This window comes from Streptomyces sp. NPDC058274, from assembly GCF_042881375.1.
Classification (GTDB): Bacteria; Actinomycetota; Actinomycetes; order Streptomycetales; family Streptomycetaceae; genus Streptomyces.
Map to the genome: position 1 here is coordinate 135,685 of NZ_JBHVXW010000002.1, position 57,671 is coordinate 193,355.

The window sequence follows — 57,671 nt, forward strand, 5'->3', positions numbered from 1 at the left end:
ACGGCCCGCGTCGATCTTCCGGCGCAGATACGAGATGTAGAGCTCGACGACGTTGGCCTGGCCGCCGAAGTCGTACGACCACACACGGTCCAGGATCTGCGCCTTGCTCAGCACCCGGCGCGGGTTGCGCATCAGGAAGCGCAGCAGCTCGAACTCGGTGGCGGTGAGGTGGATGCCGGCGCCCGCCCGGGACACCTCGTGGCTGTCCTCGTCGAGGGTGAGGTCCCCGACGACGAGCACGGAGTCACTGCGCCGGTCGGCCGCACCGGAGCGGCGGATCAGTCCGCGCAGCCGGGCGACGACCTCTTCGAGGCTGAAGGGCTTGGTCACGTAGTCGTCGCCGCCGGCGGTCAGACCCGCGATCCGGTCTTCGACGGCGTCCTTGGCGGTGAGGAAGAGGACGGGCACGTCCGGCAGCTCACGCCGCAGCCGCCCCAGGACGGCGAGCCCGTCCATGTCGGGCAGCATCATGTCGAGCACCACGGCGTCGGGCCGGAACTCACGAGCGGTCTGCACCGCCCCCTGTCCGTCGCCCGCGCTGCGGATCTGCCAGCCTTCGTAGCGAAGGGCCATGGACAGCAGCTCGGTGATCGACAGCTCGTCGTCCACCACCAGGACTCGGACGGGGCTCCCGTCCGGCCTCAGCAGTTCGGTACGCCCCTGGGGCGAGGTCGTGGTCATAGCGCACAGATTGCTGCGCCCCGCTGAGAGCACCCTTTCGGGAACCTGTGATTTCCCTGAGAAATGCACAGGCGCCTCTCAGGGAACACCTGGGAAGCCGGCAGAACGCCCACGCCACAAGGGTTCCGGGGCTGTGCGGGCGGCCTGGCGGAACCTGTGCGCGGGCGGGGAGCAAGGAGGGAGCTGTGCGGGGGCTGAGCATTCCGCTTACGGGTCCCCGGCCGCGCCTCCCGTCCCCCGACCGGACCCTCCCGTTCCGCTTCCTGGCCGCCCCTCCCGTTCCGCTCCCCGGCCAGCCCTCCCGGCCCTCGGCTCAGCCGTCGAGCTCGAACAGACGTACGGCATTGGTGTAGCAGACCCCCCGCAGCCAGTCGTCGCCCAGGCCGAGACCTTCCAGGACATCGAGCTGATGGGCGTACGCGTGCGGAATGCTGGGAAAGTCCGTCCCGAGCAGCACCCGGTCGCCCAGGTCCGCGAGCCGGGGCAGCGCCTCGCGCGGGAACGGCGCGAGACGCTCATTGAAGTCGGTGAACGCCATGGTGGTGTCGAGCCGCACCTCGCCGTACCGCTCCGCGAGGCCGAGGAAGTCCTCGTACTCGGGCATGCCGAGATGCGCGACGACGATCCGCAGCCGCGGATGCCGCGCCAGTACGTTCGCCACCGGACCCGGACCGGTGTGCTTGCCCGGCGCGGGTCCCGACCCGCAGTGCATCACGACCGGGACCCCCGCCTCGGCGAGCAACCCCCATACGGGGTCGAGCAGTTCGTCCGCCGGGTCGTACGCCCCCACCTGCACGTGCGCCTTGAAGACCCGGGCCCCCGCCTCGACGGCCTCCCGTACATACGCCTCGGCTCCCGGCTCGGGAAAGAGGGTCGCGGTGTGCAGACAGTCGGGGGTACGGCGGGCGAAGTCCACGGCCCAGCCGTTGAGCCACTGCGCCATGCCGGGCTTGTGCGGATAGAGCATCGCGGTGAAGGCGCGGACGCCGAACTCCCTGAGCACCGCGAGCCGTTCCTCCTCGTCCGCGCGGTAGGTGATCGGCCACTCGAGCCCGCCGGTCAGCGGACCGAGCGCGTCGAAATAGCTCCACACCTTGCGCAGCACCCGCTCGGGCATGAAGTGCGTGTGCACGTCGACGAGCCCGGGAAGCCCGAGCCGCGACCAGAACCGGCGGACGGGGAGGGGGTCGGTGGGGGTGCCGGGGTGGGTGTTCGCGTGGGCTTGCGCGTGGGCTTGCGCGTGGGCTTCGGGGTGGGCTTGCGCCTGGGCGCCGGTGCGGGCGGCCGTCTGGGCTTCGGTGCGTCCTTGCGCGTGGGCTTCGGTGCGGGCGGGCGCGTGGGCTTCGGTGCGGGCGGGCGCGTGGGCTTCGGTGCGGGCGGGCGCCTGAGCCTGGGTGCGGGCGGGCGACTGGGCCTCGATGCGGGCGTCGTCGACGCCGTTGCCGTCAGACCCGGCCATGCTGGTCTCCCTGGCTGCGCTCGTATCCAAGACCGCGCTCGTATCCAGGACCTCGCTCGTATCCATGACTGCGCTCGACCTTGGCCACATGCAGGGTGTACCGCTCGTACCACTCGGCGCGCCCCCGACGCTGCGCCGCCCGGTGCTCGGCATCGCTGCGCCACTGCTGAAGGGCGGCCTCGTCCTTGAAGTACCCGACGGTGATGGACAGTCCGCCGGGCGTCCGCGCGTGATCCATGCCGAGGAACCCCGGGACGCCCCGCACCAGCTCCTCCATCCGCTCGCCGGTCTCCCCGTACCCGTCGGACTCCTCGGTCCGTACGGAGGTGAAGACCACGGCGTAATAAGGGGGTTCGTGGGCGGCTACGGGGACGACGGCGTCAGGCGCCACGGGGTGATCGCTCATGACGCCACTCTCGGTCCGGCCCTCTGCCGGCGTCCAGCACCTTTCCGAAGGGGATCCAAAAGGGATCGAAGTCTTGACCCACGGAGAACACCCACGGAGAACATCGACCGTGGCGGTCGGCGACTGGGGCCACCCCACGCCTCCACCGCCTCCCCCTCCCCGCGTCCCCCTCCAGAAGAACCGGGCCACCCGCGTCCCGCCTCCCTTCAGAAGAGCCCGTCCTGAACCCCGCCCGCCGACCCAGCCCCCGACCTCAACTCCCGCACGGGCACGGTCATCCGACCGTCGCCGTCGGCGCCGGTCACGGCGGTCACGGCGGTCAACTCCCACCCGGGCAGCAGCCGCGTATCGAGTACGACGACGCCACGATCCGTCGCGAGATGCAGATCGGGGCCGGCGGCGGCGAGCAACTCCCCGCTCACGACTCCGCCGGCGATCAGCTCACCGACGACACCGTCGGCGGGCGCAAGCCCCGCGAGCCCGAACACCCCGGTGTGATCGACGGGTTGAAAGGGCGCACGCTCCAGGGACTCGGGCCACCCGTCGAGCCGCCCGGCCCGGGCATGCAACTCCGCGATCTCAACGACCCGCGCACCGACCCCCGGCAACGCCGCCCGCACCGCCCGCTTCTCCGCGTACGGAATCCGGTCGGGCACCCGGAGCGCGGCCCGCAGCAACTCCTCCGCCCGCCGCGCGGCCATCAACGGCCCCCGCCCGAGCCAGCTGAAGGTGACGGCCCCCTGCTCCAACAGCCGCGCGGATCCCCGCTCGACGCCGGTGATCCCGACCTTCACCATGCCGGGTCCGAACCACGCCAGATACACGTGGTACGGCCGCGGATCATCGGCGATCGTGTCCGCGGCGACGGAGTGGGCCCGCTCCAGCCGCGCGCACTCCTCGCACCGCGCGCCACTGCTCCGCCCCGAAACGGCCGCGCCCACCGGACACACATTCCCCCGCGCTCCCACGCAAGTCCGCCGCCCCCCTTCCACCACCCCGAAGGCCACCCGCTGCCCCCAGGTCAGAGCACTCCCCCTACCCCCACCCCAGGCCAGCACAGGCCCGCCCCCCGACCACCGCAACCCCGAACAACTCCACACCCGTCCCATTCCCCCCGAGCGTAGGCGCCCCCACTGACAACGCGGCAACATTCGGGCCTGCGCAGCGGCACCGGCATTCCCTGTAACTGATTGGCAACATGTGACCAACAGAGTGTGATCAAGGCCTGTGCTGGCTACCCTCCTACTACGGAAAAGCCGAAAACAACGGCAGACAATGATTTTTCCTGAGCCCGTCCGCGTTGCACAGCGAGCGGGGACACTCGAGGTGGGCGAGGGTCGCATTCCCCGAATAGCTGACGAGATAAATTCAGAGATCGAGGGGAAATGAGTAACCAGATAAAAGTGGCACTGATCGGAGCGGGCGGAGTAATAGTAGCTGCCCTCGTAGCCGGAATTTTCTTGATTTTCAGTTCCGATGGTTCCGGAAACTCCAACTCGGTGAACGGCGACAACAACTCGGTTTGCCAAGATCATTCGACTTGTCAGTCCAAATGACACGAAAGCATCTACGGCGAGTCGTAGTCCGCAAGGGGGAGCGCGGATGACGCTGGAGTTTCAATCCATCCGCATGCGCGTTGCAGCGATTTTTGCCGCACTGATCGCCCTGTCATCCTGCGACAGGGGGACACATGTCACCGGGTCGGGAAACACCGTATGCGATGACCGCTCGAATTGTGGAATACCAGGCGGCGCACCAAAGGGCAAGAACTTCTCGGCAATCGCTGTCGATATTGGAGTTCTTTACGGCTATGACCATGCGAGCCCGGACGCTCTGAGCTCTTCCGAAGTGCTGCGCCGGATGAACCCGGGCGGTCTCGCCGGCACTATCGATCTGGTGCCCGTTGACAACGATCTGATGAAAATCGACCTGACTGCGGGGCAAAACAGCGCGGTAGTGAACAATGTCAGAATTATCGATCTGGAGTGTTCGAGCCCGATCAGCGAAACGGGTATATTCGCGCACGGGGAGGGCGGCACCGAAGATATCGGAATCAAGTTCAACGTCGATGACCCGAAGCCCGAGCTCCTAGTTTGGGGCGGGCCGGACGATAAGTCCCTCTCAGGCGAGCGCTACTTTGCCGGTCACTCGGTAACTGTGGCGGCTGGAGAATCTGAAATAATCGTGGCGCTGGCACGAACCCGAACCAAATTTTGCACTTGGAATTTCGAAGTCGACTACCAGGACGGCGGCGAGGTTAAAAGTGTACGCGTACAGGGGCGTAACAGCAGGGGAAAGGAAATCGAACGGTTCCAACTGACCGCTGCTGAGCCTGCGAGCTTCTTCAATAGGTCCTACGACTTTGACCAGGTATTGCAAGAACTGCAGGGCTCTTGAGGTGACTGGGTCAGTCTTTCTCGCAGCGCCGTGCCGGTTCGTGTGGCCGGCAGATTCGCATCGGATCGTGCACGTCCCGCTTCAGTCCCGCTCTGTTTCGGTACGGAGGCCAGTCGACCTTGCCCATGCAGGAGCATCCGACCCCTCCCGAGCTTCCCGCCTTTCGGGGCACGGTGGACGCGGCAGAGTTCGCGGCGGCGGTCGCGCAGGTCGTGATAGCCGCAGGCCGTGACGAATTCCTCCCGGTGCTCACGGGGATCCAGCTCCGGCTGGATGGCGAGTCGATGACGTTGGCCGCTACGGACCGGTACCGGTATGCCGTGCGTGTGGTGCCGTGGAAGCCGGAAGGGGCGATCTCCGATCAGTACGGCAACTGAGCTGACGAACCGCCAGAGCGCCCCCTTGAAATAGATCACCTAAGGGGCATACGTCATGAACGCAACCAAAACGGACCGTCCGTGAGCGGCCCACGGAAACACGGTGGGACCACGTCGTTGGCTGATCGAGTGCAACTTCGCCTGGGCCGACCTGAGGTGATGTGAAACGCCAAGGGCAGCGGCCACCCCCACGTCAGCCCGTAGCCGTACTTCGCTGCTGTACGCCCCAGAAACGCAAGAGGCCCCGGATCTCTCCGGGGCCTCTTACCTGTGTGCACTCGGCAGGATTCGAACCTGCAACCTTCTGATCCGTAGTCAGATGCTCTATCCGTTAAGCTACGAGTGCTTGTGTGTTCTGTTGTGGTGCTCTTCCGGCCGGGCTTTTCGGCCCCGGTCGGCGTTGCGGGAACAACATTACATGACTGGCGCCGTGAGGCGAAATCCGTTTGTTGCACCTGGCCTGACCTGCGGAAATCACCAGAGCGTGACGATCCCCGGAAGGGTCGTGGGCGGGTGCGGGACGCATGGGAACGACCGAAGCCCCGGTCGTGGTGACCGGGGCTTCGGGATCGAGCGCGGAGGCGGAGGGATTTGAACCCTCGATGGGATTTAAGTCCCAAACCGCATTAGCAGTGCGGCGCCATAGACCGGACTAGGCGACGCCTCCAGCACAACCACCCGCGCGAGCGCGAATGGTGCGTGCAGATGATGACACAGCCGAGCGGGGTGTCACCAATCGCCCCCCACGGTACTAGGCAGGCAGGCCGCAGGGCAAAGCCCGGCCCTGCGGCGCAACCACGCGCGACGTACGGCGTTAGTCCGGTCATGAGTCCTGTCATGTCCCGGGTCGTCCTGCGCCGGCTCGCCCTCGCGGCCGCCGCCTCCGCCACGGCGCTGGCCGCCGCTCCCTCCGTCGCGAGCGCCGAGTCCGCTCCGCGCTCCCTCCCGCTGTCCGATCCGCAGAGCGGCCCGCTCGCGTCCACGCGGTCCGGTCACCTCATGCCACTGCCCATCCCGGGCGGGGAGAGCGGCGATCATCTCGTGGTGACCGTCAGCCACGCCGGCCAGGCCGACGGGAAGTACGAGCTGACCTGCCACCCCGGTGGCGGCAGCCACCCCGACGCGGCCGCCGCCTGCGACAAGCTCGACAGCGGCACCCGTTGGGGCAAGGACCCCTTCGCTCCCGTACCGCAGGGGTCGATGTGCACCATGCAGTACGGCGGCCCGGCCACCGCGCACGTCACCGGGACATGGGCCGGGCGTCCCGTCGACGCCAGGTACGACCGCGGCGACGGATGCGAGATCGGCCGGTGGAACGCCCTCGTGCCGCTGCTGCCCGAAGTCCACGGCTAGTGCCTGCCCGGCCCTCCGACGGAGCCCGCGGCCACCTCTGCGTGGGCGCGAGGCCGCCGCCGTACAGCCGTCAGCCGGTCCTCGCCCCACGCCCTGTCTCACAGCCCGGACACGGATGGGGCACGCGCAGGACACGGTGACGGCATGTCCAAGTCATGGGTCCGAGGGACGAAATGCGCGGTCACAGGTTCTACGTCTCTTCTGCGTGCGACCTCCCTCTCATCCGGCGTCGCGAGCGCAACCTCTGCCCGTAGACTCCCTCGCGTGACACGCTGCGAGCAGGTTGGCAAGATGGCCCTCGCGGTCGGCAAGGTGCGGTAACAGGGAGGAAGCGTCTCGTGAGCAGCAGGCCATCCCGAGGCGCTGCTCGCCTCGCAGCCATACTGGACGCGCTGCCCGATGCGTTGGTGCTGGTCAACGCCAATGGGACCGTCGTCAACGCCAACACCATCGCCCTGGAGGCCTTCGAGGCCCCGGGCACGGCTCTGGTGGGCCGGGGGCTGCTCGATCTGCTGCCGCAGTTCGACTCCCGGCTGATCCCCGGCTCGATGCGACGGCCCGAGTCCATGGACCAGAGCGGGCGGACCAAGCCGACCCGGATGGTGGCCCGCCGGACCGACGGGACCGAGTTCCCGGTCGAGGTCACCAGTGCGAATCTGGAGAACCCCCAGCAGGCCTACGACGGCTACGGCTACACCGGTGACGAGCTGCTCATGCTCGTCGTACGCGATCTGTCCGGCACCGTCGACACCGAGGCCGAACTCGCGCGTTCGCAACGTCAGACCGAGATGATCCTGCGCGCCGCCTCCGAGGGCGTGGTGGGCACGGACACCGACGGACGGGTCGTTCTCGTCAATCCGGCCGCCGCTCAGATACTGGGATACCGGGCCAGTGACCTCGGCGGTCAGGCCCTGCACGCGCTCATCCTCCACTCGCGCGCCGACGGCGAGCCCTTCGCGTACGAGGAGTCGCCGCTCGCCGACACCCTGCGCTCCGGGCGCAAGCACCGGGTGCGCGGGCAGGTCGTGTGGTCCAAGTCCGGGGACAAGGTGTCGGTCGACCTGACGACCGCGCCGGTGCGGGACGGGGACCAGCTCGTGGGCGCCGTGATGACGTTCACCGACCGGCGGCCGTACGACAGCCTCGCGGAGGAGAAGGACACCGAGGCCGCCCGGCACGCGGAGGAGCTCGCCCGGATCGCGGACGAGCACGCCGCGGAACTGGAGCGGCTGCGCACCCAGCACGCGGAGGAGCTCGCCGGGCTGCGCGAGCAGCACGAGGAGGAACTCGCCGCCGGCGACGACCGGTACGCGGCACTCGCCGAGCGCGAGAAGGACCGCTACGAGGCGCTGACCGCGCGGCACGATCAGCTGCTCGCCGTCCTCGGGCAGTCCCTGCGCGGTCCGCTCGACCAGCTGCGCGGCGAACTGTCGAAGCTCGCCGCCGACGACGCGGGCCAGCTGTGGCCCGAGGCCAACCAGGTGCTGCACCACCTCGCGGCCGGTTACTCCCGGATCACCACCCTCGTCGACAACGTGCTCGGCTACCAGCGGCTGGACGCCGGCACCGAGCAGGTCACCCGCACGAAGGTGATGCTCGACGCGGTCGTCGCGGCGGGAGTCGAGGGCGCGGTCGAGCTGATCGGCCCCGGGCGGGTGCAGTTCGCGGTCCACGCGCCGCCCATCGAGGCCGAGGTCGACCCGCAGCGTCTCGCGACCGCGCTCGCACACCTCGTCGCGGACGTGGCGGGAGTCGACGCGACCGGCAACGCGCCGGTCTCGGCGGGCGGTTACCTGGACAACACGGTCGTCGTGGCGGCGGCGCAGCGCGGTGAGGTCGTCCGTATCGAGGTGCGCGGGCCGTACTCCGGGGGAGACCCGGTGCACGAGCCGATCGTCCGGGGCATCGTGCGGGCGCACGGCGGCGTACTGCAGACCCACGAGGTGCCGGGGATGAGCGGCAGCGCGTACGTGCTCGAAGTGCCGCTCGGCGGTGGCGCGGGGGCGGTCGCCGTCGGAGATGTGCCGGGCACCGAGATCGCGCTGGCCGGACCGGCCGCGCCGCAGGGGAACGGGAGCGGACGGCGGCGGGCCCGGCGGGCCTCCGTGGACGCCTTCCTGGACAGCGAGGTGACGGCCCCCGAATCCGCGCCGTCCCCGGCCGAGGGTCCCTCCGGCGAGGGCGGCGCGCCCACCGGGCGGCGCCGGCGGCGCGCGGCGGAGGCTGCGGACACCTCGGTTCCCCCGCAGGGATCCGGAGCAGAGGACACGGGAGGCGGCGGAGCCTCCGGCGGCACCGGACGGCGCCGGGGCCGGCCGAGCGCGGTCGAGGGCGCTCCCGAAGGCGCTGTCGGAAGTGCCGTTGAGGGCGTCGCCGAGGGCGCGGTCGTCCTGGCGGGCGAACACGGCGCCGGGACCGCCGCGGTGGGTACGGGGCTGGGGGGAACGGTGCCGCCGCAGGGCGTGCCCGTGCCTTCGGGCCGGCGCGCCCGCCGGGACACCGACCAGCACGCGCTGCCGGCGGCCCTGCCCCCGGCGCCGAGCACACCGGACGGCGACGCCTCGGACGACGCCGACGGGCAGCCGACCGGCCGCCGCCGTCGTGCCCTGGCCGCGGCGGCGGAACGCGCCGCGGCCCAGGAGGCGGGCGCCCGTACGGTGTTCGCGCTGCCGCCGGCCGAGGCGGACCGCTCGCCCGAGTACGTGGCGGCCGAGGCCGCCGGCCGGGCGCCCGGCCCCGCGGGCAACGTCCAGGCGGACGACGGCCGTCACGACGTGATGGCGCACGATCCGGCCGACGACCACACCCCGCCGCAGCCCCATCCGGTGTCGGCGCCGACGGGCCGTCGCCGTGCCCGCCGGGCTCCCGCGCAGGCGGACGCGACGGGCGCACCCGCACCGGGCGTTCCGGCACAGGGCGCTCCGGGCACTCCGGTCCAGGGAGTGCCCTCGCAGGGGGTCCCCGGACCGGCCGTTCCCGCGCAGGGCGTGCCCGGACAGCCGGGGCAGGCCGTACCCGCGCCGGCCGCGGCGGGTCAGCAGCAGGCCGCCGCTCAGAGCGCCGCCGGCCGGACGGCCGGTCAGTCTGCCGCCCCGCGCAGGGCGCTCGGCTCGGCGACCGCTCCCGGGCAGCCCGTTCCGCCGGTTCCGGGACAGGGCGTCCCGGGGCAGGGTGTCCCGGGGCAGAACATCCCTGGTCAGGCGACCGCCGGCCAGCCGGTCACCGCACCGGGTGTCCCCGGCCCGGCGGCACCCGTCCGGCCCGTCCCGCCGGCTCAGGCCGTCGCGCCGTACGGCACTCCCGCGGGGTCGCCGGGCGCCGCGTCGGCCGCACCCTCCGCGCCCCAGGCGTGGCCGGGCGGCGCGGAAGCGTCAGCCGCCGGGGTCCCCGCGCAGGCCGCCGCCCCCGGTGGGACCACACCCCAGCCCTGGCCCGCCGCCGACGACTCGTCCGGCGCCGGTCACCCCGTACCCACCGGACAGGCCGGGCAGACCCCCGCGCCCGGCACACCGCTGCCGCCCGAGCGCGCGGTCCCGCCACGGGCAGCACAGCCGTTGCCGGCCGAGTCCGCCGCTCCCGTGGACCCGAACTCGACCCAGGGCCGCGCGATCAGCGTGCGCACGCTCGGCCAGGGCGTGCCCTTCGGCCGCCAGGCCACGCCGAACCAGCAGGCTCCCGCACAGGCACAAGCACAGGCACAAGCACAAGCACAGGCGCCGGCGCAGGCACAGCCCGGAGCCCCGTCCCAGACGCAGACTCCTCCCCCGCACCAGACCAACGGCTCCGGCCGCCGCCGCAAGCTCGGTACACGTCCCGAACCGGCCGCCGACCGCCCGGAGACCGGCGCCCGCCCGCATCCGCAGAACGGCCAGCCCGCCCAGTCCCGCCTGGCCGGTGGCACCGAAGGCGCCGGACGCTCGTACGCCATAGGAGCCCCGGACAAGAACGCGGACGAAGGTCCCGAGCCGCTCGACGGCCCCGGCGGCGCCGTCGAGATCGCCGACCAGCCCCAGCCGCGGCCGCAGGACGACGAGTTGCCCCCGGAGCCGCTGGACAACCCGCGCCGGCTGCTCGTGTGGCCCGCGCCTGACGTGTCGACTCAGCAGGCCCTGAGTGACCGCGGCTACCGGCCCGTCATCGTGCACTCGCGCGAGGAGGTCGACGCACAGATCGCCGCCTTCCCGGCCGCGCTCTTCGTCGACCCGCTGACCGGCCCGATCACGCGCACCGCCCTCCAGTCCCTGCGCCAGGCCGCGGTCGCCGCCGAGGTCCCCGTCCTCGTGACGGCGGGACTTGGCCAGGCGACGCGCGAGGCGGCATACGGCGCCGACCCGGCCGTACTCCTGAAGGCGCTCGCTCCGCGCGACTCGGAGCAGCACCCGCCGCGCGTGCTGCTCATCGAGGAGCACGGGGAGATCGCCCTGGCCCTCACCGCCACGCTGGAGCGACGCGGCATGCAGGTGGCGCGCGCCGCGTCCGACGAGGACGCGGTCACGCTGGCCTCGCAGATGCGGCCGAACCTCGTGGTGATGGACCTGATGCAGGTACGGCGTCGGCGGGCCGGAATCGTCGACTGGCTGCGCGCGAACGGCCAGTTGAACCGCACACCGCTCGTCGTCTACACCGCGGCCGTCGACCAGACCGAACTCCCGCGCCTGGCCGCGGGGGAGACGGTCCTCTTCCTCGCCGAGCGCTCGACCAGCGCCGAGGTGCAGGACCGGATCGTCGATCTGCTGGCACGCATCGGCACGAACTGACGTCACGCATACGTGGGTTGGGGCGCTGTTTCACGTGAAACAGCGCCCCAACCTACGTGACGTCCGGTGTGGGTCCCCGTCCTAGGCGACGTCCGGTGTGGGTCCCCGTCCTAGGCGACGTCCGGTGTGGGTCCCCGTCCTAGGCGACGTCCGGTGTGGGTCAGAGCTGGGTGATGTCCAGCTCACCCTCCGCGTACTGCCTGCGCAGCACCTTCTTGTCGAACTTGCCCACGCTCGTCTTGGGGACCGCCTCGATGATCGTCCAGCGCTCGGGGAGCTGCCACTTGGCGATCTTGCCCTCGTCGGCGAGGAAGGCGCGGAGCGTGGCGAAGTCGGCGGTGGCACCTTCCCTCAACACGACCGTGGCGAGCGGGCGTTCGCCCCACTTCTCGTCGGGGACGGCCACCACGGCGGCCTCGGCCACATCGGGGTGCGACATGAGGGCGTTCTCCAGATCGACCGAGGAGATCCACTCACCGCCCGACTTGATGACGTCCTTGGCGCGGTCGGTGAGGGTCAGATACCCGTCGGAGCTGATCGTGCCGACGTCACCCGTCTTGAGCCAGCCGTCCTCGCTGAACTTGTCGGCGGGACGCAGGACTTCGGCGCCCTGTCCGCCGTAGTACGCGCCCGCGATCCAGGGGCCGCGGACCTCCAGCTCGCCCGCGGACTCGCCGTCCCAGGGGAGCCGCTCGCCACCGGGGCCGGTGAGCCGCCCCTCGACACCGGCCGGGAAACGGCCCTGGGTGAGGCGGTAGGCGAACTCCTCCTCCGTCCCCACGGCATGGGCCGGCGGACGCGCCACCGTGCCCAGCGGGGACGTCTCCGTCATGCCCCAGGCGTGACAGACCCGCATGCCCAGCTCGTCGAACGCCTCCATGAGCGAGGGCGGGCAGGCCGAGCCGCCGATGGTGACCTGGGTGAGGGAGCTGACGTCCCGCGGCTTGGCGTGCAGTTCGGCGAGCAGCCCCTGCCAGATGGTGGGGACGGCCGCGGCATGCGTCGGCCGCTCGCTCTCGATCATCTCGGCGATCGGCACGGGCTGCAGGAAGCGGTCCGGCATCAGCATGTTGATGCCGGTCATGAACGTGGCGTGCGGCAGGCCCCAGGCGTTCACATGGAACTGCGGGACGACGACGAGGGTGGTGTCCTGGTCCGTCAGCCCCATGGACTGGGCCATGTTGACCTGCATGGAGTGCAGATAGATGGAACGGTGCGAGTAGACGACGCCCTTGGGGTCGCCGGTGGTGCCGGAGGTGTAACACATGGCCGCGGCGGAGCGCTCGTCCAGCTCGGGCCAGTCGTAGCTCGTCGGCTTGCCCGCGATCAGCTCCTCGTACTCGTGCACCTGCGCCCGCGCGCCGGACAGCAGCGAGCGGTCACCGGGGCCCGAGACGACGATGTGCTCGACCGTCTGCAGCTGGGGGAGGAGCGGCGCGAGCAGCGGGAGCAGCGAGCCGTTGGCGATGATCACGCGGTCCGCGGCGTGACGGACGATGAACACGAGCTGCTCCGCGGGCAGCCGGAGGTTCAGCGTGTGCAGGACCGCCCCCATGGAGGGGACCGCGAAGTAGGCCTCGACGTGTTCCGCGTTGTTCCACATCAGCGTCGCCACACGGTCCTGGTCCACGATCCCGAGGTCCTCGCGCAGCGCGTGCGCGAGCTGGGCCGCGCGGGCACCGACCTCGGCGTAGGAGCGGCGCTGTGGTGCGCCTTCGCCGGTCCAGGTGGTCACCTGCGATGTGCCGTGGACTCGCGACCCGTGGGTCAGGATCCTCGAGATCAGCAGCGGTACATCCTGCATCGTGCTCAGCACGGTGTCCTCCCGGGGCGACATTGCCTGCGCGGTGACAAGGGTTGCGCTGATTCTGCGCACATACCACGCGGTATGTCACTAGTTCCGGGCGATCGATCAGGTCACGCGAGCCACGCTTGGCCTGGCTGGGAGGCCGCGGGGGAGTTTCCGCGGCGGGCTGCGCGGGTCGGCGTGGCGTCCGGGAGGCAGCGGGCCCCACGAGGGTCAGTGGGCCCCGACGAGGGTCACCGGATCCGGCGGCGCCGGCTCCGGTGAAGGACGACGGGCGCGCCTAGCGAACCGGCTCCAGCTCAGGGTCCTCGCGCAGCTTGCCCAGCGCACGCGACACCGCCGATTTCACCGTGCCGATGGAGACGCCGAGCACCTCCGCCGTCTGGGCCTCGCTCAGATCCTCGTAGTACCGCAGGACGACCATCGCCCGCTGCCGCGCCGGCAGTTTCATGATCGCGCGCCACATCGCGTCGTGCAGCGCCTGCTGCTCGGCCGGGTCCCCGGCGGGCAGGCCCGCCGGCTCCGGCAGCTCGTCGCACGTGAACTCGTCCACCTTGCGCTTGCGCCACTGCGACGTCCGCGTGTTGAGCAGGGCACGGCGTACGTAGCCGTCCAGCGCCCGGTGGTCCTCGATGCGCTCCCAGGCGACATACGTCTTGGCCAGCGCGGTCTGCAACAGGTCCTCGGCGTCGCTCGGGTTCGCGGTCAACGAGCGCGCGGTACGCAACAGCACCGGCTGGCGGGCCTTCACGTACGACGCGAACGAGGGGTACGGCGCGTACGGAACGCTCCGCGTCGCTACGTTCGAAGCGCTGGTGCAGACGGGTGTGGTCATGACTCCACGCTAGGAGCGCCCCCTACTCCCGCGGATCGGCCGCAGGTCCCGAAGCCATGTCCGCCTCAGGTTGTAGGAGTGGGGCTGCCCCCACCTCCTGAAGGTGGAGGGGCGGGGCCCGCCCCCTGAGGGTTCATCCCTGAGGAGGCCTCCCACGGCAGTGCCCGGGCAGCACCGCAAGAGAGGTGCGGAGGAGGAGACAGGAGACCTCGGGATGCCACCGACCGCGTGCCCGTGTCACCCGATGCGCGCCACCGGGGCGTGCATCTGGTTGCGGTCGATGAGGAGAGTACGCCCCCCGTGCCGCTCCCTCACATTCCCCGCGTACTGGTGGATCCTGCGCGCCGACCACGCACCGCGCCCGAGTGCCGGCTCCCCGGCCAGCTGCGGCTTCACCCGCCAGCGTGCGAACCACATCACCGACGGCAAGTCCCGCACCCCCGCCCGCCGCGCCGTGTCCATGTGCCGCACACCCGTCGCGGCGCTGCTGTAGAACCCCGGCAGATAACCCCGCGCACGCACCTCACGGTTCCACCCCCGCACAAAGAGGAGCGTGGACTTGGCGCACGACTTGTTCCGGTAGTTGTACGCCTCCATGTCCAGATAGAGCGGGCTGCCCGCCCGGATGCCGTACGTCTTCGCCTTGCGCACCGCGTCCCGTGCCTCGGTCCTCCCCTGCTGCCAGGGCCGGCTTCCGATCCGCACCGGCCGCTTGGAATGACTGAACACACACGTCGCCTGCGATCCCACATACAGCGGCAGCACCTTCCAGCCGAGCCGCTTGACCGTCCGCATCCAGCCGTGGGTGAGGTACGTCTGGTGCTTGCAGGCCCGGGCGCGGCCACCGAAGTAGACGCCGACCGCTCGGTACTGGGACGTCAGCCAGCGGCGCATGGTGTCGGCCGACGGCGCCTGGCAGGTGTCGAAGGCCCGGCCCTTGAAGACCGTCGCCGCCGCTCTTCGGGGTTGTCCCGTGCCGGCGTGCCCCCGGGTTACGGCACCGGACGCCCCTTCGGACCCGGTGACCGTGACCCCGATCGCCGGACGTGCGTACCCGCGGCCGGAGCTCACGAGCTCCGGTCCACTCGCCCGAACCGCTCCCGTCGCCGGAACCGCCGTCAGCGACAGCAGGAGCAGCGCCAGTCCGAATCCGACGACGGCCCGTGGACCTCGCTGGTGACGGTGCTGACTGCGGTGACCGCTATGACTCCGGTGACGTCCGTGACAGTGCATAGGGCGAGTGAACGAGCCCCCGGGGCGCCGGGGCGTCAGCCACACGCCCCGTTCAGCCGTCCGACCCCAGAATCAGCCCCGATGTGGGGACCCCGGTGCCCGCCGTGACGAGAACGCGGTCCACAACGGGTATCTGGTTCGCGGCCGTGCCCCGCAGCTGGCGGACCGCCTCCGCGATGCCGTTCATCCCGTGGAGATACGCCTCACCGAGCTGGCCTCCGTGGGTGTTGAGCGGCAGTCGCGCCTCGGCCACGAGATCCGCCGCCTCGCCCGGCTTGCAGAACCCGAACTCCTCCAGCTGCATCAGCACGAACGGCGTGAAGTGGTCGTAGAGAATCCCCACATCGATGTCCGCCGGCGTCAGCCCGGACGTCCGCCACAGCTGGCGTGCCACCACTCCCATCTCCGGCAGCCCGGTCAGATCGTCCCGGTAGAAGCTGGTCATCTGCTCCTGCGCGCGGCCCGCTCCCTGGGCGGCGGCGGTGATCACGGCCGGGGCACGCGGCAGATCACGCGCCCGCTCGACGGACGTCACGACCAGCGCCTGGCCGCCGTCCGTCTCCTGACAGCAGTCCAGCAGACGCAGCGGCTCGACGATCCAGCGGGAGGCGGCGTGCTCGGCGAGGGTGATCGGTCTGCCGTGGAAATACGCCGCCGGGTTCGTCGCCGCGTACTTCCGGTCGAGCACCGCGACATGGCCGAAGACCTCCGGGCTCAGCCCGTACGTGTGCAGATACCGCTGGGCCGCCATCGCCACCCAGGACGCCGGGGTGAGCAGACCGTAGGGGAGTGCCCAGCCCAGTGCCGCGCCCTCGGCCGACGGCTCCCGGTGCTGCACCCCGGACCCGAATCTCCGTCCCGAGCGCTCGTTGAACGCCCGGTAGCAGACGACGACCTCGGCCACTCCCGTCGCCACCGCGAGCGCCGCCTGCTGGACGGTCGCGCACGCCGCGCCACCGCCGTAGTGAATGCGCGAGAAGAAGGACAGCTCCCCCATGCCGGCCGCCTGGGCGACGGTGATCTCCGGGCTGGTGTCCATCGTGAACGTGACCATGCCGTCCACGTCGGCCGGCGTCAGCCCCGCGTCGTCCAGCGCGGCCCGCACCGCCTCCACCGCCAGCCGCAGCTCGCTGCGCCCCGAGTCCTTGGAGAACTCCGTGGCTCCGATGCCGACGATCGCGGCCCTGCCGCCGAGGCTGTCCCTCGTCCGTACGCTCATGAGGCACCGCCGCGCGTCCGGCCGACCGGCTCCCTCGGCGTGAGGGCGCCATCGCGGTCCGCGGCCACGGCAGCACCTTCCCCGCGCGGGACCGTGACCGTCACGGTGCCCGTCACGTGTCTGCCGATGTCGTTGGCTCCGACGACCTTCACGGTGAGCGTGTCGCCGTCCACCTTCTCGACCGTGCCCGTCAACACCATGGTGTCGCCTGGGTAGTTGGGCGCACCCAGTCGTATGGCCACCTTGCGGAGGACGGCGCTCGGGCCGAAGTGATCCGTGATGTACCGCCCGACCAGCCCGTTCGTGGTCAGGATGTTCATGAAGATGTCCGGCGACCCCTTGCGTCGCGCCAGCTCCGCGTCGTGATGCACGTCCTGGTAGTCGCGCGAGGCGATGGCACCGGCGACGATCAGCGTGCGCGTGACCGGAATCTCCAACGGCGGCAGCTGCTCACCGGCCTTCATTCGTCCCCCTCCCCATGCGCGATCAACTCCCCCAATTCCTGGAGCACTTCGCTCCCGCACCCCAGATACGCGTCCAGCTGGCGCCCCCACAGGAAGTGCCGGTGGACCGGATGCTCCACGTCGGCGCCCGTGCCGCCGTGCAAGTGCTGTCCCGTGTGCACGACCCGGTGGCCCGCTTCGGACGCCCACCAGGCGGCGGTCAGTGCGTGCGAGGCGAACGGCAGCCCCGCGTCCCGCCGCCAGGCCGCCTCGTACGTCGTCACCCGTATCGCCTCCGTGTCCATGTACGCGTCGGCGGCGCGCAGTTGGACTCCCTGCCTGGCCGCCAGCGGCCGCCCGAACTGCTCGCGCGTGTTGGTGTGCTGCACCGCACGCGCCAGCGATCCGGCGCAGACTCCGGCCTGCAACCCCGCGAAGGCCGTACGCGCCATGGCCAGCACGTCGGCGTACGCGCCCGCGCCTGGGGACGCCCCGGCCCCGTCAGCGCCGGCGCCCGCACTCGCGCCCGTACCCGTACCCGTACTCGTACTGACCTCCGCATCTGCGCCGGGGCGCGTCTCGGCCCCACCAGCGCCGGCGCCCGTACCCGCACCCGCTCTCGCACTCGCACTCGCACTCGCACTCGCACCGACGTCCGCATCCGCGCCCGCCTCGCCCAGCCGCTCACCCACCCCGTCGCCCAGCAGCTCGCCCGGTGTGCCGTCGAGCGTCAGCCGGCCCGCCGCCCAGGGCGCGGTCAGCTCCACCGGCTCGCACACCGCGTCAGCGGTCCGCACCAGCCACAGCCGTTGTCGGTCGTCGGCGACCAGGACGTGGGTGGCGTCCCGCAGCCACGGCACCACGGGGGCCACACCGCTCAACAGGCCGTCCTCACCGCCTGGTTGGCCGGACCGCACCCCGGCGGCTGCCTCCGCCCCCCGCCCGCCGGAGGCCGGGACTCCCTCCACCCCCGACTCCCCGGAGGCCGGGACTCCCTCCGCCACCGCCCGCCCAGAAACCCGTACCCCCTCCGCCCCCGAAACCGCCCCGCACACCACCACCGAGCCGTCCCCGATGCCCGGCAGGAGACGCTCGCGCTGCTCCGGCGATCCGTGGGCGGACACCGCGAGCAGCCCGTACACACAGCTCGCGGCGAAGGGCACTTGTGCTGTCGTCCGGCCCTGTTCCTCCAGCAGCAGGACCAGGCCGAGGAGTCCTATGTCCTCGACGGCGGTCACCAGGCCGGCCGCGCACAGCGCCTTCCACAGCTCGGGGTCGCTGTCCGTCCCGGCCGCCGACAGCCGCTCGTGCGTCGAGAGGTCACCGAAGATCCGTGCCGCCAGTTCGCGCGCCGCGGCCTGCTCCTCCGTGGGCGTGAAGTCCATGTCAGCCCTCGCCTCCTTCGTGCTCCGCTTGGCCCGCCCGGCCGGTGTGGCCCACGCGGGCTGCCCGGCCGCCGTCCGCGCTGAAGACCGGGAGCTCCAGCTCTTCGTCGTACCGCTCGAACCGGAGCCGGACCGGCATACCGATGCGAACCTCGTCGTAGGGCACCCCCACCACGTTGCTCACGATCCGGACGCCCTCGGCCAGTTCGATGAGACCGACCGCGTACGGAGGGTCGAAGGCCGGGAAGGGCGGGTGGTGCATGACGACGTACGAATAGACGGTCCCCTCGCCGCTCGCCTCGACCGCGTCCCACTCCAGACAGCCGCAGGCATTGCAGCCCGGGAGCCAGGGGAAGCGCAGGGTGCCGCAGCCCTCGCACCGCTGGATCAGCAGCCGATGGCGCCCCACGCCCTCCCAGAACGCGGCGTTGTCCCGATTGATCACCGGCCGGGGCCGACGGCCCTTGGGCTTGTGCTGCGCGGGCGCGTACTTGAGGATCCGGAATCGATGCGTCCCCGCGAGCTCCCCGTCCGCGCGGACGTCCATCCGCGTCGTGACGAAGTGGCCCGTCCCCAGCTTGGTGGTCTTGAGCGCCGACACCGACTCGATGACGGCGTCGAAGGTGATCTCGTCCCCCGGCCGCAGCGGGCGCAGATACTCCTGCTCGCAGTCGGTGGCGACCACCGAAGTGCACCCCGCGTCGTCGAGCAGCGCGAGCAGCTCGTCGTACGCGTCCGTGCGGCCCTCGTGACCGGAGAGGCCGCCCATCGTCCACGCCTGGAGCATGGTCGGCGGAGCTATGGCGTCCGGCCCTCTGTAGGCCGGGTTCCCGTCGTCCATCGCCTCGCACCAGTGCCGGATCATCGGCTCGTTGACCGGGTCCTTGCCCACGCCTGCCACCGCGGCCGCCCGCCCCTCGTACTCCTTCAGGCGCGCCAGGAAGTCATCGCCGGAACTCATCGCTCACCTCCGCCCCCTTCGCATCCCGAGCCGCATCGTCGCCACGATCTCCCGCTGCACCTCGCTCACCCCGCCCCCGAACGTGTTGATCTGTGCCGCCCTGTTCATCCGCTCCAGCTCGCCGCCCCCGAACGCCTCCGGTGATCCGGAACGGACCAGGGCGTCCGCTCCCACGAGGTGCTGACACATTCGGTACACCGCGACCGCCGATTCGGTTCCCATGACTTTCACGCCGCTGGCGTCTCCGGGCGCCGGTCCGCCCGCCCCGACAGCCCCCACCAAACGCCAGTTGAGCAGGCGTGATGCCGCCAGTCGGGCCTGCACCTCGGCCAGTCCTGACCGCACCCACGGCTCGTCAATCCGACGCCGGCCGGTCACCGGATCGGGGGTCCGCACCGCCTCCAGCGCGGCCGCGTAGAAGTCCTCGGTCTGCATGCCGATCGCCGCGAGCGCGACCCGCTCGTGATTGAGCTGGTTGGTGATGAGACCCCAGCCGCCGTTCTCCTCACCGACGAGATGCGAGAAGGGGACGCGGATCCCGTCGTAGTAGGTGGCCGTCGTCATCTGCCCGCCCACCGTCTCGATCGGGGTCCACGAGAAACCGGGCGCGTCCGTGGGCACGAGGATGATCGAGATGCCCTGGTGCTTGGGGGCGTCGGGGTCGGTGCGGCAGGCGAGCCAGATCCAGTCGGCGTTCTGGGCGTTCGAGGTGAAGATCTTCTGCCCGTCGATCAGCCAGTCCCCGACACTTCCGCCCGCACCGCCGCCGCCCCTCCTGGCACCCTCGGCACCCTCGGCATCCCCGGCATCCCCGGCACCCTCGGCATCCCCGGCATCCCCGGCACCCTCGGCATCCCCTCCACTCCCGGGCACCCGCACAGCCCGTGTCCGCAGCGCCGCCAGGTCCGTCCCCGCCGACGGCTCGCTGTACCCGATCGCGAAGACGAGCTCACCGCGCAGAATCCGCGGCAGGAAGAAGGCCTTCTGCTTCTCGCTCCCGTACTTCATGAGCGTCGGACCGACGGTGTTCAGCGTGACCATCGACACCGGCGCACCCGCCCGGTACGCCTCGTCGAAGAAGATGAACTGCTCGTCGGCGCCGCGGCCTTGACCGCCGTACTCCTGCGGCCAGCCGAGTCCGAGCAGCCCGTCGGCGCCGATGCGCCGCAACAGGGCGCGCTGCCGGGCCGGGTCGTCGGCGGGCGGCGGCCCCTCGGGCATCAGGTCCCGGAAGTACGTACGAAGCTCGGCGCGCAGGCGCTGCTGGCGGTCGGTGGGGGCGAGGTGCACGGTGGCGATCCTCCAGAGCCTCGGGCCTCCGGGGCTTCGGGCGCCTCGAGGCTCGGCCTCGTACGAGCACCGAGCCTCGAGCCTCGGCCTCGGCCTCGTACGAGCAGGGTTTTCTGACTGTCCGTCAGATACCCTTCCCTGTCAAGGTCATCGACCGCCTCACGGACCCCCGGAACGCGTCTGCGCGACGACACCGAAGTGCCGCCGCGCAGACGCTTACCACCCTCAGAGCGCACCCCCATGGGGGAGTTCAGGGCCGATGGGAGCGCATCGGCCCACGGCTCACCAGAGGTTGGTGAAGTTGACGGCGATGGTCTCGTTCGACTGGTCGATGGCCGTGAACGCGGAGCCGTTCACCTGAGCCGTATTGCTCTGGTTCGAGGCGCCGGAACCGACCGCCTGCTGCTGCGTGGTGGACGAGTTGCCGTTGTTGTTGTGTCCGACCCCGCTGCCGCTGACGGTGGCGACAGCCGCGTTCGATCCGTCGTCCGCGAAGGCGCCGTTGTCTGCCGTCGCCACCCCCGAGAAGAGGGCGGCGGCCAGGGGCAGGGCCGCAACGGCGGCGAGAACGCGGGCGGTACGGATGCTTGCCATGTGAATTCCTCCAGAACCGGATGTACACCGGCCGTAACCGGGAAGTACGGGCTGTTCCAAGGCAGTTGGCCGACCGCCTCGGTTGCTGTGCACGACGTCGCGAATCCAGAATTGCCCACCGAATCCCCGGCGAACCACCCCGGAAGCCGTGATTCGCCCTCAAGCGTGAGGACATGTCGATAAACCCGTTTCATGACCTTTAAGGCCCACGAAGGCTCATGAACGCCCAGTTCAGGACGGCTGCGACGCCCTCCACCCCAAGCGCGGCAGGCGCTGAAGCGTTTCGTCGCAATCTCGGCCAATCTCGCCCAACCCGCCCCGCGATGGCCGACACGCGGAGGTACCCGCCAGGCGCCCCTTCCTTTTTTCGAACACTCGTACGAACATGGAGTCATGGCCACCATCGACCGGCAGGCCACGACCATGGCCCTGGCACACGCCCTGTCCGCCGCCGAACGCGGGCTGGCGGTCATCCCGCTGTCCCGCACCAAGCTCCCGGCCCTCCGCTCCCCCCACCGCGACGACCCGGACCCCACGGCGCCCGCCTGCCACGGCGAGTGCGGCCGCTTCGGACACGGGGTGTACGACGCCTCGACCGACCCCCGACGCATCCGCGCCCTGTTCGCCGCCGCCCCCTGGGCCAGCGGCTACGGCATCGCCTGCGGGCTGCATCCCCACCACCTCATCGGCATCGACCTCGACACCAAATCCGGTACGGACTCCTCGGCAGCCCTGCGCGAACTGGCGCTGCGGCACCTCTTCACGATCCCGGACACGGTGGTCGTGCTCACACCCAGCGGCGGCCGCCACCTCTGGCTCAGCGGCCCGCCCGACGCGGCCGTCCCCAACTCGGCAAGCCGGCTCGCCCCCGGCATCGACATCAGGGGCGCCGGCGGCTATCTGGTCGGCCCCGGCTCACGTACCGAACACGGCGTGTACGGCACGGCCCCGGGCACCGCCCACCTGGCTCCCGCGCCCTGCCCACCCGCCCTTCTGCGCCTGCTCACGCCCCCGCCCCGCACCCACCAGCCCACTCCCCGGGAAACCGGCCAACACGGCCAGGGGCTCGTCCAGTTCGTCCTCACCGCCCATGAAGGGCAGCGCAACACCCGTCTCTTCTGGGCCGCTTGCCGCGCCTACGAGAACGGCATCGGCCCGGACCTGACCGAAGCCCTCGTCGAAGCGGCGCTCCACACGGGCCTCACCGACCGCGAGGCCCGCTCGACGATCGCCTCGGCGGCCCGCATGTCACACCGCCCTTAGCCCACCGCTTGTCACATCGCCCTTAGCCCACCGCTCCTGCCGCCGCCCGCCGCCCGCCGCACGGTCCCGGTGGGCGGCTTCGGCGCGCCCCACCCAAGGGAGCGGCAAGCCGCACACCGGAGACGGAGACGGAGACACGGAAGAGACACCAGCCACTACATGAAGCGCGGGAACACTTGCTGGGGGGAGGCAATGTCCCCGCGCCTCGCGGCGCCCTCGGCCGCCGACAACCGACGGTGCCGCTCCCTGTCCGCCACCACGAACCCCGCTCTCGCCGGAGAGGAGCTTTCGGCTTCCTCCCGCGAAGACCGAGGGCAATGGACAGAGACCAGTTACGTCTTACGTCTGATCCCGTCTACGTCTGTTCTCGTCTACGTCTGTTCTCGTCTACGTCTGTTCCCGTCTACGTCTGTTCCCGTCCCGGCAGCAGACTCCCGACAGCACACCGGTGAGGGCCATGTGCGGGGCCGACAACGCGGGCAGGCCCGCAGCGACAACGACCGCTCTGCCAGGCCTCCCACCCTCCAGTGCCGCCCCGGACGAACCACCAAGACGATCTACGCGATGGCATCACACCGCCCGGCCGGGAGGTCGACCTCCACCGGGCCCCTCCCTTGAATACCGGCCCCCTGGAGACCTGCCTCCAGTCTCCTCCCCCTACCCCGACAAAGCACCGCCCGCGCCACCACCGCCGGCCGGCGCCGCAGGGCGGCCGGTCCCACCCAACCCCGCGGGACCGAGGAGACGGCGCGCACACAAAGGCGGTGCCTCTCAACGAAAGACACCGCTTTGGCTCTGTCGGTGAGTCGCGGCGAGACCGGCACGGACTCCTACCGCCTGACCCAGACAAAAGCCCGAGCCGGAGATATATCTGGCCAGGAGCCTCAGACCGGCTGAACGCTGGAGGCGAGCCCATCGGTTGATGTGAGCCCTTCGACAAACGACTCGAAGTCAGGAGCGAGGACGAGGTCGCTTTCCGCATCGGTGTCGAACCACGTGACCGAGGGATCGCCTTGCCGACCGCAGGCCCGGTAGTCGAGCGCGACCCAGCAGTGCCCGTCACCGGAGAGAAGGACAATCGGCGCCGGAAGGTCCCACTCCTCAACCAGATATGGCGCGTCCAGAAGCGATGTCATCCGCTCGCGTCGGCCGACCCCCAACAGGTCACCGAACGGCACGTGGTTGTCGTTCCACGATGTCGGCACCGGAGTGGGAAACACGTTCCAGCGCTCCGCCACCCCACCGCCGTTCTGCACCCGCAAAAGCGTCAGTAGCGAGGCAGGAAGCGAGATGCCGAGAAGGCGCTCGGCATCTTCAACCATCTCGTCCGTCAACGCCGGTTGGACTCCATAGTCGTCGATGTCAGAGGTATGTGGTGAGATGGCCGCGTGGGTTTGGACTCGTTGAGGACGACTCCTGACCCGGGATCTATGCAGAGAGCAGGACGCGTTTGCGGAGGAGTTCGAATCCTGACGCGCGCCCACATGTGGATAGGGCCGGGCAGCCATGAGTCGAGCACCGCATAGGCACGGCTGCGGGCAAAGCCTGCCGCCGGCGGGGGCGCTCAGGTTCCGAGATGGCGGGGCGCCGTTCGCGAGTGCCGGCCGCGTAATGGCGTGCGTGGGGTGCTCCCATCCCGTCCGCCATGGATCCAGGCAGAGCCGGCAGTCGCGGCCCAGGGCGTCAAGGTCGTTCGTACAGGGGAGGGATCAAGTGTCGAGTGATCTCCAGTTCAGCTGGAGTCTGACCGGATCTGGTTGGGCAACGTATCGAATCGCCGATGGTGAGTCGGAGCAGAAATGCAGTCCGAGCTACTGCACAAATGCTCTTGCTGATCTACTCGTGGGCGTTGCAGGGCTGTACGGACCTGACGCTACTCGGAAGTTCTCGTTCGACTTGGAGCCCCCAGAAGTGAGGTGGGTCCTCAACAGCCGCGGGACAGCCGTCGAGATGGGGATCTACCTGTTCCCTGACATGTTCAACAGCTTCAATCTGCCTGACGACGAAGGCGAGCTCTTGTGGAGCTCAGTCCAGCCGCGCAGCACTATCGGTCACGTGGTCATGGAAGCCGCGCAAGACGTCTTTCAGCTGCACGGCGAGGACGGGTACCTGAAGAAGTGGGTGCAGCATCCCTTTCCCGTCGCCGAGCTACGAGAGCTCCGTCGCCTGCACCTGGAGCGTGACGCTTGCGATCTCCCGCACGAGTAGTCGCCCCCGGAGTAGGCCGTGTCCCTCGCGTGCCCGATCGGACGGGGAACCACGGGCCAGCGGTGCGGAGCGGGCATCAGGCATGACGAAGGCCCCCGACCGATCTTGCTGGTCAGGGGCCGTTCAGCTGCGGTGGGTGTGGGATTTGAACCCACGGTGACATCGCTGCCACGACGGTTTTCAAGACCGTTCCCTTAGGCCGCTCGGGCAACCCACCCCGCGCGGCCCACGATCGTCGGCCGCGCGGGGACAAGACTAACGGGTCGAGCGGCACGTCCGCGGCTCACCTGGCCCCCCGCCTCAGGTGAGCGGCGGGGGCGCGGCGTCGGCTGCCCCAGGTGGGCCCGCGACGCGGCGTCGGCTGCCTCAGGTGGGCCCACCAGCCGCGGCGTCGGCCGCCTCACGCGAGCCCACCAGACGCCGCGTCGGCTCAGCTGTCGCCCTCGCGTTCGCCCAGGGTCAGGTCGGCCGTGTGGGTCTTGCCGCCGCGGGTGTACGTGAGCTTGACGGTGTCACCGGGCTTGTGGGTCCAGATCTCGCCGATGAGAGTGGGGCCGCTGTCGATCACCATGTCGTCGAGCTTGGTGATGACGTCACCGGGCTTGAGGCCGGCCTTGGCGGCCGGGCCGCCGGACTCGACCGCGGCGGCGTTGTTCGCGCCCTGCTCGGTGATCTTCGCGCCGCCGGTGCCCTCCTCCAGGGAGACCGAGGCGCCGATCTTCGCGTACACCGGCTTGCCGGTCTTGATCAGCTGCTGGGCGACGTACTTCGCCTGGTTGACCGGGATCGCGAAGCCCAGGCCGATCGAGCCGGACTGGCTGGTGCCGCCCAGACCGCCGCCGCTCGACTGAATCGCGGAGTTGATGCCGATGACCGCGCCACCGGCGTCCAGGAGAGGGCCACCGGAGTTGCCCGGGTTGATCGACGCGTCGGTCTGCAGGGCGCTCATGTACGAGGCCTTGCTGCTGGCGCTGCCGTCGCTGGAGGCCACCGGGCGGTTCTTGGCGCTGATGATGCCCGTGGTCACGGTGTTGGACAGGCCGAAGGGCGCGCCGATCGCGATCGTCGAGTCGCCGACGGCCACCTTGTCGGAGTTGCCGAGCGCCAGGGGCTGCAGGTCCGAGGGCGCGTTCTTGAGCTTGATGACGGCGACGTCGTAACCCTGTGCGTGGCCGACCACTTCGGCGTTGTACTTCTTGCCGCTGGCGAAGGTCGCGGTGAGCTTGCCGCCGTCGACCGCGTCCGCCACGACGTGGTTGTTGGTGAGGATGTGGCCCTGCTTGTCGAACACGAAGCCCGTCCCGGTGCCGCCCTCGCCGCTGCTGCTCTCGGCCTCGATGGTGACGGTGCTCGGCAGGGCCTTGGCGGCCACGCCCGCGACCGTGCCCGCCTCGCGCTTGAGGTCGCCGCCGCTCTCGGAGGCGGACACCGTCGTGGAGCCCGAGGAGTCGTCGTTGTCCTTGGCCAGCGAGTAGCCGATACCGCCGCCGACGCCCCCCGCGACCAGCGCGGCCACGAGGATCGAGGCGACCAGACCACCGCGGCCGGACTTCGGCTTGGGCGCGGGCTGCTCGTAGGAGGAGCCCCAACCGGACCCCGAACCACCGCCGTCCGCGTACGACGGGACGGCGGGCGGAGGCGGCGGCCAGCCACCCTCGGGAACGGACGACGAGCCGGGCGCACCCTGCGCGTGCTCACCGAAGCCCTGCCCCTGACCCGGAGCACCATGCCCGTGCTCACCGAAGCCCTGCCCCTGACCCGGAGCACCATGCCCGTGCTCACCGAAGCCCTGACCCTGACCCTGCCCGGGGGCACCCGCTCCCGGGGCGGCGCCGGCGGCCGCGTAGGGCGCGCCCTGCGGTGCGGACACCAGGTCATGCTCCGACGCGCCGGGCGCACCCTGGGGCACCGCAGGGATCGGAGTCGTCGGCGCGCCGCCCTCGGGCGGGGCGTTCCTCGCGGAAGCAGCGGGAGCGTCCACCGGCACGGGAGGCGCGGACGGGGCCGGGGGTACCGCGGTGCCCTCGTTCTCGGTGCTCACAGCTCTTCTCCTCGATCCACGGCTGTTGTTCTCGGTCGCACTCGGTCACGCTCACTCACGCTTGTGGACGGGCCGGCGCGATTCAGCTGTGCATGTGCTTTTGTATGCCGTCAGCTTTTCCCACCGGCCGTCAGAGCACCATAAGCGGTCGCTGTGGGTCCGAGACCATCCTTTATATCGGACCTTTCTGACGAAACAGACGCATTCCCGACGTCTTCGCCTCCACGCGTACCCCGCGACGGTGGCACCATGACGCGGTGACCCTCGCACGACAGCATCCGATCCAAGTCGTTGCCCACCGCGGTGCCTCGGAAGAGGCTCCCGAGCACACTCTGGCCGCGTACCGGAAGGCCATCGAGGACGGCGCCGACGCCCTCGAGTGCGACGTACGGCTGACCGCGGACGGCCATCTCGTCTGCGTCCACGACCGCCGTGTCAACCGCACCTCCAACGGCCGCGGAGCGGTCTCCGCGCTGGAGCTCGCCGACCTCGCCGCCCTCGACTTCGGCTCGTGGAAGGGTCGTGACGAGGCCCCCGACTGGGAACACGGCCCCGGGGACCCGGAGGACACCTCCGTACTCACCCTGGAGCGGCTGCTCGAACTCGTCGCCGACGCCGGCCGCCGCGTGGAGCTGGCCATCGAGACCAAGCACCCCACCCGCTGGGCGGGCCAGGTCGAGGAGCGGCTGCTGCTCCTGCTGAAGCGCTTCGGCCTGGACGCCCCGGAGACGGCCGCCGAGTCGCCCGTACGCGTCATGAGTTTCTCGGCGCGCTCGCTGCACCGCGTCCGCGCCGCGTCCCCGACTTTGCCGACGGTCTATCTGCTGCAGTTCGTCTCACCCCGGTTGCGCGACGGAAGGCTTCCCGCCGGTGTCCGGATCGCAGGCCCTTCGATGCGGATCGTGCGGGGTCACCCCGGGTACATCGAGCGCCTCAAGCGGTCCGGTCACCAGGTGCACGTGTGGACCGTGAACGAGCCCGAGGACGTCGATCTCTGCGTTGACCTGGGCGTCGACGCCATCATCACCAACCGTCCGCGCGCCGTGCTGCACCAGTTGGGCCGCTGACCGGACCGAGATCACCCCGAATTCCGGCCACCGGAAATCCGTCGAAAACCGGCCACGCGATTACAGGGAGTGCACCGGCGCGTTCGGTCCGTATTCGATCGTTACGAGTGCGTCAGAGGACGTGGGTTGGCCGGTTTCCGGTCCAGTCCAAAGGGGCATTCACACCGTGGCGTGGGGCAAAGGAGGTCTCGGGGGTGGCGTTGGTGGTGGCACAGGAGGTGCCCGCGTCGTCGAGCATGGCCGTTCCCCATGGCCCTGCGGGCGTAGGGGCAGCGAGACACCGGATGCGGGACCAGCTGCGTACCGGTGGCGTCGCGGAAGCGGTCATCGACGACGCCGTTCTGATCCTTTCCGAACTATTGAGCAACGCCTGCCGGCACGGCAGGCCACTCGGCGACGCCCTGGCCGGCGACGGCGACGTACGCGCCGCATGGCGCGTCGACACGGCGGGCCGTCTCACGGTTGAGGTCACGGACGGCGGTGGTCCGACCCGCCCGGTTCCGGCCACGCCTTCGGTCACCGCGCGCGGGGGCCGTGGGCTGAACATCATCACGGCACTCGCCAAGGACTGGGGCGTCCGGGACGACACCCGCGGTGAGGTCACGGTGTGGGTCGTCGTCCAGGACGACGTCGGGACCGCGCACCGCCGTGACGATTTCGCTACGCGCGTCGCGTCCCCGTCCGTGTCCACCGCGATACCCGAGCTGAGTCTGGTGGACGCCTTCGAGGACGTGGACTGAGCCCACCGGCCGAGACCGACTCGCCCCAGCCTGCTCGTTCCGGACCACTCGACCCGGCACGCACCGCACGGACGTGGCCCGGGTGACCCCGGACCGAGCACCGCCCGCGGGACCACGGGACGATGCGGTGCGTTGTCCACAGGGTCCCGTCGGCCCTCGTACGAACGGCTAGGCTCGCGCCCGTACAGGACGAGCCGTAACCGGGAGACACCCACGATGGCCAAGAAGCGTTCCCAGACGAAGGCCAAGCAGCCTCAGCTGAAAGACGGGGAGATCCCGGTCGTCGGCGCTCGCGAGCCCTGCCCCTGCGGCAGCGGCCGGCGCTACAAGGCCTGTCACGGCCGGGCGGCCGCCCACGCGGTGACGGAGCTGGTGCAGCGCCCGTTCGAGAGCCTGCCGGGCGAGGGCGACTGGATCGCCCTGCGCGAGCTGGTGCCCGCGGCGACCGTCGAGCTGAAGCTCAAGGAGAGCCTCCCCGACGGCGTCCCCTCGGTGACGCTCGCCACCGTGCTGCCGATGGCGTGGCCCGCGCTGCGCCGCGACGACGGCTCGGTCCTCCTCGGCCTGCAGAACGACACGGCGTCCGGCGACATCAGCCGCGACCTCGCCGACACCCTCCAGCGCGCGCTCACGGCAGAGCCCGGCACACCGGTCGAGGGCCGCCGCGCCCCCGCCGACGGTCCGCGGCTGCAGGATCTGCTCGACCCCCAAGGCGCGTTCGAGCCAGTTGTGCACGCGGGCTTCGAATTCTGGGTTCCCGACGCGGAGAACGCGACACCGGAAGTGACCGCGTCCCTGGAGCGGGCCAACGCGGCCGCCATCCCGACCGTCAAGCTCGCCGGCGTCGACGCGGCCTACTGGTGCGAGACCCCGGACAAGAACCACCTGCGCTGGGTCATGCCGTACGCCGAGGAGCACCTTCTGGACGCCCTCGCGCGGCTGCACGCGGCAGGCCGCTCCAGCCTCGGCGAGGGCACGCGTCTCGTCGGTTCCTTCCGGGCACACGGCCTGACGGTGCCGGTCTGGGATCTGCCGACCGGCGTCACGGCCGACGACATCGAGAAGCCGGCCGCCGAGTTCGCCGAGCGCCTCACGGCCGCTCTCGCGGCGGACACCCCGCTCAGTGCGGACGAGCGACGCGCGCGCGGCGGCCTGACCAACCGACAGGTCACGCTCAGCTGACACACAGGTTCGCACTGAACGGCCGGTCAGCTGGTCGAGGTCCGGCGAATCGGGTGACTCCTGTCACAACTCCCAGTTGTGACAGGCAAATCCGTGTCCGAATAGCCGAGATCGAATTTGCGAAAAGCCGATCTCTTGTTACCGTTCCATTAGCCCGGTTGCTGGTGCATCCCCCGTCGCCAGCAACCGGGTCTTTTCATGTGCGCAGCCCGGCCCTCGGCGCCAACGCGCCTACGAGCGGCGAGAGTTGCTGCCCGACCGCAGCAGAAGCGGTCCACGCCCGGCCCCCTCCGCGAACTCCGCGACCGCCGTGTACGCCGCCGGCTCGCCCGCTGTGTGCCGCCGCGGTGTCTCGCACATACCCGGCTCGTCACCGGCGCCCACCGCGCAGTACATCTGCACGGTGCGGCCATCGGGCTCCATGAGACTCAGTGCGGAACTCAGCTCGTCGCCCGTCGCGTTGCGGTAGTAGGTACGCGCCCAGGTGTCCTCACCCTGCGTCAGCACACACGTCTGCGCCTCGATCCCGTCGGGGGAGGAGAGTTCGGGCCCACAGCGGGCGGCGGTGGCGAGCCCGAGGCCGAGCAGCAGGGGTGAGCGCCCGGGTTCGGGGACCGTCCCCTTGCTGTCGCCGCGCCCGTCCCGGTACTCGTTGCCGTGCCCGCCCCCGAGTTCGTCGTGCCGGCCGTCGTGTCCTGATGCACGTACGGCCGCAGGACCGCCGTCGCCGACGGGTCCTGCGGATGCCACGGCCAGCGGAAGAGCCACCGTGACCGCCACTACGCCCGCGAGTGCGAGCAGGCGAAGGTTCATGAGGGGAAGATAAGGGGCGGGGCGGGCGCCCGGTTCACCGCGCGCCCGACACCCCTACAACTCGGGCGCGCTCACACCCGTACGAGTGAGCGCTTCGACCACCGCGTCCACGACGGCCTCCACATCCGGCACCCACGGCACGGCCGAACCGGGCAGCGGAGCCCGCTCCCAGCGGACCTGGCCCTGGCCGGTCTCGGACGGCGGCAGCGCGATGTAGCCGCCCTCTCCGTGGAAGCGGAGGGAGCCGGGGACGTAGTCCTTGGCGTACAGCAGCTCGCCGAGCTGCTCCAGGGAGTACGGCGCGACGAGGATCGCCCACCGCGAGGGGGAGGCGACGACCGGGCCGAGACGCATCCCCATGTGGTCGAGGGCGTCGAGGGCGCGGGCGGCGGCGAGAGCCGGCAGGCTCACCGCGCAGGGAGCCGTGCCTCCGGTGGCCAGCACGATCGGTGCCGATGGCCGGTTGTTCCACCACCAGCGCACCATGCGCTCGTCGGTGGTGGCCGCGAGGAGGCCGGGGTCGAAGGGGTGGGCACCTGGCACCGTGCACTCCGGGTCGGGGCATGCGCAGCCGGCCCGCCCTCGCGGATCCGGTGCCACACCCGGGAGTACGGGCCACTGCCATTGGGTAGCGAAGGTCAGGGCCGCGCTGAGCATCTCAGGGCTCCTGCTGTTTCGCCTGGACAGGAGCCTGCGTCGCCTTCCGAGGATCTCGCGCATGAGCGCTCGTTCCTTTCCGTTGCACGCCTGGCAACACTGTGGATCACAATCACACCATGTGTCGATCTCTTCACTGTGCGTACCTGCTGGCGCATCACACCCCTGCACGAGGCAAGGGGAACCCCTATGGGCCGAGCGTTGGCTGCGTCGGCGTCCATACTGCGTCTATCAGAAGCAGGGGCATGGCGTGGGGTGGCGGCGCCTGGCGTTTGCCGTACCGAGTACTACTCGCCGCCTCCGCCACGGGAGGATGGGGCACGGTCGTCGGTGGTTAAGACGCCCGGGTCCGCTGCCAGGTTCCGGGCGGATCTCAACCGCCCCTGGCCTTCACCGAGTACGTACCCATCACGACCGCTGTGACGCTCCGTCGAGCTAGGCCAGTCGACCTCAATAACCCGTTACCCGAGGCAGTTTTAAGCCAACTTTGCTTTTCCGCAAGTGTCTCATGGACACCAGGAATCCCAGCAGGACAATGCTGGACATCCCCTCACGAGTGCGTGTACATGTGGAGACACTGCTAGCGGCGCAGAATGACATGGGGGTTTGCGATGCTATTGAGCAATACGCACCGGTCGGAAAGCCGGACACCATGAACGCCCCTCACCTCCCGAAAGTGGCCGGAATCGATTCCACGGTTCCCGCGCCCGCACACACTGTCGCGCCGACGCCTAGCGCCACGGGTACCCCATCAGCCACGTCTTCCACCGGCGCCGGAGCCGTTCTTCAAGATCGCCTCGCGGGCTGGGTCTCCGATCTCACGACCCTGCACGAACTCACCGAGCGTCTCGCGCGTACCGCGTCCCTGACCGACGCCCTCCAGGAGTTGCTGCGCGCCGGCGCCGCCCTCGTGGGCGCCCGGCGCGGCCTCGTCGTCCTGGAACCGCACGACGGGCTCGGCCCGGACACCACGATCGGCCTGGGCCTGGCCCGCGCGGATCTGGGGCACATCGAGACCGTCCCGCGCAGCTCCATGTCGTACGGGAAGATCCTGGACGGACTGCCGGGCGGCGAGGGCGAGATCGCCGAGCCCGATCTGTTCGCCGGGGACGGGCTCGATCCCCGCCACCGCGAAGTGGCCGCCCGGCTCGGCTACGCCGCGAGCTACGCACTCCCCCTGTCCACCGACGACGCGGGCCGGCTGGGCGCCGCCGTATGGCTCTACGACGAGCCCGCGGAGCCGGTCGAGCGCCAGCGTCACCTCATCGGGCTGTACGCCCGTTACGCGGCCGAGCACCTGGCACGCCTGACGGAACTGGAGCGCACGCGTGCGTGCATGACGACGATCTCCGAGGAGCTGCTTCCCCCGCGGCTGCCCCGGGTCTCCGGCGTCCAGCTCGCCGTCCGGCACCGCACCGGTCCGCGCGGCGGTGGCGACTGGTACGACGCGCTGCCGCTGCCCGACGCCGCCCTCGGACTCGCCGTCGGATCGGTCACCGGCTCCGGGCCCAGCGCGGTTGCCGCGATGGGCCGCCTCAGAGCGTCCCTGCGGGCGTACGCCGTGATGGAGGGCGAGGACCCCGTAGCCGTCCTGTCGGACCTCGAACTGCTGCTGCGGCTCACCGAGCCGGCCCGCTCCGCCACCGCCCTCTTCGCGTACTGCGAACCGGCCCTGCGCAAGATCACCCTCGCCGGGGCCGGACACAGCCCGCCCCTGGTGATCGGCGAGCGGCGCACCGAGTTCGTCGAGACGTCCCTGTCGGCTCCCCTGGGGATGCTCGCCTGCTGGGAGGCGCCGAGCGTCGAGCTGTGCGCCGAGCCGGGCGAGACGGTGCTCCTCTACACCGACGGACTGCTGCATCGCACCGGCGACCCCATGGACCGCGCCTTCGCCCGGCTGCACGCGGCCGCCGCGGGTGTGCCGCGGGCGCTGCGCGCCGATCCGGACGCGGTCGCCGACCACGTCCTGCGGAGTGTGCTGCCCGAGGGGCTCGACGAGGCGGACAGCGACGAGGACGTCGTCCTGCTGGCGGCGCGGTTCGAGTGAGCGCGCGGTAACAGGTCCTACGGCCCTGGGCCCCCTTCCGTACGACCGTACGATGGGGGGTGGTCCAGAGTCGTAACTAGGAGGCAGACCGTGTCGGAGGCGCTCACCCCGGAGACCCCGGAAGCCGTGCTCGACGAAGCCGCTGACGAAGCGGGCGAGGAAGAGCCGATCAAGCAGCGCAAGAACGGCCTGTACCCGGGCGTGTCCGACGAGCTCGCCGAGAACATGAAGTCCGGCTGGGCGGACACCGAGCTGCGCGGTCTGGAGCCGATCGCCCAGGCCGAGTACACCGCCGCCCGCCGTGCCGCGCTGTCCGCGCGCTTCCCGGGCGAGCGCCTGGTGATCCCCGCGGGCAACCTGAAGACCCGCTCGAACGACACGGAGTACGCCTTCCGCGCCTCGGTCGAGTACGCGTACCTCACCGGCAACCTGACCGAGGACGGCGTCCTGGTCCTGGAGCCGGCCCGGAGCGGCGGCCACCAGGCGACGATCTACCTGCTGCCGCGCTCCGACCGCGAGAACGGCGAGTTCTGGCTGTCCGGACAGGGCGAGCTGTGGGTCGGCCGCCGCCACTCACTGGCCGAGGCCGAGCAGCTGTACGGCATCCCGGCCTCGGACGTGCGGGAGCTCGCCGGCGCGCTGCGCGAGGCCACCGGCCCGGTCCGGGTCGTCCGCGGCCATGACGCCGGCATCGAGGCGGCGCTCACCGACAAGGTGACCGCCGAGCGCGACGAGGAGCTGCGGGTCTTCCTGTCGGAGGCGCGGCTGGTCAAGGACGAGTTCGAGGCCGGCGAGCTGCAGAAGGCCGTCGACTCGACCGTGCGCGGCTTCGAGGACGTCGTGAAGGTCCTGGACAAGGCCGAGGCGACCAGCGAGCGCTACATCGAGGGCACGTTCTTCCTGCGCGCCCGCGTCGAGGGCAACGACATCGGCTACGGCTCGATCTGCGCCGCGGGACCGCACGCGTGCACGCTGCACTGGGTGCGCAACGACGGCCCGGTCCGCTCCGGCGACCTGCTCCTGCTGGACGCGGGCGTGGAGACGCACACGCTCTACACCGCGGACGTCACGCGCACGCTGCCGGTCAACGGCACGTACACCGAGATCCAGAAGAAGATCTACGACGCCGTGTACGAGGCCCAGGAGGCCGGTATCGCGGCCGTGCAGCCGGGTGCCAAGTACCGCGACTTCCACGACGCCGCGCAGCACGTGCTGACCGAGAAGCTCGTCGAGTGGGGTCTGGTCGAGGGTCCCGTGGAGCGCGTCCTGGAGCTGGGCCTCCAGCGCCGCTGGACGCTGCACGGCACGGGTCACATGCTCGGCATGGACGTCCACGACTGCGCGGCCGCCCGCACCGAGACGTACGTCGACGGCACGCTGGAGCCGGGCATGTGCCTGACCGTCGAGCCGGGCCTGTACTTCCAGGCGGACGACCTGACCGTCCCCGAGGAGTACCGCGGCATCGGCGTCCGCATCGAGGACGACATCCTGGTCACCGAGAACGGCAACCGGAACCTGTCGGCGGGGCTGCCGCGCCGCTCCGACGAGGTCGAGGCCTGGATGGCGTCCCTGAAGGGCTAGAAAGTGCCCGTCAACGGCTGATGACGGGCGGTACGACACGGACGGCCGGGTACCGGTGGGGTACCCGGCCATTCGTGTGTCCAGTGTCCAGTGATGTCCAGTGGTGACCAGGCGTTTCTAGGGGGCGGCTTTTCGTGGAGGACTTCTGGTCCGGCGTCGGTGTGGATCTGCATCTGCATCTGGAGCCGGACGGGGTGAACGGACGCAGGGCGGGGCTCGAACGGGCGCTGCGGGACGCCGTGCGCGACGGACGCCTCATACCGGGCACGCGCCTGCCTGCCACCCGGCGGCTCGCCACCGAGCTGGGCATATCCCGGGGGACGGCGAAGGCGGCGTACGACCAGCTCGTCGCCGAGGGCTACTTGAGGGCGCGGCAGGGCTCCGGCACCGAGGTGGCCGCGCTGCCGACGGACGGCGTGTCGCCCGCTGTGGGGGCTCCACGCGTGCGTGCACCCCGTTTCGACCTGCGCCCCGGCAGCCCGGACGTCGGTGCGTTCCCGGCGGCGGCCTGGCTGCGGGCGCTGCGGCGCGCGATCGCGACCGCACCCTCCCTGGCCTACGACTACGGGGATCCGCGCGGCCGCATCGAACTGCGGACGGCCCTCTCCGGATACCTGGGACGGGCCCGCGGCGTCACCGCACCGCCCGAGCGGATCGTGATCACTTCCGGATACGTGCAGGGACTCGCGCTCCTCACGCGGGTGCTGGACGGCGGAGTGGTCGCGATGGAGGATCCCGGGCTGCCGTTCCACCGGAATGTGGTGCGGCGGGGCGGCGGGCAGGTGGTGCCGCTGGCCGTCGACGAACGCGGCGCCTGTGCTGGGCAGTTGACCGACGAGGACGCGGTGGTCGTCACTCCCGCCCATCAGTACCCGACCGGCGTGACCCTGCACCCCGAGCGGCGGCGGGCGCTCACCGACTGGGCACGCGCGCGTGGCGGGCTGATCGTCGAGGACGACTACGACGGGGAGTTCCGTTACGACCGGCAGCCCGTCGGCGCGCTCCAGGGGATGGCGCCGGGACATGTCGCCTACCTGGGCACGGCCTCGAAGACCCTCGGCCCGGCGCTGCGGCTCGGCTGGATGGTGCTGCCCCCGGACCTGGTCGACGCGGTGGCCGACGTCAAGCTGCACAGCGATCATCACACCGAGACCATCGGTCAGTTGGCACTCGCCGAGATGATCACCAGCCATGCGTACGACCGGCATGTGCGCGCCTCCCGGCTGCGGTACCGACGGCGCCGGGACCAGCTTCTCGACCGGCTGGGGGCGCGTTGGAGCGTGCGCGGGATCGCGGCGGGGCTGCATGCGTTGGTGGAGGTGCCGGACGAGGCCGAGGTGCTGGCACTGGCCGAACGGGAGGGGCTCGCGGTCGGGCACCTCGGCGACCACTGGCACGCGACGGCCGAGGACCGGCCGCAAGGGCTGGTGGTCGGGTACGGGACGCCTCGGGAGCGGGTGTATCCCGAGGCGTTGGAGGTGCTGGGAGGGGTGTTGGGGGAGGTTGGGCGGGTGGAGCGGGGGCGTTGAGGGGGGTCGAGTGCGGGCCTGAGAGGGATCGGCTGCGGACGGGCGCGGGCCCGGCCGGACAGGGACCGGGTGCCGGCCAGGCAGGGACCCGGTGCCGACCAGGCAGGGACCCGGTGCCGATCAGGCAGGGACCCGGTGCCGGCCCGGCAGGGACGGGGTCCGGCATGACGGATGTCATGGGCGGGCATGAATTGGGTCATGAAAAGGCGTGATAATTGGGCCTGTTGAGCGACCCACCCGGCCCGTAGCGTCGAAGACATGACGAAACGCGCCGCACGCTCCAGGGACCGGGCGAACGACACCGGTCGCGGTTTCACGGACGCCTCCGCTCACGGCTTCGCGGCCGCCACCGCTCGCGGCTTCGCGGCCGCCACCGCTCGCGGTCTCACGGACGACACCAATCACGGCCTCACGGACGCCACCACTCGCGGTCTCGTGAAGGAGACCGCCGGTGGCTTCGCGAAAGAAACCGCCGGTGGCTTCGCGAGCCGGACTGCGAGCGGCGGCAGGCCCGCCAAGGCGAGTCGGCTCTTGCCGCCCGCGGGTCCGCAGCGGGTGCTGGCACTCGCCCAGCTCAGCAACTCCGTAGGCGACGGCGCGTATTACGTCACCTCCGCTCTGTACTTCACCCATGTGGTCGGCCTGGCTCCCTCCCGGGTGGGACTGGGGCTGACCGTCGCGTGGGCGATCGGCTCGCTGGTGGGTGTGCCGCTGGGCCGGCTCGCCGACCGGCGCGGACCGCGCGGCACGGCGGTGCTGCTCGCGCTGGCGACCGCGCTGGCGGTCGCGTCCTTCCTGGTCGTGCGCGGCTTCGTCCCCTTCCTGCTCGCGGCATGCGCGTACGCGTCCGGGCACTCGGGGCTTGCGGCGGCCCGGCAGGCGCTGCTGGCCGGGCTGATACCGGCCGGGGAGCGGACGGGACTGCTCGCGCACCTCCAGTCGACGCTCAACGCCGGCCTGGCGGTGGGTGCCGGTCTGGGCGGACTCGCGCTGCACGCGGGGACGCGGGCCGCGTATCTCGGGGTCTTCGCGCTGGACGCGGTGAGTTTCCTGTTCTGCGCGGCGCTGCTGCTGCGGCTTCCTTCCGTGCCGTCCGTCGCGGTGCACCGCGATCGCGGACTCGGTGTCCTGCGCGACCGCCCGTACGCGCTCGTCACGCTGCTGAACACGGTCCTGCTGCTGCGGATGCCGTTGCTCAGCCTCGGCATCCCGCTGTGGATCACCGAGCGGACCGACGCGCCCGCCTGGCTGGTCTCCGCCCTGTTCGTGCTCAACACGGGTGCGGTGATGGCCTTCCAGGTGCGGATGGCCCGCGGCGTCACAGGCCTTTCGTCCGCCACGCGGGCGATACGGCGCTCCGGGTTCGTGATGCTGGCGTCGTGCGCGGTGTTCGCCCTCTCCGCCGGGACCGCGCCCTGGCTCGCGGCGGGGATTCTGGTGGTGGGCGCGCTCCTTCAGATCGCCGCCGAGATGCAGCAGTCCGCCGGTTCCTGGCAGCTGGCCTTCGACCTCGCCCCGGCCGACCGCACAGGCGAGTACCAGGGCTTCTTCGGCACCGGTGTCACGGTGGCCCGCACGCTGGGCCCCCTGGTTCTGACCGCCCTGCTCGTCGGCTGGGGAACCCCTGGATGGCTGCTTCTGGGCGGCGTGATGCTGGCCGCCTCGCTCGGGATGGGCCCGGCAGCGAGGTGGGCGGAGGCCCTGCGGGCCGACGAGCAGTCGTCGATACCGGCGGGCGTTCCCTCCACCGGGCCGCCGGCCCGGTCGGCGATAGCCGCGTAATACGGACCCGGCCGGCGGGTGGCCGCGCAACTCCAGGGCGGCCGACGACCCATGCCGCACGCAGGCACACACCGTTCCGTCGACGCACCCTGTCCCGCTGGCACTCAGCTATGCCGTCCCGCCGGCGTGCGCTCACGCAGTCACCAGGGGCGTGTCCTGGCGCCACTTGAGGATCTTGTCGAAGCTCACGACGGCCCCGCCGCGGCCCGGCTTGTTGCCGATGTGGACGTGGTCGGCGAGTTCGTGGATCAGACACAGCCCTCGGCCGTTCTCGGCTTCGCTGTGGACGGTGCGGACCGGGGGCCGGTGGGCGCACCTTCCCGCCGGGGCGGGGTCGAGCTCCTGGCGGAGACCGGACGGGAAACCGGGCCCGGAGTCGGTTACTTCGATGCGGCACGTCTCGCCGTCGAGATAGGCGGTGACCCGGTACGCCTCGGAGGGGCCGTTGGACGCGGTGCTCCCCCCGTGCTCGACGGCGTTGGCACAGGCCTCGCTGAGGGCGAGGGAAAGGTCGTACGAGACGTCGGGATCCACGCCCGCCGTCTCCATCGTGCCGAGTAACAGGCGCCGGGCGAGCGGGACGCTCGCAGCTTCGCGCCGCAAATGGAGTGACCACCAGATGCTCATGCTCCAGCCTCCCGGCCGCGGCTCGACATACCGTTACGTATTGCCGCCAGGACGGGTGTGCAATCGCCCGCACCCCGTGCTGCCGCCCGATCGGCGGATGCGCGGGCGCCCAGATCGGTGTATGTGGGGACACCGGAAATAGGCATATGCGTCGGCGACTCCCCCCGAAACGGCATCTTTCGGGCCGTAGGCCATCTTGCGGACCTGCCGTATGGGCCGGGTAAGGCCAGTGCGATGATGAGCCCGCCATGACTGCCCCCCACCAGCGTTCGGCGCGCTCCGGATGCGACCTCCGGGTTCTGCGGGCCGCGGTGTTCGCCGCGGTCTGCGTCGTGCTGGCCGCGGCAGGTCATGGGATCGCTTCCTGCGCCAGGATCCCGCTGTGGTCCATGGGCGCCGGATTCCTTGCGGTGTTCGCCGTGGCCGCCCCGTTGGCCGGGCGGGAGCGCTCGCTGCCGGGCATCGCCGCGGTCCTCGCGGTCGGCCAGACCGTGCTGCACACGCTCTTCGGGCTCGGGCAGCAGGGCATGTCGACGATGCCGGCGCCGGGCGGCACCTCGATGTCCGGGTCCATGGCGTCGTCCATGTCCGGGTCCATGTCCGCGTCGATGGCGTCCTCCATGTCGGACGCCTCACTCGTCGAGCGGGCGGCGCGGCTGGTGTGCGGAGCGGGGGCGGCGGCCATCAGCCCGGCGCAGGCCCAGCGGCTCCTCACCGACGCCCGGCTCGGCACGGGCACGACCGGCACCGGCGCCGGGACCGCGCAGCAGTCCATGCACCACTCCGCGGACGCCATGACGGCCGCCGGATCGTCGATGTCCGTGCTGCCGTCGCTGCCCATGCTGCTCGGCCACGTCCTCGCGGCCGTCGCCGCCGGATGGGTGCTGCGCCGCGGGGACATGGCGGTCCTGCGCCTCATGCGGCTCTCCGCCGAAGGCGTCGCGGAGACGGCGCTCGTACGGTCCCTGCGCGCGGCCCTCTCGCTGGTGCGCGCCCTGCGCGCGGGACTTCCGGGTACGCCCGGTACGGCACCGCGCGTGCCCCGCACCGCGCTGCCGGGACCGCCCCAGCCCCGTACCACCGCACTCCAGCACTCGGTGATCAGGCGCGGCCCGCCGTCGGACGCCGCGCTCGTCCTCGCTGCCTGACACGCCGCATCCCACCCCTCGCGGGGGCATTCCGTCGGAGAACCCTCCCTCGCGGGAGGACTGCCTTCGGAGCACGCCCTCGACGTGGTGGAGCACTCCGACCGGAGGGGATGCCGTCGTGCGGCACGCGCGCGTGCCCGCCTTTTCGGGCGCGCTCCCTGAGGGGCAACTCCGCGCACCCGCGCGCCCCTCTTCCTCACCGGACCATCGCTCACAGTGGAGTGTCTCTGCCATGAAGGCTTCCCGTATCGCCGCCTCCGGCGTCCTCGCCGCCTCGGCCGTCGTCGTCCTGTCCGCCCCCGCCTTCGCGCACGTCAGCGTGCAGCCGGAGGGCGTGGCCGCCAAGGGCGGTTACGCGACGATCGACTTCAAGGTCCCGAACGAGCGTGACGACGCCTCGACCACCAAGCTCGAGGTGAACTTCCCGACCGAGCACCCGCTCGCCTCGGTGATGCCCCAGCCCCTGGACGGCTGGAACGTGAAGGTCACCAAGTCGAAGCTGGCCAAGCCGCTCGAGATGCACGGCGAGAAGATCGACGAGGCCGTCACCAAGGTCACCTGGACGGCCACCGGCAAGGGCGTGGAGCCCGGCTTCTTCCAGAAGTTCCCGCTCTCCGTCGGCCAGCTCCCCGAGGACGCCGACCAGCTCGTCTTCAAGGCGATCCAGACGTACGACAACAAGGAGGTCGTGCGCTGGATCGAGCCCCAGAAGGAGGGCGCGGAGGAGCCCGAGAACCCGGCGCCCGCGCTCGCGCTGTCCGCCGCCTCCGAGGACGGCCACCACGGCTCCACCGCCGAGGACGCCTCCGCCGACTCCGCGTCGGCCGCCAAGGACACCGAGGCCACCGCGTCCTCCGACAGCAGTGACACCACCGCGCGCGTGCTGGCCATCGTCGGCATCGTCGTCGGCGCCGCGGGCGTGGCGTACGGCGTTCTGGCCGGTCGTCGGCGTACGAACGCCTGAGGCCCACCCGCTTGTCGGTGCGCACCGGGCGGTCTGCGACGTCGCCGTACCGGACCGGGTACGGCCCGGACGGCCCCCGGTGCGCACCGGAGCTCTCACATCTGGGACATTTTTCTATGCGCAAGAAGACGTATGCGGCGGCCGCCCTGTTCGCCGCCGCCGCTCTGACCCTCTCCGCCTGCGGCAGTGACGACGGCAACAAACCGGTCGCCGAGGTCTCCGCGGAGGCCGGCTCGGAACGGGCCGCCACCGTGCTCGACCAGCCGTTCGAGAAGCCGGACCTGGTGCTCACGGACACCCACGGCAAGAAGTACGACCTCCGTGCGGAGACCAAGGGCCGGCCGACGCTGATCTACTTCGGCTACACCCACTGCCCCGACGTCTGCCCGCTGACGATGAACAACCTCGCCGTCGCCAAGAAGCAGCTGCCCAAGGCGGAGCAGGACAAGCTCCGCATCGTGTTCGTCACCACCGACCCGGACCGCGACACTCCCGCCGCGCTCGGCGAGTGGCTCAAGGGGATCGACTCCGACGTCGTCGGTCTGACCGGCGACTTCTCCACGATCCAGGCCGGCGCCCGCACCCTCGGCATCTCCATCGAGCCGTCGAAGAAGGACAAGAACGGCAAGGTCGTCTCCGTGCACGGCACCCAGGTGATCGCGTTCTCCCCGAAGACCGACGACGGCTATGTGCTGTACGGCGAGGACGCCACCGTGGACGACTACACCAAGGATCTCCCCAAGCTCATCAAGGGGGAGAACCCGTGAGGCGGTGCGCGGGATCCGCGGCGGTCATAGCCGCTGCGCTGACGCTGGCCGGCTGCGGGAACTCGGGTGGTTCGGCGGTCTCCACGGCCACCTCCGCCAAGCCCGACCTGAAGGTCACCGATGCCTATATGCCGGCGCCGGCCATGGCCGACATGGCGGCCGGCTTCTTCACCGTCACCAACTCCGGCGGGGCCGACACCCTGACCTCGGTCACCAGTGACCTCGCGGGCGACATCACGCTGCACTCCACCCGGGGCGGCGCGATGGAGGAGGAGAAGTCCTTTGCCGTACCCGCGCACGGCACGCTCGACTTCGCCAGCGGCGCCAACCACGTCATGTTCGAGAAGCTGACCCACAAGCCCGAACAGGGCGAGAAGGTGTCGGTGGAGCTGCACTTCGCCAAGTCCGGCACGGTGCGGGTCTCCATGCCGGTGAAGTCCGCGACGTACAACCCCGAGACCGGGCACTGAGGGAGGGATCAACCTTGACGCAGGCCACCGCTCCCCGAGCCGGTCTCCGGACCGGTCTCCGCGGGGCTCGCCGCGGCGCTCCGCCCACCGCTCGTCCCGCGGCTCTCCGGGTACGGACGCTGCTGTTGCTGTTCGTCGCCGTCGTCGGCGTGCTGCTGGCCGGAGCCGCGCCGGCCTCCGCGCATGCCGCGCTGACCGGCAGCGACCCCCAGCAGGGAGCGGTGGTCGACAAGGCGCCCGCACAGGTCTCGCTCACCTTCTCCGAGAACGTCGCGCTGTCCGACGGCTCGGTGCGCGTCCTCGACCCCAAGGGCCGGCGGGTCGACACCGGCAAGACGTCCGACCTGGGCGGCACCACCTACGGCGTGAAGCTGCACTCGGGCCTGCCCGACGGCACGTTCACCGTCACGTACCAGGTCGTGTCGGCGGACAGCCACCCCGTCTCTGGCGCCTTCACCTTCTCCATCGGCGCGCCCTCGCAGACCTCCGTCGCGCTGTCCGACCAGACGGCCGGCGGCGGAGTCGTGGGCGGGCTCTACGGCTTCGGGCGCTACGTCTCGTACGCGGGCTTCATCCTCATGATCGGCGGCGCGGCCTTCGTGCTGGCCTGCTGGCAGCGGGGTGCGGGGGTACGTCCGCTGCAGCGGCTCGTGGTCTCCGGGTGGCTCGCGCTCACCGCGGCCACGCTGTTGCTGCTGCTTCTGCGCGGCTCGTACACGGGCTCCGGGAAGATCGCCGACGTCTTCGACCTGAGCCTGCTCGGGCAGGTGCTGCAGACCAAGACGGGCGCGGCACTGGTCTCCCGGCTGCTGCTCCTCGCGGCGGGCGCGCTGTTCATCGCGGTGTTGTTCGGGGCGTACGTGAAGCGAGACGGGGCCGTCGAGACGGGTGATGGCTCCGTCGAGGCGTCGGGCAGGTCCGGGGGCGCGGACGCCGGGCGGGCCGGGGCGACCGGCACCGGCGCGGACGCCGGTCAGGACGCCACGCAGGACGCCACTCAGGACGGCGAACTGAGCGGCGCGCGGGACACCGGGGCGCAGGACACCGCCCTGGCCGACGAGCCGGACGACGGTCTCGCGGCCGGTCTCGCGGACGATCCGGCGGACGAACTCGCGGACGAACTCGCGGTCGATCTCGCCGCCGAGCAGAAGGACCTCACCTTCGGGCTGGCGATCGGCGGCACCGTCGTCGCGGCGGGCCTGGCCGCGTCCTGGGCGATGTCCGAGCACGCCTCGACCGGACTCCAGCCGGGGATCGCGATGCCGGTCGACGTCCTGCATCTGCTGGCCGTCGCCACCTGGCTGGGCGGGCTCTCGGCGCTGCTCGTGGCGCTGTACCGGGCCCCCGCCGACCAGCAGATCGACACGGCGTCCGTCCGCCGTTTCTCGCGCGTCGCGTTCGTCAGCGTGGTCACCCTGGCCGCGACCGGGCTCTACCAGTCGTGGCGCCAGGTCGGTTCCTGGTCCGCGCTCACCGACACCTCGTACGGCCAACTGCTCCTCGTCAAGGTCGGCCTGGTCGCGGTTCTTGTCGGCATCGCGTGGATCTCCCGGCGCTGGACCGCGCAGCTGTCGGAGCTGCCGAGCGCTGAGGTCGCCGCGGCCACCGTGGTGGAGCAGCGCGCGATGGAGAAACAGCACGCCACCGTCCCCGCCTCCGGTGCCAGGGAGCCGGGTTCAGGGCCGGGTTCAGGGGAGACCGCTTCCGGAGACACCCGGCGCGCGGCCCAACTGGCCCGGCAGCGGACCGCCGTGGCCACCGCGCGCGAGAAGCGCATCCGGGACGCCGACCCGCACCGCTCGGGGCTGCGCCGTTCGGTGCTCACCGAGGCGGGCATCGCCGTCGTCCTGCTCGCGGTCACCACCGTACTGACGTCCACCGAACCCGGCCGTACGGAGGAGGAGGCGCAGGCGGCCACCGCGTCTGCCTCGCAGCGGTCCGGTCCGCTGTCCCTGACGATCCCGTTCGACACCGGGGGCCAGGACGGCGAGGGCACCGTGCGACTGACCCTCGACCCGGCGCGCGTCGGCGGCAACGACATGCACGTCTTCGTGGAGCGGCCGAACGGCAAGGCCTTCGACGTGCCCGAGGTGAAGGTCGCCTTCGACCTCGACGCGAAGGACATCGGCCCGCTGCCGGTGGTACCCGACCGCATCGCCACCGGACACTGGACGGCGACCGGGGTACAGATCCCCATGGCGGGCGACTGGAAGATCTCGGTGACCGTGCGGACCTCCGACATCGACCAAGCGACCGTGAACAAGAACGCGAAGATCGGCTGACCTCACCATGGCTGACCAGTCCCCTCCGGAGGCCACTTCCGAAAACGCCTCCCCCGGGAGGACCACTTCGGAAAACGGCACCCCCGGGGAGGCCGTTTCCGGAAACGGCACCCCCGGGAAGGCCACTTCCGAAAAAGCCCCTCCCCATGGGGTCTTCTCGCGGCGGCGACTGCTCGGTACCGCCGGTGCTACCGGTCTTGCCCTGGGCGCGGCCGGCGGCGCCGCCGGCTACGCGGCGGCCCCCGCGAGCGAGAAGGTCACCCCGCTGAGCTCGCTCGGCGCGCACGCGGTGACGTTTCACGGGAAACATCAGCCGGGCATCACCAACGCCCTCCAGGCGCGCGGTCACCTCGTCGCCTTCGACCTGACCGCGGGTGCGGGCCGCAAGGAGGCCGCCGCACTGCTGCGCCGCTGGTCGGCGACGGCCCAGCGCCTGATGGCGGGCGAGGCGGCGGCACACGACGACACGGACGTCGCCCGCGACGCCGGCCCCTCGTCCCTCACGGTCACCTTCGGCTTCGGCCACAGCTTCTTCGCACGTACGGGCCTGGAGAAGCAGCGCCCGGTCGCCCTCGACCCGCTGCCCGACTTCTCCTCCGACCGGCTCGACAAGCAGCGCAGCAACGGCGATCTGTGGGTGCAGATCGGCGCCGACGACGCGCTGGTCGCCTTCCACGCGCTGCGGGCCATCCAGAAGGACGCGGGCGGCGCGGCCCGCGTGCGCTGGCAGATGAACGGCTTCAACCGCTCGCCCGGTGCGACCGCCCAGCAGGGCCTGACAGCACGCAATCTGATGGGCCAGATCGACGGCACCCGTAATCCCAAGCCCGCGGAACCCGACTTCGACCAGCGGATCTTCGTGCCGGCCGGCGGCGACCCGACCTGGATGGCGAACGGCTCGTACGCCGTCGTACGCCGTATCCGCATGCTCCTCGACGACTGGGAGCGGCTCCCGGCCAAGGAGCAGGAAGACGTCATCGGGCGCCGGAAGTCGAACGGGGCACCGCTGACCGGCGGCACCGAGACGATCCCGATGAACCTGGACCTGACCGGTCCCGACGGCAACCTGGTCGTCCCCGTCAACGCGCACGCCCGGATCACCCGGCCCGACCAGAACGGGGGCGCGGCGATGTTGCGCCGGCCGTTCTCCTTCCACGACGGCTTCGCCGCGGACGGGGCGCCCGACGCCGGCCTGCTCTTCGTCTGCTGGCAGGCCGACCCGCTGCGCGGCTTCGTCCCCGTCCAGCGCAAGCTCGACCGGGGCGACGCGCTGTCGCCGTTCATCCGGCACGAGTCGAGCGGCCTGTTCGCCGTGCCCGGTGGGGCGGCGGAGGGGGAGTACGTGGGGCAGCGGCTGCTGGAGGGGTGAGTCACCCCGAAGCCCCGGGACCGCGGCCGTCTCCTGCGGTGTGAGCCGGGTCGCGCAAGGCCCATTAGGGTGAGGTCATGCCAGCCAGCTACGCGTATCTCGGTCCCGAAGGCACCTTCACCGAAGTCGCCCTGCGCACGCTTCCGGAGGCTGCCACGCGGGAGCTCGTCCCGATGGTGTCGGTGCCCGCCGCGCTCGACGCCGTCCGCAACGGCGAGGCCGAGGCCGCGTTCGTCCCGATCGAGAACTCGGTGGAGGGCGGCATCACCACGACCCTCGACGAGCTGGTCGCGGGCTCCCCGCTGATGATCTACCGCGAGGTGCTGCTCTCGATCACCTTCGCGCTGCTGGTCAGGCCGGGCACGAAGCTGTCGGAGATCAAGACCGTGACCGCGCACCCCGCCGCCCAGCCGCAGGTGCGCAACTGGATGAAGGCGAACCTCGCGGAGGACGTGCTCTGGGAATCCGCGGCCTCGAACGCGGACGGTGCGCGACTCGTCCAGGAGGGTCGGTACGACGCCGCCTTCGCGGGCGAGTTCGCGGCGGCCACGTACGGTCTGGAGCCGCTGGAGACGGGGATCCACGACGCGGAGAACGCGCAGACCCGCTTCGTCCTGGTGGGCAGGCCGGCCCGCCCCGCTGCGCCCACGGGCGCGGACAAGACGTCCGTCGTGATCTGGCAGGGCGACGACCATCCCGGTGCGCTGCTGGAACTGCTCCAGGAGTTCGCGGTGCGCGGCGTCAACCTGATGCTGCTGCAGTCCCGGCCCACCGGTGAGGGCATCGGCAACTACTGCTTCGCCATCGACGCCGAGGGCCATATCTCGGACCGCCGGGTCGGCGAGGCGCTCATGGGGCTGAAGCGGGTCTGCCCGCAGGTGCGCTTCCTCGGGTCGTACCCGCGCGCGGAAGTCGACCCCCAGGACGTCCGGGCACCCCGGGCCGGCACGTCCGACGGCGAGTTCTCCGCGGCGTCCGACTGGCTGGCCCGCTGCCAGGACGGCCGTTTCTAGACGTCCACGCTGCCGGGACAGCCGCTTCCAGGTGTCCGACCTGCCAGGACAGCCGCTTCCAGGTGTCCGACCTGCCGGGACAGCCGCTTCCAGGTGTCCGACCTGCCAGGACGGCCGCTTCCACGCGTCCGCGCTCCCAGGACGGCCGACGCCCCCAGGCGTCCGCGCTCCCAGGACGGCCGCTTCCATCCGTCCGCGGGTGGCCGGCACGCCCCATCGCGGCCGGTCCTACCAGCAGATTTGCGTCATCCACAGAGTTATCCACAGGCCAGCTTCTCGACCTGGGGACAAGTCGACAACGAAGCATTACATCGTCGACAAATCGCCCTACAGCCCTCAACTTCGTCCACAGCCCCACAGGTCACCCCTCGTCCACCCTTTTCCCTTGATCAATCCTTTGGAGCGAACCATTTCCACTCGAAAGTGGGTGTAGGGATGGTTTGGCCCGGGAATTCTTCGTCCGTCATGCGGCTTTCGGAACGATCACTTCCGGCATCCACAGATCTTCCACACAGCCTGTGGATAACTTTCCGGAGAGGCGGACCCCTGTGGACAACCACCTCCCCAAGTCCCGCTCCCCGCAAGGGATTCCAGTCAACGCCACAGCGCCACCCTGCCCCCTTTCAGCGAGTACCGCCCCTTTTATTGACGATCATTGACGGTCTATTGGTGATCAATAGCGATCGCGGGCCGGGGCCTTGAAACCGGCGGTGATTCATTCCGTCATTTCGCCCATAACGGAACATATGGAGCGAGCCGGAATATCGGGTCGTGGGCCCTGAGCGGGCACCGGTAGCCTTGAGGGGTGATTGACCTTCGCCTGCTCCGTGAGGACCCTGACCGTGTGCGCGCGTCTCAGCGCGCCCGTGGAGAGGACGTCGCGCTCGTCGACGCCCTCCTCTCTGCCGACGAGCGGCGCAGGTCGTCCGGCGTCCGCTTCGACGAGCTCCGTTCCGAGCAGAAGGCGCTCGGCAAGCTGATCCCCAAGGCCTCCGGCGACGAGAAGGCCGAGCTGCTGAAGAAGGCGGGCCAGCTGGCCGCCGACGTCAAGACAGCCGACGCCGAGCAGCACGAGGCGGACGAGGAGACCAAGCGGCTGCTGCTCCAGCTCGGCAACCTGGTGCACCCGGACGTGCCCGTCGGCGGCGAGGAGGACTTCGTCGTCCTGGAGACGCACGGCACGATCCGCGACTTCGGCGCCGAGGGCTTCGAGCCCAAGGACCACCTGGAGCTCGGCGAGGCGCTCGGCGCGATCGATGTCGAGCGGGGCGCCAAGGTGTCCGGTTCGCGCTTCTACTACCTGACGGGCGTCGGCGCCCTGCTGGAGCTCGCCCTCGTCAACGCGGCGATCGCCCAGGCCACGGAGGCCGGCTTCATCCCCATGCTCACGCCGGCGCTCGTCCGCCCGCGCGCCATGGAGGGCACCGGCTTCCTCGGCCAGGCCGCGGAGAACGTGTACCACCTGGAGAAGGACGACTACTACCTGGTCGGCACCTCCGAGGTCCCCCTCGCGGCGTACCACATGGACGAGATCATCGACGCCGACAAGCTGCCGCTGCGGTATGCGGGCTTCTCGCCGTGCTTCCGCCGCGAGGCCGGCACGTACGGCAAGGACACCCGCGGCATCTTCCGTGTGCACCAGTTCGACAAGGTCGAGATGTTCTCGTACGTCAATCCCGAGGACGCGGAGAGCGAGCACCAGCGGCTCCTGGAGTGGGAGAAGCAGTGGCTGACCGCTCTTGAGCTGCCTTTCCAGGTCATCGACGTGGCCTCGGGCGACCTCGGCTCCTCCGCGACCCGCAAGTTCGACTGCGAGGCGTGGATCCCGACCCAGGGCAAGTACCGCGAGCTGACCTCCGCCTCCAACTGCGAGGGTTTCCAGGCTCGTCGTCTGTCGGTCCGCATGCGCGACGGCAAGAAGGTCCAGCCGCTCGCGACGCTGAACGGCACGCTGTGCGCCGTACCGCGCACGATCGTCGCGATCCTGGAGAACCACCAGCTGGCCGACGGCTCCGTGCGGGTGCCCGAGGTGCTGCGTCCGTACCTGGGCGGCCGCGAGGTCCTGGAGCCGGTCGCCAAGTGACCGGCTCCCCTGGGCCGACCGGCTCGTTCCCCTACAAGCTCGTCGCGACCGATCTCGACGGGACGCTGCTGCGCTCCGACGGCACGGTCTCGCAGCGCACGCGTGAGGCGCTCGCCGCGGCCACCGCGGCGGGCGCCGCGCACATCGTCGTCACCGGACGGGCGGTGCCCTGGACCCGGCACATACTCGATGACCTCGGATACGACGGGCTCGCGGTGTGCGGACAGGGCGCGCAGGTGTACGACGCGGGGGAGCGCCGGCTGCTCACCTCGGTGACCCTGGACCGGCAGCTGGCCGGTCTGGCGCTCGCCAAGATCGAGGCCGAGGTCGGACCGCTGCTCCTGGCGGCGAGCCGCGACGGTCTGGACGGCGAGGTGCTGGTCGGCCCCGGCTACCGGGTGCACGAGGGCCCGCTCCCCTACCTCCCGATCAAGGACGCCGATGACCTCTGGTCGGCTCCGCTGAACAAGGTGTACGTCCAGCACCCGACTCTGTCCGACGACGAGCTCGCCCAGGTGGCCACGCAGGCCGCGGGCGGTCTGGTCGGCGTCACGATGGCGGGCGAGGGCATCGTGGAGCTCCTCCCCCTCGGCCTCTCGAAGGCCACGGGACTGTCCTTGGCGGCGCGCCGTCTGGGCATGAAGGCCGCGGACACGATCGCGTTCGGCGACATGCCGAACGACATCCCCATGTTCGCCTGGGCTGCCCACGGCGTGGCCATGGCCAACGCCCACCCCGACCTCAAGGCCGTGTCCGACGAGGTGACGACCTCCAACGAGGAGGACGGGATCGCGGTGGTCCTGGAGCGGTTGCTGGGCTAGCGGTTGCCGCACGACGGTCGGACTGGCGGTTGCTCGGCCGGCGGACGGCCCGGCGGTTGCTGGGCCGGCGGTCGGCGCGTCGTGCTGGTTCTTGCGGAGGATGCGCGGATCGAACGCGCGCGGGGTTGACCCCGACCACGGCTTAGCAAGCCGGTGCCTTGCCTCTCGGCCAATCCTCCGGGTGGGCGGCCCGCGCGAAGAACGCGCGCTCGAAGCGGCCGCCCCGGACAGCTCCCCGTGCGGGCGGGCTTCACGGAGGGGTAACTACTCCGGAAACCGCCGCGGGCTGCCCTGCCGGGAACTCGACGGACTGCTACTGAAGGGCATCGTCGCGCTCCTCTCCCGGAATCTGGCGCCGACTCGAACCGGCGGTGTGTACACAACCACTGTGCCGACGGGCCGACTTGGACGCCACTGATTAAACGATCGGGCACGGCTGTGGGCTGAGCTGCCTACCGGCGGCGCCACCTGCGTCGACGGGCCTTGCTGAAGAACCAGCCGGCGGGCGGCTCGTCGGAGCGCCAGGGCTGTGGGTCGGGTCCGCCGTCGCGCCAGCGGGCGGCGAGCATCCGGGCGCGGGCGGACGGCTCCTCCTGATCGGCGGACCGTATGAAGTCCTCGTCCAGGACGAGGTCGTCCCAGACGTCCCCGGATCCCTCGCGACCGTCGTTGTGCGGTTCCTCGACTGCCATTCCCCGTTCCTCCCGGCCGTGCAGCCCCTTTGCCAGTGTGCCTCGACACAGGTGAAGCCGATGTCAAGAAAATGGGGCTCCACGCGTGCGTGCACGGCGACAGACGGCACGCGCGCGTGGAGGCCCCGCCCCGCTCACTCCTCGCCGGCCAGCTTCAGCGTCCGGAGCTTCTGTCCCGCGTACCAGGTGGCGAGCACGGTGACCGAGACCAGCAGCACCGTCGCGGTGGTCAGCCCCACGTCCGAGGTGACGAGGTCCCCGCCGGTGACCTTGTGGGCCACGGCCAGCGACCACTGCTGAACGCTGAGCGTGCGCGCCCCGGCGACGAGCGACCCGAAGAGGGCTTCCCAGACGAGGGCATAGACGAGACCGAAGACCACCGCGTGCCGGGTCACCGTCCCCAGGAGCAGGAAGAGCGCCGCGTACGCGATCGAGGCGACCAGGGCGGCCACGGTGTAGGCGACGGCGATCTGCTGGCCGTTGCCGTTCAGGATCAGGCCCGCAATGAAGGTCGGGATCGCGGAGAACGCCATGGTGACGGCGACGGCGACGATCAGCTTGGTGAAGATGATCGTCGGCCGCTTCAGCGGCTTGGCGAGCAGATAGACCACGGAACCGTCGTCGATCTCGGGCCCGATGGCTCCGGTGCCCGCGATCACGCCGATGATCGGCACCATCGTGGCGAGCGCGAAGCCGCCGAGCACGTCGGCCGCGACCTGGTCGTCGGCGCCGGTCAGGGCGCGCACGACGCCGGCGATCACGATCAGCAGCAGGGGCAGGGCGCCCAGGATGAGGGCCCGGCGGCGGCCGAGCAGGGCTCGATAGGTGAGCCGGGCGACTGTGGGGTCATACATCTTGGGCCTCCTACGCCGCGACGAGATACGAGAAGACGGACTCGAGGGACTCGTCCGACGGCGAGACCGTGAGCAGCCGGATGCCGTGGTCGCGGGCGACCCGCGGCAGCAGGGCGGTGAACCGGCCGAAGTCGACCGCCTGGATGCGCAGTGCGCCCTCCGCCAGGTCCACCTCGATACCGGACGTCGACGGGTCGGCGATCAGTGCGGCCGCCAGCGCGCGGTCGTCGCTGGAGCGGACGAGATAGCGGTGCGGGCGGTCGGTCATCAGGCGCCGGATGCGCCGGAAGTCGCCGCTCGCCGCGTGCCGGCCGGCGACGATCACCTCGATGTGCGCGGCGAGTTGCTCGACCTCTTCGAGGATGTGGGACGAGAACAGCACCGTGCGGCCCTCGTCGCCCATGCGCCGCAGCAGGTCCATGAGCTGCATGCGCTGGCGCGGGTCCATGCCGTTGAAGGGCTCGTCGAGCAGCAGCAGCGACGGCTCGTGGACGAGCGCGGACGCCATCTTCACGCGCTGGCGCATGCCCTTGGAGTACGTGGAGATCTTCCGGTCCTGCGCGTACTCCATCTCGACCGTGGCGAGTGCCTTCTGGGCGGCCTTCTTGCCCAGGCCGTGCAACTCGGCGTTGGCGACGACGAATTCGCGGCCGGTGAGGAAGTCGTACATCGCCTCGCGCTCGGGGACGATGCCGATGTGCCGGTAGATCTGTTCGTTGCGCCAGACCTGCCGGCCGTCGAGGGTGACGGTGCCGGTGGAGGGGGCGAGGAAGCCGCCCATCATGTTGATGAGGGTGGACTTCCCCGCGCCGTTCGGGCCGAGCAGGCCGGTGACGCCGGGGCCGATCGTCATCGTGATGTCGTTGACCGCCACCACGTTGCCGAACCAGCGTGAGACGTGGTCGATGTTCAGCGTGGTCACAGTCCGACCTTTCGGTAGCGGCGCATCATCAGGCCGTAGCAGCCGGCGATGAGACCCAGGACGACGATGAGGTAGACGACGCCCTGCGCGGACGTGGGTCCTTCCCCTGCGGGGAAGGAGGAGCTCGCGCCGAGGAAGGCGGTCTGCACGCCGTCGATGAGCGTCACGGGCGAGAAGAGCCCGAGCCAGGGGACGGCCGAGGTGCTGGACTGCGAGTCCGCGATGGCCTGGAGGGTGGAGACGGCGCCGTAGGAGATGGTCAGGACGGCGATGACGGCGGCGATGCCGAAGCCGCGTCGTGGTGTGATCGCCGAGATGACCAGGCCGATGCCGGCAAAGAGCAGGGAGAGCAGTGCCACGGATACCAGCCCCTGGGCGAATCCCTTCGTCTGGTCGGAGAAGTCGAGCTTGGCGAGCAGGGCGCCCACGTAGAGCACCAGCAGCGGCGCGGCCGTGAGGATGAACATCGCCGAGGCGAGGGCCGCGTACTTGGCACGCACGTAGTCGGCGGTCTCGATGGGGCGCGAGAAGTACAGCGGTACGGTCTTGAAGCGCAGGTCGCGCGAGACGGACTGCGGCGCCTGGGAGGCGACGTAGAGACCGATGACGGCCTGCAGGACGATCGCGTAGCGCGTGTAGTCGAGGGGCAGGTCCTTCGCCTTGGTGGCGACGGCGACCGCGACCATGATGGCCGCGGGCACGCACATCACCACGAAGAGCAGCATCGGCAGCACCTTGGACTTCACCGAGCGCCCGAGGCCGTAGGCACCGCGCAGGGACTGCGAGTACAGCGAGCGGCGGGCGTAGGCGCGGCCGAGGCGGGGGCCGTCGTAGTTGCGGTAGCCGATGTTGTGGATCCGGGTCTGCTCACCGCGCTGGGTGAGGGGCTGCTCAATGGCCATGGCCGATCGCCTCCTTCCGTGCGCTCTGCGCGTGCGGGTCCGTCTGCGCGTGCGCCGGCTCGTCGCGGAAGACCTCCGCGATGTGGTGCCTGCGCTGCTCCATGCGGACCAGGCCCAGGCCGAGGCCGGCGACGATGTCGCGTACGACGTCGTACGTCTCCTCGCCCTCGGCGGTCAGCAGCAGGACGTGTCCCGCGCCGGGCAGTCCGCTGCCGTCGTGGGTCTCGATCCCGCGCGCGTGCAGCACCTCGCGGACCGCGCGTGTGCCGTCCGGGTGCTCGTCGGTGTCGGTGACCTCGATGGCGAGGGTCGTGGTGGTCTGGGTGAAGTCGGTGGTGGAGCTGGAGCGCAGCAGCTTGCCGCCGTCGACGACCACCACGTGGTCACAGGTGCGCTCCAGCTCGCCGAGGAGGTGCGAGGTGACGAGCACCGAGATCCCGAAGTCCGTGTGGATACGGCGGATCAGGCCCAGCATCTCGTCACGGCCGACCGGGTCGAGGCCGTTGGTCGGCTCGTCCAGGAAGACCAGTTGCGGGTCGTGGACAAGGGCCTGCGCGAGCTTGACGCGCTGCTTCATACCGGTCGAGTAGCCACCGATGGGGCGGTAGCGCTCCTCGTAGAGCCCGACGTGACGCAGTGTGTCCGCGGTGCGCTCGCGGGCCGCGGTCGGCGGGAGGCCGGACATGCGCGCCATGTGGACGACGAACTCGGTGGCCGAGACGTCGGGCGGCAGGCAGTCGTGCTCGGGCATGTATCCGACCCGCTCGCGGATCTCGCCGCCCTGGGTGGCGACGTCGAGTCCGAGCACTTCGGCACGGCCCTCGGTGGCGGGGGACAGACCCAGCAGGATCTTGATCAGTGTGGACTTGCCGGCTCCATTGGCTCCGACGAGTCCGGTCACACCGGGCCCGACGTCCACGGAGAGCCGGTCAAGAGCGGTCACCCGTGGGAACCGCTTGCTCAGGCTTTCGGTCGCGATCACAGTCACGTTCTCGAAGGTAGTGGCGCACGCCACACGGGTCGTCACCCCGTGGAGCTGTATCGGCGTCAGACTCCAGTCGTACGGGCCCGTAGGGGTCCCCCTGAAGTCGAACAACCCGGCGGCCGCCGGAGCACTCACGGCGACGGCGCGGTCCGGGGCCGGTCCGGTTGTCCACAGGCCGCACTTGTCCACAGGCTTTCCGCCCGCCTATTGACGCAGCCTCTAACAATTGTCACATTCATCAGTGTCAAGTTACGAGCGCGTACGGCGATCGGCGTGGGACGGACGGTGGCATGAGCTCAGCAGTGGCCTCATCAGTGGACTCACCGGGGGCGGCCGGACTCTCCGCGGAGTTGCGGGGCTTCAGGGAGGTGCAGCGCCTCGCGTACGAGTGCGCGGAGGCGGTCGCGGCGCAGCTGAAGCCGGGCGTGACCGAGCGCGAGGCGGCGCGCATGCAGCGCGAGTGGCTGGGCGAGCGCGGGGTGCGGGACTGGTTCCATCTGCCCTTCGCCTGGTTCGGCGACCGCACGGCGTTCGTGAACTTCCGGATACCGCTGCAGTTCTTCCCCACCAACCGCCGCCTGGAAGCGGGCATGCCGTTCATCCTCGACATGGCCCCCGTCCACAAGGGCTTCACCGCGGACATCGGCTATTCGGGCTCGCTCGGGCCGAATCCCCTCCAGGACAAGCTGCTCGCCGACCTGGAGGCGCACCGCGAGCTGATCCTGCGCGAGGTGCGCGAGCGCCGCCCGCTGCGCGAGATCTACGAGGACGTGGACCGGCTCATGGTCCGCCAGGGCTATGCGAACCGGCATCGTGCGTACCCCTTCGGTGTAATCGCCCACAAGGTGGGCCGGGTGAAGGAACGCCCTTGGTCGCCGCATCTGTTCGGGTTCGGCACGCAGTCCCTGAAGGGGCTGGCGAGTGACGCGCTCCACGGGCACCGCGACGGCTGGTCGCCGCTGTGGTCGCCGTACACATTCTCCGACCACCCGCCCCGGCCGGGGCTGTGGGCGGTCGAGCCGCACCTCGGATTCCGGGGCACGGGCGCGAAGTTCGAGGAGATCCTGGTCGTCACGGACTCCAAGGACCCCGAACAGAGCGCGTTCTGGCTGGACGACGATCTGCCGCATGTGCGGCGCTGGGCGGAGGGCGTGTGATGGCGGGGCCGGCAGGGGCGCGGGAGCGCTGGGTACGGACGGGCGGGGTCGAGCTGTGCGTCGCCGAGCTGGGCGACGAGAGCCGGCCCACGGTGGTGCTCGTCCACGGCTATCCGGACTCCAAGGAAGTGTGGTCCGAGGTCGCGGTGCGGCTCGCCGAGCGCTTCCACGTGGTGCTCTACGACGTGCGCGGGCACGGCAGGTCGTCCGCGCCGCAGCCGCTGCGCGGCGGGTTCACGCTGGAGAAGCTGACGGACGACTTCCTGGCCGTCGTCGACGCGGTCAGCCCCGACGAACCGGTGCACCTGGTGGGGCACGACTGGGGTTCGGTGCAGTCCTGGGAGTTCGTCACGGTCGCGCGCACGGAGGGTCGCATCGCGTCCTTCACGTCGATGTCGGGGCCGTCCCTCGACCACTTCGGGCACTGGATCAAGCAGCGCGTGAAGCGCCCCACCCCGCGCAGGGTGGGCCAACTCCTCGGCCAGGGAGCCAAGTCCTGGTACGTGTATCTGCTGCACACCCCCGTCCTGCCCGAGCTCGCCTGGCGCGGGCCGCTCGGCAAGCGCTGGCCGAAGATCCTGCAGCGCGTCGAGAAGGTGCCGGCGGACGGCTATCCGACCCCGTCGCTGCCCTCGGACGCGGCGCACGGCGCCTGGCTGTACCGGGACAACGTGCGGGCGCGGCTGAGCAGGCCCCGCGTCGACGCGTACGCACACGCGCCCGTGCAGCTCATCACGCCCCTGGGGGACGCGTTCCTCTCCGAGCGGCTGTACGACGGGCTGGAGACGTGGGCGCCGCAGCTGGTGCGCCGCACGCTCCCGGCCAAGCACTGGATTCCGCGCACCCGTCCCGACCAACTCGCTTCCTGGATCACCGGGTTCGTGACGGCGAACGAGGGCCGCGCAGGCGGTGTGCCCGCGCTCGGCACGGGCGCCACCGGCAAGTACGCCGACCGGTTCGGCGGGCAGCTCGTGCTCGTCACCGGCGCGGGCAGCGGTATCGGACGCGCCACCGCCTTCGCGTTCGCCGAGGCCGGCGCGCGCGTGGTGGCCGTCGACCGGGACGCGGAGGGCGCCGCCCGTACGGCGGAGATGTCCCGGCTGATCGGCTCCCCCGAGGCCTGGGCGGAGACGGTCGACGTCTCCGACGAACAGGCCATGGAGAAGCTCGCCGAGAAGGTCGCCTCCGAGTACGGGGTGCTGGACGTGCTGGTGAACAACGCGGGCATCGGCCTCTCGGGCTCCTTCTTCGACACGACGGCGGAGGACTGGAAGAAGGTTCTCGACGTCAATCTGTGGGGCGTGATCCACGGCTGCCGGCTCTTCGGGAAGCAGATGGCCGAGCGCGGACAGGGCGGCCACATCGTCAACACCGCCTCGGCCGCCGCGTACCAGCCCTCGAAGGCGCTGCCCGCCTACAGCACCTCCAAGGCGGCAGTGCTGATGCTCAGCGAGTGCCTGCGCGCGGAGCTCGCCGGCCAGGGCATCGGCGTCTCGGCGATCTGCCCCGGCTTCGTCAACACGAACATCACCTCCACGGCGCGCTTCGCCGGGGTCGACGCGACCGAGGAGAAGCGGCGCCAGAAGAAGTCGGCGCGCTTGTACGGGCTGCGCAACTACCCGCCGGAGAAGGTCGCCGACGCGATCCTGCGTGCGGTGGTCCGCAACCAGGCCGTCGTCCCCGTGACACCCGAGGCGCGCGGCGCCCACCTGATGTCCCGCTTCACACCGAAGGCGCTGCGCGCGATCGCCCGCCTGGAGCCGCCGCTGTGAGCGACCAGCAGTCCGCGGGCTCCCAGGAGCACTACGCGATCACTCCGCGCCGGGTCGCCTTCGACTGGGAGCGCACCCCGCTGCACTGGATCCCGGACGAACCGACCGCGACCCATGTCATCAATGTGCTGCATCTGCTGCTGCCGGCGGGGGAGCGGTGGTTCGTGAAGGTCTTCAAGGAGGGCCTCCCGCTGGTCGACGACCCCGAACTCCTCAAGGACGTCAAGGGGTTCATGGGGCAGGAGGCCACGCACAGCGTCCAGCACGCGTACGTGCTGGACCATCTGGCGGCCCAGCACCTCGACACCGACGGCTTCACCAAGTACGTCGACTTCCTCTTCGAGAAGCTGCTCGGCGAGGAGCCGCCACTGAAGGCGCCTCTCCCGCCGGCCGAGTGGCTGCGCTTCCGGCTGTCGGTGGTCGCGGCGATCGAGCAGTTCACGGCGGTGCTCGGCAACTGGGTGCTGGCCGCCGAAGGCCTGGATCGCGCCGGGGCCGACGAAGTGATGCTCGACCTGCTGCGCTGGCACGGCGCGGAGGAGGTCGAGCACCGCGCGGTCGCCTTCGACATGTACCAGCACTGCGGCGGCGAAGGCCTGCCCCGGTACGCGCGCCGGGTGGCCGGCATGGCGGTCACGGCTCCGGTGATGCTCTATCTGTGGGCCTGGGGCGCGGCCTACCTCATCCGCCACGACCCCCAGCTCCCCGGCCGGCCGCGCTACTCGCTCGCCGCCCA

The 57,671-nt window shown here is 70.7% G+C and carries 47 protein-coding genes, 4 tRNA genes and 1 pseudogene (1 of these 52 running past the window's edge); 25 read left to right on the forward strand and 27 right to left on the reverse strand.

Annotated features, from left to right (window positions below; all coding sequences use genetic code 11):
- The 4 genes from ACFVYF_RS05095 to ACFVYF_RS05110 form a co-directional block, all read right to left on the reverse strand.
- A partial coding sequence (locus ACFVYF_RS05095; protein WP_389450971.1) for a response regulator transcription factor occupies nt 1–681 on the reverse strand: 681 nt, incomplete at its 3' end.
- Nucleotides 682–994: 313 nt separating this feature from the next.
- Nucleotides 995–2,101 carry an amidohydrolase family protein gene (locus ACFVYF_RS05100; protein WP_389452074.1) on the reverse strand — a complete coding sequence of 369 codons (1,107 nt, stop codon included), beginning with the start codon at nt 2,099–2,101 and terminating at the stop codon, nt 995–997.
- 25 nt (nt 2,102–2,126) lie between these two features.
- Complete coding sequence (locus ACFVYF_RS05105) at nt 2,127–2,546, reverse strand: antibiotic biosynthesis monooxygenase family protein (RefSeq protein WP_389450974.1); 420 nt, start codon at nt 2,544–2,546, stop codon at nt 2,127–2,129.
- 206 nt (nt 2,547–2,752) lie between these two features.
- Nucleotides 2,753–3,655, reverse strand: a complete 903-nt coding sequence (locus ACFVYF_RS05110; protein WP_389450977.1) for a DUF2797 domain-containing protein — start codon at nt 3,653–3,655, stop codon at nt 2,753–2,755.
- Between the two features lie 493 nt (nt 3,656–4,148).
- Here ACFVYF_RS05110 and ACFVYF_RS05115 point away from each other — a divergent pair, with 493 nt between their 5' ends.
- Both ACFVYF_RS05115 and ACFVYF_RS05120 read left to right on the forward strand, forming a co-directional pair.
- Entirely contained in the window at nt 4,149–4,943 is a 795-nt protein-coding gene (locus tag ACFVYF_RS05115) for a hypothetical protein (protein ID WP_389450980.1), read from the forward strand.
- Nucleotides 4,944–5,050: 107 nt separating this feature from the next.
- Nucleotides 5,051–5,287 (forward strand): annotated as a pseudogene (locus ACFVYF_RS05120) (DNA polymerase III subunit beta); the annotation flags it as partial.
- A 306-nt stretch (nt 5,288–5,593) separates the two neighbouring features.
- Here the strand turns inward: ACFVYF_RS05120 and ACFVYF_RS05125 are convergent.
- Together ACFVYF_RS05125 and ACFVYF_RS05130 are read right to left on the reverse strand one after the other, a co-directional pair.
- Nucleotides 5,594–5,666, reverse strand: a tRNA-Arg gene (locus ACFVYF_RS05125).
- 230 nt (nt 5,667–5,896) lie between these two features.
- Nucleotides 5,897–5,987 (reverse strand) — tRNA-Ser (locus ACFVYF_RS05130).
- Between the two features lie 158 nt (nt 5,988–6,145).
- On the opposite strand from ACFVYF_RS05130, the gene ACFVYF_RS05135 reads away from it, so the two are divergent.
- Complete coding sequence (locus ACFVYF_RS05135; RefSeq protein ID WP_389450983.1) at nt 6,146–6,673, forward strand: SSI family serine proteinase inhibitor; 528 nt, start codon at nt 6,146–6,148, stop codon at nt 6,671–6,673.
- A 338-nt stretch (nt 6,674–7,011) separates the two neighbouring features.
- Nucleotides 7,012–11,430, forward strand: coding sequence for a PAS domain-containing protein (locus ACFVYF_RS05140; RefSeq protein WP_389450987.1), 4,419 nt, complete (start codon nt 7,012–7,014; stop codon nt 11,428–11,430).
- A 160-nt stretch (nt 11,431–11,590) separates the two neighbouring features.
- On the opposite strand, the gene ACFVYF_RS05145 is transcribed toward ACFVYF_RS05140, so the two are convergent.
- The 9 genes from ACFVYF_RS05145 to ACFVYF_RS05185 all read right to left on the reverse strand — a co-directional run bounded on the left by ACFVYF_RS05145 (nt 11,591) and on the right by ACFVYF_RS05185 (nt 21,197).
- Nucleotides 11,591–13,267, reverse strand: coding sequence for a long-chain fatty acid--CoA ligase (locus ACFVYF_RS05145; RefSeq protein ID WP_389450990.1), 1,677 nt, complete (start codon nt 13,265–13,267; stop codon nt 11,591–11,593).
- A 250-nt stretch (nt 13,268–13,517) separates the two neighbouring features.
- A complete protein-coding gene (locus tag ACFVYF_RS05150) occupies nt 13,518–14,072 on the reverse strand; it encodes a SigE family RNA polymerase sigma factor (protein WP_389450993.1) in 555 nt (184 codons plus the stop codon).
- A gap of 237 nt (nt 14,073–14,309) precedes the next feature.
- Nucleotides 14,310–15,143 (reverse strand): DUF1906 domain-containing protein, encoded by an 834-nt coding sequence (locus tag ACFVYF_RS05155; protein ID WP_389450996.1) that lies wholly within the window; start codon nt 15,141–15,143, stop codon nt 14,310–14,312.
- 214 nt (nt 15,144–15,357) lie between these two features.
- Nucleotides 15,358–16,524 carry a lipid-transfer protein gene (locus tag ACFVYF_RS05160; RefSeq protein ID WP_389450999.1) on the reverse strand — a complete coding sequence of 389 codons (1,167 nt, stop codon included), beginning with the start codon at nt 16,522–16,524 and terminating at the stop codon, nt 15,358–15,360.
- Nucleotides 16,521–16,988, reverse strand: coding sequence for a MaoC family dehydratase (locus ACFVYF_RS05165; RefSeq protein WP_389451002.1), 468 nt, complete (start codon nt 16,986–16,988; stop codon nt 16,521–16,523). The genes ACFVYF_RS05160 and ACFVYF_RS05165 overlap by 4 nt, the downstream gene beginning before the upstream one ends.
- On the reverse strand, nt 16,985–18,352 hold the full coding sequence (locus tag ACFVYF_RS05170; RefSeq protein ID WP_389451004.1) for an acyl-CoA dehydrogenase family protein: 1,368 nt from the start codon (nt 18,350–18,352) through the stop codon (nt 16,985–16,987). The genes ACFVYF_RS05165 and ACFVYF_RS05170 overlap by 4 nt, the downstream gene beginning before the upstream one ends.
- A gap of 1 nt (nt 18,353) precedes the next feature.
- Nucleotides 18,354–19,313: a bifunctional MaoC family dehydratase N-terminal/OB-fold nucleic acid binding domain-containing protein gene (locus tag ACFVYF_RS05175; RefSeq protein WP_389451007.1), complete on the reverse strand. Its 960-nt coding sequence runs from the start codon at nt 19,311–19,313 to the stop codon at nt 18,354–18,356.
- A 3-nt stretch (nt 19,314–19,316) separates the two neighbouring features.
- A complete protein-coding gene (locus tag ACFVYF_RS05180) occupies nt 19,317–20,603 on the reverse strand; it encodes an acyl-CoA dehydrogenase family protein (protein ID WP_389451010.1) in 1,287 nt (428 codons plus the stop codon).
- A 282-nt stretch (nt 20,604–20,885) separates the two neighbouring features.
- On the reverse strand, nt 20,886–21,197 hold the full coding sequence (locus ACFVYF_RS05185; RefSeq protein WP_383287921.1) for a hypothetical protein: 312 nt from the start codon (nt 21,195–21,197) through the stop codon (nt 20,886–20,888).
- Between the two features lie 393 nt (nt 21,198–21,590).
- On the opposite strand from ACFVYF_RS05185, the gene ACFVYF_RS05190 reads away from it, so the two are divergent.
- Nucleotides 21,591–22,460, forward strand: coding sequence for a bifunctional DNA primase/polymerase (locus tag ACFVYF_RS05190; protein WP_389451013.1), 870 nt, complete (start codon nt 21,591–21,593; stop codon nt 22,458–22,460).
- 884 nt (nt 22,461–23,344) lie between these two features.
- Here ACFVYF_RS05190 and ACFVYF_RS05195 read toward each other — a convergent pair.
- Nucleotides 23,345–23,794 carry an SMI1/KNR4 family protein gene (locus tag ACFVYF_RS05195; protein ID WP_389451016.1) on the reverse strand — a complete coding sequence of 150 codons (450 nt, stop codon included), beginning with the start codon at nt 23,792–23,794 and terminating at the stop codon, nt 23,345–23,347.
- Nucleotides 23,795–24,410: 616 nt separating this feature from the next.
- Between ACFVYF_RS05195 and ACFVYF_RS05200 the strand changes: the two genes are divergently transcribed.
- Nucleotides 24,411–24,668, forward strand: a complete 258-nt coding sequence (locus tag ACFVYF_RS05200; protein ID WP_389451018.1) for a hypothetical protein — start codon at nt 24,411–24,413, stop codon at nt 24,666–24,668.
- Nucleotides 24,669–24,798: 130 nt separating this feature from the next.
- Here ACFVYF_RS05200 and ACFVYF_RS05205 read toward each other — a convergent pair.
- Nucleotides 24,799–24,885 (reverse strand) — tRNA-Ser (locus tag ACFVYF_RS05205).
- A 213-nt stretch (nt 24,886–25,098) separates the two neighbouring features.
- A complete protein-coding gene (locus ACFVYF_RS05210) occupies nt 25,099–26,709 on the reverse strand; it encodes a S1C family serine protease (RefSeq protein ID WP_389451021.1) in 1,611 nt (536 codons plus the stop codon).
- Nucleotides 26,710–26,966: 257 nt separating this feature from the next.
- Here ACFVYF_RS05210 and ACFVYF_RS05215 point away from each other — a divergent pair, with 257 nt between their 5' ends.
- From ACFVYF_RS05215 to ACFVYF_RS05225, 3 genes are all read left to right on the forward strand, one after another.
- Entirely contained in the window at nt 26,967–27,776 is an 810-nt protein-coding gene (locus ACFVYF_RS05215) for a glycerophosphodiester phosphodiesterase (protein WP_389451024.1), read from the forward strand.
- Nucleotides 27,777–27,883: 107 nt separating this feature from the next.
- The gene (locus ACFVYF_RS05220; RefSeq protein WP_389451027.1) at nt 27,884–28,516 is read left to right on the forward strand and encodes an ATP-binding protein; all 633 of its coding nucleotides are present in this window, start codon (nt 27,884–27,886) and stop codon (nt 28,514–28,516) included.
- A gap of 216 nt (nt 28,517–28,732) precedes the next feature.
- Nucleotides 28,733–29,698: a DUF5926 family protein gene (locus tag ACFVYF_RS05225; RefSeq protein ID WP_389451030.1), complete on the forward strand. Its 966-nt coding sequence runs from the start codon at nt 28,733–28,735 to the stop codon at nt 29,696–29,698.
- A gap of 231 nt (nt 29,699–29,929) precedes the next feature.
- On the opposite strand, the gene ACFVYF_RS05230 is transcribed toward ACFVYF_RS05225, so the two are convergent.
- Nucleotides 29,930–30,511, reverse strand: a complete 582-nt coding sequence (locus ACFVYF_RS05230; RefSeq protein WP_389451033.1) for a hypothetical protein — start codon at nt 30,509–30,511, stop codon at nt 29,930–29,932.
- A gap of 54 nt (nt 30,512–30,565) precedes the next feature.
- The gene (locus ACFVYF_RS05235; RefSeq protein WP_389451036.1) at nt 30,566–31,231 is read right to left on the reverse strand and encodes a bifunctional DNA primase/polymerase; all 666 of its coding nucleotides are present in this window, start codon (nt 31,229–31,231) and stop codon (nt 30,566–30,568) included.
- Between the two features lie 472 nt (nt 31,232–31,703).
- On the opposite strand from ACFVYF_RS05235, the gene ACFVYF_RS05240 reads away from it, so the two are divergent.
- The 4 genes from ACFVYF_RS05240 to ACFVYF_RS05255 all read left to right on the forward strand — a co-directional run bounded on the left by ACFVYF_RS05240 (nt 31,704) and on the right by ACFVYF_RS05255 (nt 38,107).
- A complete protein-coding gene (locus tag ACFVYF_RS05240) occupies nt 31,704–33,215 on the forward strand; it encodes a PP2C family protein-serine/threonine phosphatase (RefSeq protein WP_389451039.1) in 1,512 nt (503 codons plus the stop codon).
- A gap of 90 nt (nt 33,216–33,305) precedes the next feature.
- Nucleotides 33,306–34,796: an aminopeptidase P family protein gene (locus ACFVYF_RS05245; RefSeq protein WP_389451042.1), complete on the forward strand. Its 1,491-nt coding sequence runs from the start codon at nt 33,306–33,308 to the stop codon at nt 34,794–34,796.
- Between the two features lie 134 nt (nt 34,797–34,930).
- Nucleotides 34,931–36,325, forward strand: coding sequence for a PLP-dependent aminotransferase family protein (locus ACFVYF_RS05250; protein WP_389451045.1), 1,395 nt, complete (start codon nt 34,931–34,933; stop codon nt 36,323–36,325).
- Between the two features lie 258 nt (nt 36,326–36,583).
- Complete coding sequence (locus ACFVYF_RS05255; RefSeq protein WP_389451048.1) at nt 36,584–38,107, forward strand: MFS transporter; 1,524 nt, start codon at nt 36,584–36,586, stop codon at nt 38,105–38,107.
- A gap of 132 nt (nt 38,108–38,239) precedes the next feature.
- Here the strand turns inward: ACFVYF_RS05255 and ACFVYF_RS05260 are convergent, their stop codons facing one another.
- Nucleotides 38,240–38,734, reverse strand: a complete 495-nt coding sequence (locus ACFVYF_RS05260; protein ID WP_389451051.1) for an ATP-binding protein — start codon at nt 38,732–38,734, stop codon at nt 38,240–38,242.
- 248 nt (nt 38,735–38,982) lie between these two features.
- Here ACFVYF_RS05260 and ACFVYF_RS05265 point away from each other — a divergent pair, with 248 nt between their 5' ends.
- From ACFVYF_RS05265 to ACFVYF_RS05305, 9 genes are all read left to right on the forward strand, one after another.
- Nucleotides 38,983–39,882, forward strand: coding sequence for a hypothetical protein (locus ACFVYF_RS05265; protein WP_389451054.1), 900 nt, complete (start codon nt 38,983–38,985; stop codon nt 39,880–39,882).
- Nucleotides 39,883–40,114: 232 nt separating this feature from the next.
- On the forward strand, nt 40,115–40,846 hold the full coding sequence (locus ACFVYF_RS05270) for a YcnI family protein (protein ID WP_389451057.1): 732 nt from the start codon (nt 40,115–40,117) through the stop codon (nt 40,844–40,846).
- A gap of 116 nt (nt 40,847–40,962) precedes the next feature.
- Nucleotides 40,963–41,613 (forward strand): SCO family protein, encoded by a 651-nt coding sequence (locus ACFVYF_RS05275; RefSeq protein WP_389451060.1) that lies wholly within the window; start codon nt 40,963–40,965, stop codon nt 41,611–41,613.
- Nucleotides 41,610–42,083, forward strand: coding sequence for a copper chaperone PCu(A)C (locus ACFVYF_RS05280; protein ID WP_389451063.1), 474 nt, complete (start codon nt 41,610–41,612; stop codon nt 42,081–42,083). The genes ACFVYF_RS05275 and ACFVYF_RS05280 overlap by 4 nt, the downstream gene beginning before the upstream one ends.
- 119 nt (nt 42,084–42,202) lie before the next feature.
- Nucleotides 42,203–44,365, forward strand: a complete 2,163-nt coding sequence (locus tag ACFVYF_RS05285) for a copper resistance CopC/CopD family protein (RefSeq protein ID WP_389452077.1) — start codon at nt 42,203–42,205, stop codon at nt 44,363–44,365.
- A gap of 7 nt (nt 44,366–44,372) precedes the next feature.
- Nucleotides 44,373–45,734 carry an iron uptake transporter deferrochelatase/peroxidase subunit gene (gene efeB, locus ACFVYF_RS05290; protein ID WP_389451065.1) on the forward strand — a complete coding sequence of 454 codons (1,362 nt, stop codon included), beginning with the start codon at nt 44,373–44,375 and terminating at the stop codon, nt 45,732–45,734.
- Between the two features lie 77 nt (nt 45,735–45,811).
- Nucleotides 45,812–46,747: a prephenate dehydratase gene (pheA, locus tag ACFVYF_RS05295; RefSeq protein WP_389451068.1), complete on the forward strand. Its 936-nt coding sequence runs from the start codon at nt 45,812–45,814 to the stop codon at nt 46,745–46,747.
- 805 nt (nt 46,748–47,552) lie between these two features.
- On the forward strand, nt 47,553–48,830 hold the full coding sequence (gene serS / locus ACFVYF_RS05300) for a serine--tRNA ligase (protein ID WP_389451071.1): 1,278 nt from the start codon (nt 47,553–47,555) through the stop codon (nt 48,828–48,830).
- Nucleotides 48,827–49,651: an HAD family hydrolase gene (locus ACFVYF_RS05305; protein ID WP_389451074.1), complete on the forward strand. Its 825-nt coding sequence runs from the start codon at nt 48,827–48,829 to the stop codon at nt 49,649–49,651. The genes serS and ACFVYF_RS05305 overlap by 4 nt, the downstream gene beginning before the upstream one ends.
- 94 nt (nt 49,652–49,745) lie before the next feature.
- On the opposite strand, the gene ACFVYF_RS05310 is transcribed toward ACFVYF_RS05305, so the two are convergent.
- The 6 genes from ACFVYF_RS05310 to ACFVYF_RS05335 all read right to left on the reverse strand — a co-directional run bounded on the left by ACFVYF_RS05310 (nt 49,746) and on the right by ACFVYF_RS05335 (nt 54,003).
- Nucleotides 49,746–49,830 (reverse strand) — tRNA-Ser (locus tag ACFVYF_RS05310).
- 273 nt (nt 49,831–50,103) lie between these two features.
- A complete protein-coding gene (locus ACFVYF_RS05315) occupies nt 50,104–50,343 on the reverse strand; it encodes a hypothetical protein (protein ID WP_383287877.1) in 240 nt (79 codons plus the stop codon).
- A 134-nt stretch (nt 50,344–50,477) separates the two neighbouring features.
- Nucleotides 50,478–51,197, reverse strand: coding sequence for an ABC transporter permease subunit (locus ACFVYF_RS05320; protein WP_389451077.1), 720 nt, complete (start codon nt 51,195–51,197; stop codon nt 50,478–50,480).
- 10 nt (nt 51,198–51,207) lie between these two features.
- Nucleotides 51,208–52,119, reverse strand: a complete 912-nt coding sequence (locus tag ACFVYF_RS05325; protein WP_389451080.1) for an ABC transporter ATP-binding protein — start codon at nt 52,117–52,119, stop codon at nt 51,208–51,210.
- Nucleotides 52,116–53,021 carry an ABC transporter permease gene (locus ACFVYF_RS05330; RefSeq protein ID WP_389451082.1) on the reverse strand — a complete coding sequence of 302 codons (906 nt, stop codon included), beginning with the start codon at nt 53,019–53,021 and terminating at the stop codon, nt 52,116–52,118. Before ACFVYF_RS05330 ends, ACFVYF_RS05325 begins: the two co-directional genes overlap by 4 nt.
- On the reverse strand, nt 53,011–54,003 hold the full coding sequence (locus ACFVYF_RS05335) for an ABC transporter ATP-binding protein (RefSeq protein ID WP_389452079.1): 993 nt from the start codon (nt 54,001–54,003) through the stop codon (nt 53,011–53,013). Before ACFVYF_RS05335 ends, ACFVYF_RS05330 begins: the two co-directional genes overlap by 11 nt.
- A 293-nt stretch (nt 54,004–54,296) precedes the next feature.
- On the opposite strand from ACFVYF_RS05335, the gene ACFVYF_RS05340 reads away from it, so the two are divergent.
- The 3 genes in view from ACFVYF_RS05340 to ACFVYF_RS05350 are tightly spaced (each overlapping or abutting the next) and all read left to right on the forward strand, a layout consistent with a single transcriptional unit that may run on beyond the window.
- The gene (locus tag ACFVYF_RS05340) at nt 54,297–55,163 is read left to right on the forward strand and encodes a M24 family metallopeptidase (RefSeq protein ID WP_389451084.1); all 867 of its coding nucleotides are present in this window, start codon (nt 54,297–54,299) and stop codon (nt 55,161–55,163) included.
- Nucleotides 55,163–56,935 (forward strand): SDR family oxidoreductase, encoded by a 1,773-nt coding sequence (locus ACFVYF_RS05345; RefSeq protein WP_389451086.1) that lies wholly within the window; start codon nt 55,163–55,165, stop codon nt 56,933–56,935. The genes ACFVYF_RS05340 and ACFVYF_RS05345 overlap by 1 nt, the downstream gene beginning before the upstream one ends.
- Nucleotides 56,932–57,671, forward strand: partial view of a metal-dependent hydrolase gene (locus ACFVYF_RS05350; RefSeq protein ID WP_389451088.1) — the 5' portion only. 187 nt of this gene lie beyond the right edge of the window; only the first 740 of its 927 coding nucleotides appear in the window; it begins with the start codon at nt 56,932–56,934; its stop codon lies off the right edge, out of view. Before ACFVYF_RS05345 ends, ACFVYF_RS05350 begins: the two co-directional genes overlap by 4 nt.

Excerpts from the sequence above, each read along its gene's own strand:
- ACFVYF_RS05105 (WP_389450974.1), bottom strand. The coding sequence starts at position 2,546 with ATGAGCGATCACCCCGTGGCGCCTGACGCCGTCGTCCCCGTAGCCGCC.
- ACFVYF_RS05110 (WP_389450977.1), bottom strand. The coding sequence starts at position 3,655 with ATGGGACGGGTGTGGAGTTGTTCGGGGTTGCGGTGGTCGGGGGGCGGG.
- ACFVYF_RS05115 (WP_389450980.1), top strand. The coding sequence starts at position 4,149 with ATGACGCTGGAGTTTCAATCCATCCGCATGCGCGTTGCAGCGATTTTT.
- ACFVYF_RS05135 (WP_389450983.1), top strand. The coding sequence starts at position 6,146 with ATGAGTCCTGTCATGTCCCGGGTCGTCCTGCGCCGGCTCGCCCTCGCG.
- ACFVYF_RS05145 (WP_389450990.1), bottom strand. The coding sequence starts at position 13,267 with ATGTCGCCCCGGGAGGACACCGTGCTGAGCACGATGCAGGATGTACCG.
- ACFVYF_RS05150 (WP_389450993.1), bottom strand. The coding sequence starts at position 14,072 with ATGACCACACCCGTCTGCACCAGCGCTTCGAACGTAGCGACGCGGAGC.
- ACFVYF_RS05160 (WP_389450999.1), bottom strand. The coding sequence starts at position 16,524 with ATGAGCGTACGGACGAGGGACAGCCTCGGCGGCAGGGCCGCGATCGTC.
- ACFVYF_RS05165 (WP_389451002.1), bottom strand. The coding sequence starts at position 16,988 with ATGAAGGCCGGTGAGCAGCTGCCGCCGTTGGAGATTCCGGTCACGCGC.
- ACFVYF_RS05170 (WP_389451004.1), bottom strand. The coding sequence starts at position 18,352 with ATGGACTTCACGCCCACGGAGGAGCAGGCCGCGGCGCGCGAACTGGCG.
- ACFVYF_RS05175 (WP_389451007.1), bottom strand. The coding sequence starts at position 19,313 with ATGAGTTCCGGCGATGACTTCCTGGCGCGCCTGAAGGAGTACGAGGGG.
- ACFVYF_RS05185 (WP_383287921.1), bottom strand. The coding sequence starts at position 21,197 with ATGGCAAGCATCCGTACCGCCCGCGTTCTCGCCGCCGTTGCGGCCCTG.
- ACFVYF_RS05190 (WP_389451013.1), top strand. The coding sequence starts at position 21,591 with ATGGCCACCATCGACCGGCAGGCCACGACCATGGCCCTGGCACACGCC.
- ACFVYF_RS05200 (WP_389451018.1), top strand. The coding sequence starts at position 24,411 with ATGGGGATCTACCTGTTCCCTGACATGTTCAACAGCTTCAATCTGCCT.
- ACFVYF_RS05225 (WP_389451030.1), top strand. The coding sequence starts at position 28,733 with ATGGCCAAGAAGCGTTCCCAGACGAAGGCCAAGCAGCCTCAGCTGAAA.
- ACFVYF_RS05230 (WP_389451033.1), bottom strand. The coding sequence starts at position 30,511 with ATGAACCTTCGCCTGCTCGCACTCGCGGGCGTAGTGGCGGTCACGGTG.
- ACFVYF_RS05235 (WP_389451036.1), bottom strand. The coding sequence starts at position 31,231 with ATGCGCGAGATCCTCGGAAGGCGACGCAGGCTCCTGTCCAGGCGAAAC.
- ACFVYF_RS05240 (WP_389451039.1), top strand. The coding sequence starts at position 31,704 with ATGCTGGACATCCCCTCACGAGTGCGTGTACATGTGGAGACACTGCTA.
- ACFVYF_RS05255 (WP_389451048.1), top strand. The coding sequence starts at position 36,584 with ATGACGAAACGCGCCGCACGCTCCAGGGACCGGGCGAACGACACCGGT.
- ACFVYF_RS05260 (WP_389451051.1), bottom strand. The coding sequence starts at position 38,734 with ATGAGCATCTGGTGGTCACTCCATTTGCGGCGCGAAGCTGCGAGCGTC.
- ACFVYF_RS05265 (WP_389451054.1), top strand. The coding sequence starts at position 38,983 with ATGACTGCCCCCCACCAGCGTTCGGCGCGCTCCGGATGCGACCTCCGG.
- ACFVYF_RS05270 (WP_389451057.1), top strand. The coding sequence starts at position 40,115 with ATGAAGGCTTCCCGTATCGCCGCCTCCGGCGTCCTCGCCGCCTCGGCC.
- ACFVYF_RS05275 (WP_389451060.1), top strand. The coding sequence starts at position 40,963 with ATGCGCAAGAAGACGTATGCGGCGGCCGCCCTGTTCGCCGCCGCCGCT.
- efeB (WP_389451065.1), top strand. The coding sequence starts at position 44,373 with ATGGCTGACCAGTCCCCTCCGGAGGCCACTTCCGAAAACGCCTCCCCC.
- pheA (WP_389451068.1), top strand. The coding sequence starts at position 45,812 with ATGCCAGCCAGCTACGCGTATCTCGGTCCCGAAGGCACCTTCACCGAA.
- ACFVYF_RS05315 (WP_383287877.1), bottom strand. The coding sequence starts at position 50,343 with ATGGCAGTCGAGGAACCGCACAACGACGGTCGCGAGGGATCCGGGGAC.
- ACFVYF_RS05320 (WP_389451077.1), bottom strand. The coding sequence starts at position 51,197 with ATGTATGACCCCACAGTCGCCCGGCTCACCTATCGAGCCCTGCTCGGC.
- ACFVYF_RS05330 (WP_389451082.1), bottom strand. The coding sequence starts at position 53,021 with ATGGCCATTGAGCAGCCCCTCACCCAGCGCGGTGAGCAGACCCGGATC.
- ACFVYF_RS05340 (WP_389451084.1), top strand. The coding sequence starts at position 54,297 with ATGAGCTCAGCAGTGGCCTCATCAGTGGACTCACCGGGGGCGGCCGGA.
- ACFVYF_RS05345 (WP_389451086.1), top strand. The coding sequence starts at position 55,163 with ATGGCGGGGCCGGCAGGGGCGCGGGAGCGCTGGGTACGGACGGGCGGG.